At 60.2% G+C, this 43,328-nt stretch carries 39 protein-coding genes, 1 pseudogene and 2 riboswitches; of the genes and pseudogenes, 14 read left to right on the forward strand and 26 right to left on the reverse strand.

The genetic code is table 11. The features are described 5' to 3' along the window. Nucleotides 1–301: 301 nt before the first annotated feature. On the reverse strand, nucleotides 302–1,432 hold the full coding sequence (locus DYI20_RS10050) for an NAD(P)/FAD-dependent oxidoreductase (RefSeq protein WP_110101541.1): 1,131 nt from the start codon (nucleotides 1,430–1,432) through the stop codon (nucleotides 302–304). Nucleotides 1,433–1,468: 36 nt separating this feature from the next. Then, complete coding sequence (locus DYI20_RS10055) at nucleotides 1,469–2,644, reverse strand: hypothetical protein (protein ID WP_110100088.1); 1,176 nt, start codon at nucleotides 2,642–2,644, stop codon at nucleotides 1,469–1,471. A 156-nt stretch (nucleotides 2,645–2,800) separates the two neighbouring features. Here DYI20_RS10055 and DYI20_RS10060 point away from each other — a divergent pair, with 156 nt between their 5' ends. The 4 genes from DYI20_RS10060 to DYI20_RS10075 are packed head-to-tail and all read left to right on the forward strand — an operon-like array spanning nucleotide 2,801 to nucleotide 6,717. Continuing rightward, the gene (locus tag DYI20_RS10060; protein ID WP_110100087.1) at nucleotides 2,801–3,136 is read left to right on the forward strand and encodes a metal-sensitive transcriptional regulator; all 336 of its coding nucleotides are present in this window, start codon (nucleotides 2,801–2,803) and stop codon (nucleotides 3,134–3,136) included. 32 nt (nucleotides 3,137–3,168) lie between these two features. Then, complete coding sequence (locus DYI20_RS10065; protein WP_110100086.1) at nucleotides 3,169–3,402, forward strand: heavy-metal-associated domain-containing protein; 234 nt, start codon at nucleotides 3,169–3,171, stop codon at nucleotides 3,400–3,402. 28 nt (nucleotides 3,403–3,430) lie between these two features. Next, the gene (locus tag DYI20_RS10070) at nucleotides 3,431–5,743 is read left to right on the forward strand and encodes a heavy metal translocating P-type ATPase (protein ID WP_110100085.1); all 2,313 of its coding nucleotides are present in this window, start codon (nucleotides 3,431–3,433) and stop codon (nucleotides 5,741–5,743) included. Nucleotides 5,744–5,772: 29 nt separating this feature from the next. After that, nucleotides 5,773–6,717 (forward strand): NADP-dependent oxidoreductase, encoded by a 945-nt coding sequence (locus DYI20_RS10075; RefSeq protein ID WP_110110758.1) that lies wholly within the window; start codon nucleotides 5,773–5,775, stop codon nucleotides 6,715–6,717. Here DYI20_RS10075 and DYI20_RS10080 read toward each other — a convergent pair. Further along, on the reverse strand, nucleotides 6,714–7,343 hold the full coding sequence (locus DYI20_RS10080; RefSeq protein ID WP_110101538.1) for a response regulator: 630 nt from the start codon (nucleotides 7,341–7,343) through the stop codon (nucleotides 6,714–6,716). The genes DYI20_RS10075 and DYI20_RS10080 overlap by 4 nt on opposite strands. After that, complete coding sequence (locus tag DYI20_RS10085; protein WP_110101537.1) at nucleotides 7,336–8,661, reverse strand: sensor histidine kinase; 1,326 nt, start codon at nucleotides 8,659–8,661, stop codon at nucleotides 7,336–7,338. Before DYI20_RS10085 ends, DYI20_RS10080 begins: the two co-directional genes overlap by 8 nt. A 140-nt stretch (nucleotides 8,662–8,801) precedes the next feature. Here DYI20_RS10085 and DYI20_RS10090 point away from each other — a divergent pair, with 140 nt between their 5' ends. Genes DYI20_RS10090 through DYI20_RS10100 form a run of 3 tightly spaced genes read left to right on the forward strand, consistent with a single transcriptional unit; the run spans nucleotide 8,802 to nucleotide 12,855 of the window. Then, the gene (locus DYI20_RS10090) at nucleotides 8,802–9,905 is read left to right on the forward strand and encodes an ABC transporter permease (RefSeq protein ID WP_110101536.1); all 1,104 of its coding nucleotides are present in this window, start codon (nucleotides 8,802–8,804) and stop codon (nucleotides 9,903–9,905) included. Nucleotides 9,906–9,960: 55 nt separating this feature from the next. After that, nucleotides 9,961–10,740, forward strand: coding sequence for an ABC transporter ATP-binding protein (locus DYI20_RS10095; protein ID WP_110110757.1), 780 nt, complete (start codon nucleotides 9,961–9,963; stop codon nucleotides 10,738–10,740). Nucleotides 10,741–10,785: 45 nt separating this feature from the next. Then, nucleotides 10,786–12,855: an acetoacetate--CoA ligase gene (locus tag DYI20_RS10100; RefSeq protein ID WP_122549433.1), complete on the forward strand. Its 2,070-nt coding sequence runs from the start codon at nucleotides 10,786–10,788 to the stop codon at nucleotides 12,853–12,855. A 6-nt stretch (nucleotides 12,856–12,861) separates the two neighbouring features. On the opposite strand, the gene DYI20_RS10105 is transcribed toward DYI20_RS10100, so the two are convergent. The 3 genes from DYI20_RS10105 to DYI20_RS10115 form a co-directional block, all read right to left on the reverse strand. Further along, nucleotides 12,862–13,806: an aldo/keto reductase gene (locus tag DYI20_RS10105; protein WP_122549434.1), complete on the reverse strand. Its 945-nt coding sequence runs from the start codon at nucleotides 13,804–13,806 to the stop codon at nucleotides 12,862–12,864. Between the two features lie 92 nt (nucleotides 13,807–13,898). Continuing rightward, on the reverse strand, nucleotides 13,899–14,495 hold the full coding sequence (locus DYI20_RS10110; protein ID WP_122549435.1) for an energy-coupling factor transporter transmembrane component T family protein: 597 nt from the start codon (nucleotides 14,493–14,495) through the stop codon (nucleotides 13,899–13,901). Further along, entirely contained in the window at nucleotides 14,492–15,238 is a 747-nt protein-coding gene (locus DYI20_RS10115) for an energy-coupling factor ABC transporter ATP-binding protein (RefSeq protein WP_122549436.1), read from the reverse strand. Before DYI20_RS10115 ends, DYI20_RS10110 begins: the two co-directional genes overlap by 4 nt. 15 nt (nucleotides 15,239–15,253) lie before the next feature. Here DYI20_RS10115 and DYI20_RS10120 point away from each other — a divergent pair, with 15 nt between their 5' ends. After that, the gene (locus DYI20_RS10120) at nucleotides 15,254–15,904 is read left to right on the forward strand and encodes a TetR/AcrR family transcriptional regulator (protein ID WP_122549437.1); all 651 of its coding nucleotides are present in this window, start codon (nucleotides 15,254–15,256) and stop codon (nucleotides 15,902–15,904) included. Here the strand turns inward: DYI20_RS10120 and DYI20_RS10125 are convergent. Further along, nucleotides 15,806–16,438, reverse strand: coding sequence for a biotin transporter BioY (locus DYI20_RS10125; protein WP_110099848.1), 633 nt, complete (start codon nucleotides 16,436–16,438; stop codon nucleotides 15,806–15,808). The genes DYI20_RS10120 and DYI20_RS10125 overlap by 99 nt on opposite strands. A gap of 235 nt (nucleotides 16,439–16,673) precedes the next feature. On the opposite strand from DYI20_RS10125, the gene DYI20_RS10130 reads away from it, so the two are divergent. Together DYI20_RS10130 and DYI20_RS10135 are read left to right on the forward strand one after the other, a co-directional pair. Further along, nucleotides 16,674–17,207, forward strand: coding sequence for an SRPBCC family protein (locus tag DYI20_RS10130; protein ID WP_166769838.1), 534 nt, complete (start codon nucleotides 16,674–16,676; stop codon nucleotides 17,205–17,207). A 2-nt stretch (nucleotides 17,208–17,209) separates the two neighbouring features. After that, complete coding sequence (locus DYI20_RS10135) at nucleotides 17,210–18,043, forward strand: DedA family protein (protein WP_199446271.1); 834 nt, start codon at nucleotides 17,210–17,212, stop codon at nucleotides 18,041–18,043. Between the two features lie 30 nt (nucleotides 18,044–18,073). On the opposite strand, the gene DYI20_RS10140 is transcribed toward DYI20_RS10135, so the two are convergent. The 3 genes from DYI20_RS10140 to DYI20_RS10150 form a co-directional block, all read right to left on the reverse strand. Then, entirely contained in the window at nucleotides 18,074–19,714 is a 1,641-nt protein-coding gene (locus DYI20_RS10140) for a thiamine pyrophosphate-dependent enzyme (RefSeq protein WP_122549439.1), read from the reverse strand. Between the two features lie 212 nt (nucleotides 19,715–19,926). Further along, nucleotides 19,927–20,391, reverse strand: coding sequence for a hypothetical protein (locus DYI20_RS12385; protein ID WP_183145626.1), 465 nt, complete (start codon nucleotides 20,389–20,391; stop codon nucleotides 19,927–19,929). Nucleotides 20,392–20,567: 176 nt separating this feature from the next. Next, nucleotides 20,568–21,203 (reverse strand): hypothetical protein, encoded by a 636-nt coding sequence (locus tag DYI20_RS10150; RefSeq protein ID WP_147472556.1) that lies wholly within the window; start codon nucleotides 21,201–21,203, stop codon nucleotides 20,568–20,570. Between the two features lie 71 nt (nucleotides 21,204–21,274). After that, a riboswitch (SAM riboswitch) is annotated at nucleotides 21,275–21,357 on the forward strand. A gap of 7 nt (nucleotides 21,358–21,364) precedes the next feature. Here DYI20_RS10150 and DYI20_RS10155 point away from each other — a divergent pair. Continuing rightward, nucleotides 21,365–21,958 carry an OsmC family protein gene (locus DYI20_RS10155; protein WP_166769837.1) on the forward strand — a complete coding sequence of 198 codons (594 nt, stop codon included), beginning with the start codon at nucleotides 21,365–21,367 and terminating at the stop codon, nucleotides 21,956–21,958. Here the strand turns inward: DYI20_RS10155 and DYI20_RS10160 are convergent. The 5 genes from DYI20_RS10160 to DYI20_RS10180 all read right to left on the reverse strand — a co-directional run bounded on the left by DYI20_RS10160 (nucleotide 21,955) and on the right by DYI20_RS10180 (nucleotide 28,888). Next, nucleotides 21,955–23,277, reverse strand: coding sequence for an MATE family efflux transporter (locus tag DYI20_RS10160; protein WP_208392159.1), 1,323 nt, complete (start codon nucleotides 23,275–23,277; stop codon nucleotides 21,955–21,957). The two genes, DYI20_RS10155 and DYI20_RS10160, sit on opposite strands and share 4 nt — an antisense overlap. A gap of 67 nt (nucleotides 23,278–23,344) precedes the next feature. Further along, nucleotides 23,345–24,295, reverse strand: a complete 951-nt coding sequence (locus DYI20_RS10165) for a CPBP family intramembrane glutamic endopeptidase (protein ID WP_158278491.1) — start codon at nucleotides 24,293–24,295, stop codon at nucleotides 23,345–23,347. A 10-nt stretch (nucleotides 24,296–24,305) separates the two neighbouring features. Then, a complete protein-coding gene (locus DYI20_RS10170) occupies nucleotides 24,306–26,174 on the reverse strand; it encodes an ABC transporter ATP-binding protein (RefSeq protein WP_122549444.1) in 1,869 nt (622 codons plus the stop codon). Then, nucleotides 26,171–27,901 carry an ABC transporter ATP-binding protein gene (locus DYI20_RS10175; protein WP_122549445.1) on the reverse strand — a complete coding sequence of 577 codons (1,731 nt, stop codon included), beginning with the start codon at nucleotides 27,899–27,901 and terminating at the stop codon, nucleotides 26,171–26,173. Before DYI20_RS10175 ends, DYI20_RS10170 begins: the two co-directional genes overlap by 4 nt. A gap of 36 nt (nucleotides 27,902–27,937) precedes the next feature. After that, entirely contained in the window at nucleotides 27,938–28,888 is a 951-nt protein-coding gene (locus DYI20_RS10180; protein ID WP_166769836.1) for an acyl-CoA thioesterase, read from the reverse strand. 42 nt (nucleotides 28,889–28,930) lie between these two features. Here DYI20_RS10180 and DYI20_RS10185 point away from each other — a divergent pair, with 42 nt between their 5' ends. Then, on the forward strand, nucleotides 28,931–29,494 hold the full coding sequence (locus DYI20_RS10185; protein ID WP_110101543.1) for a HEAT repeat domain-containing protein: 564 nt from the start codon (nucleotides 28,931–28,933) through the stop codon (nucleotides 29,492–29,494). Nucleotides 29,495–29,680: 186 nt separating this feature from the next. Next, nucleotides 29,681–33,526: a phosphodiester glycosidase family protein gene (locus DYI20_RS10190; RefSeq protein ID WP_122549447.1), complete on the forward strand. Its 3,846-nt coding sequence runs from the start codon at nucleotides 29,681–29,683 to the stop codon at nucleotides 33,524–33,526. Nucleotides 33,527–33,952: 426 nt separating this feature from the next. Here DYI20_RS10190 and DYI20_RS10195 read toward each other — a convergent pair whose 3' ends face one another. The 3 genes from DYI20_RS10195 to DYI20_RS10205 are packed head-to-tail and all read right to left on the reverse strand — an operon-like array spanning nucleotide 33,953 to nucleotide 36,422. Next, nucleotides 33,953–34,870, reverse strand: a complete 918-nt coding sequence (locus DYI20_RS10195) for a MetQ/NlpA family ABC transporter substrate-binding protein (protein ID WP_122549448.1) — start codon at nucleotides 34,868–34,870, stop codon at nucleotides 33,953–33,955. A gap of 54 nt (nucleotides 34,871–34,924) precedes the next feature. Next, nucleotides 34,925–35,590 (reverse strand): methionine ABC transporter permease, encoded by a 666-nt coding sequence (locus tag DYI20_RS10200; RefSeq protein WP_110101520.1) that lies wholly within the window; start codon nucleotides 35,588–35,590, stop codon nucleotides 34,925–34,927. A gap of 1 nt (nucleotide 35,591) precedes the next feature. Then, complete coding sequence (locus DYI20_RS10205; protein ID WP_110122944.1) at nucleotides 35,592–36,422, reverse strand: methionine ABC transporter ATP-binding protein; 831 nt, start codon at nucleotides 36,420–36,422, stop codon at nucleotides 35,592–35,594. A 6-nt stretch (nucleotides 36,423–36,428) separates the two neighbouring features. After that, nucleotides 36,429–36,520, reverse strand: a riboswitch (SAM riboswitch). A gap of 246 nt (nucleotides 36,521–36,766) precedes the next feature. Here DYI20_RS10205 and DYI20_RS10210 point away from each other — a divergent pair. Then, entirely contained in the window at nucleotides 36,767–38,548 is a 1,782-nt protein-coding gene (locus tag DYI20_RS10210) for an HNH endonuclease signature motif containing protein (protein ID WP_122549449.1), read from the forward strand. On the opposite strand, the gene DYI20_RS10215 is transcribed toward DYI20_RS10210, so the two are convergent. From DYI20_RS10215 to DYI20_RS10245, 7 genes and pseudogenes are all read right to left on the reverse strand, one after another. Next, the gene (locus tag DYI20_RS10215; RefSeq protein WP_110101517.1) at nucleotides 38,545–39,423 is read right to left on the reverse strand and encodes a dihydrodipicolinate synthase family protein; all 879 of its coding nucleotides are present in this window, start codon (nucleotides 39,421–39,423) and stop codon (nucleotides 38,545–38,547) included. The genes DYI20_RS10210 and DYI20_RS10215 overlap by 4 nt on opposite strands. Next, nucleotides 39,423–40,166, reverse strand: coding sequence for an amidohydrolase family protein (locus tag DYI20_RS10220; RefSeq protein ID WP_110099833.1), 744 nt, complete (start codon nucleotides 40,164–40,166; stop codon nucleotides 39,423–39,425). The genes DYI20_RS10215 and DYI20_RS10220 overlap by 1 nt, the downstream gene beginning before the upstream one ends. After that, complete coding sequence (locus DYI20_RS10225; protein WP_110099832.1) at nucleotides 40,163–40,576, reverse strand: RbsD/FucU family protein; 414 nt, start codon at nucleotides 40,574–40,576, stop codon at nucleotides 40,163–40,165. The genes DYI20_RS10220 and DYI20_RS10225 overlap by 4 nt, the downstream gene beginning before the upstream one ends. A 4-nt stretch (nucleotides 40,577–40,580) precedes the next feature. Beyond that, nucleotides 40,581–41,837, reverse strand: coding sequence for an MFS transporter (locus DYI20_RS10230; protein WP_110099831.1), 1,257 nt, complete (start codon nucleotides 41,835–41,837; stop codon nucleotides 40,581–40,583). An 8-nt stretch (nucleotides 41,838–41,845) separates the two neighbouring features. Then, a complete protein-coding gene (locus DYI20_RS10235; RefSeq protein WP_110101516.1) occupies nucleotides 41,846–42,634 on the reverse strand; it encodes an SDR family oxidoreductase in 789 nt (262 codons plus the stop codon). A gap of 11 nt (nucleotides 42,635–42,645) precedes the next feature. Beyond that, a complete protein-coding gene (locus DYI20_RS10240) occupies nucleotides 42,646–43,110 on the reverse strand; it encodes an enolase C-terminal domain-like protein (RefSeq protein WP_122549450.1) in 465 nt (154 codons plus the stop codon). Nucleotides 43,111–43,134: 24 nt separating this feature from the next. After that, nucleotides 43,135–43,328 (reverse strand): annotated as a pseudogene (locus DYI20_RS10245) (IS256 family transposase); the annotation flags it as partial.

Raw genomic sequence — 43,328 nt, forward strand, 5'->3', positions numbered from 1 at the left:
TCAAGGGAGTCGAGCCGGCAGAACGTCGTGAGATCAGGAGATGATAAAGTAAGCTTGGACACGTCGAGGTCTTTCGGATGGACTGTGTAAGAACTTCCATCATCGGAAGACCTCGACGTCTATCCGGGCAGCGCCACGCCGTGTCCTGAAATCACTGATCCACACCCTCAATTACGAAGAGCCGCCAATGCCAAGGATGATGGCAGCCGTGGCTCCAATGAGAACAATGCTTGAGATGTTCATGGGCTAGCTTCCTGAGAAGGGTCTCTGCGCAGAGAACGTGGTGGCAATACCCGAAATGTCATGACATTTCGGGACGGAACTCAGCCAGCAGGTGATCGGCGTAGGTCGGTTCCGGGGGATGATCTCGTGCGTGCGGTCCGCGAGCGCCCACCTCGGTGGTGGCTACCTCAGCAAACAGCGCCGCCAGTGTCAGCGAGAGTGCTCCGCCGTTGAGGTGGTAGAGCCTGCGGTGCTGGTCGGTATACCCGGCGACCGGATCGGCCGAAGACTGTGGCACCGTGGTCAGGTGTTCGACCACGGGGCGCTCGCCTAACACCTCGGCGAGATGGCTGGCAATGTCCTCCGGCGTGCTCTGATCGGCCATGCGTACCCGGATTCGCCCGCTGGTATCGGGGCGGATGGCAGCTCCAGCGGTGAGCACCACATGGTGGAGATCGACGCCGATGGGCTCGGTGACGGCCAGCACCTCGTGGCCGGTCGCCGGAACATTATCGGAGGCGAGGATTGCCACATCGGCGGTGATTTCCTCGATCTCGCCCCAGCCGCCCGGCTCACTGGGGTGGTCAGCGGGTAGCCGGTACCGCAGCCGCAGGTGGGCCTGCCGATCGGTGGATGACATCGATTCGAGGCGTCCGGCGACGATGGCGACCCCGGCTTCGGTGAGTTGGGAGACCAGTTCGGCGATGAGTCGGTCATCGTCCAGGTAGCCCTCGGAGTCGATGAGCAGAGCGTGGCCCGCCTCGGCACCGCCCGCATTGAGTCGCACGCTGGGGGCCAGCTGTGCCAGGTCAGCGCGACTCAGGGTGGTGCTGGCTACCTGGTCTGCCGGGCCGGTGGGATGAGACCGGTCGGCAAGCACGATGACCCCGGTCAGGTGTAGCCAGGGTTGGAACTCCTCGGGGCTGGGGCCCTGTTGGTCCTCAACCCGTCGCATCAGTGCTGCGTCGTGCACGCGCGAGTGGGCGGCCAAACCCTGCCGGATCAATTCCTCCAGCGCGGGCCGGGCGATGGTCGTGACCTGGTTGATCACGGCGCCGAGACCGGCAAAGTCCGCACGCGGACCGGCAGGGCCCACCAGCGAGTCGTCGTGGTCGATCACGACCACCGAATGCCCGGCGTCGGCGAGCGAGACCGCGGTCATCAGCCCCTGAATGCCGGCGCCCAGAACGACAACGTGTGCAGTGTCCATCGTTGATGTGCTCCTGTAGGTTGTGTTGGTGCCGGGTTAGACGTCAGCGGGTGCGGGGGCCGGGGTGGTAGCCGGTGTGGCCTCGGGGTAGGTCCCGGCTGGCGTGTTGGCCCGCGGACGCGGTTGGTCCGAGGCGTAGCCGTTGGCGTCGTTCAACGCGCGGATCAAGACCACCAGCCAGGCGAAGAGGATTCCGGCCATGGCCAGTTCCACCCCGGTGAGGTTGTAGTAACCCAGTGGCCACCACAGCACCGCCGCAAAGATCGACAACCCGATCATCAGGTAGGAAAACAGGTAGATCACCACCGGCACGCCGGGTAACCAGATCGGGATGGTGGCAAATAACAGGAGGCACACGGCGGCCAGAATTTGGGTAAAGAGTGTGTGCAGCGGGTCATTGATATTGATGGGGACCATCGAGATCCCCACCAGACAGGCACCGATGAGCATCAGCCCGCTACGTAGCATCCAAATGGAGCCTCCACGTTTGCCCGTGGACCGACGCACGTCGGAGTAGGTGCGCAAGTCTTGAGAGATGAAATTGGCCAGCGTAAATAGCACCAGCCCGGAGACGGTCAGGGTGGTGTTGAAGGTCCAGAAGGACAGCACCCCGGCCTGGCCGGTGCCGAGTTCGGAGAAGAAGGCGTGCCACCAATACGGGTTTTCGGCCAGGAGCATGGCGGCGATAATGCCGGAGGCCATGAACACTGCCAGCAGGCTGGAAAGGGAGCGCGTTGAGGCGCGCGCGGCCGAGCTGAGGCCGAAATACCCGGCAGTTGCGACCACGATCCCGATCATGGCGGTGGCGGCAATCGCGTCAATTTCGAGTCCCACGAAGGATTGCTGGAATAACCGGAACAGCGCCAGACTGGCCAACATCACAATCGCCCCGTGCAGAATGATCAGCCCAACCCAGTCCAACACCAGCCAGAACCAGGCCCGGGATCGCATCCACGCCAGCGCACCACGGCGGGGGGCAGAGGCGAGTAACAGGCCAATCAGCGTGGCCAGCGCTGCGGTGATCCCGGCAGAGATACCGGTGACGGTTCCCACGGACGCGAAACCGGACAGGGGCGTGAGCTGGTCGGAAAAGAACCACCAGCCCACCATGGCTCCCAGCGCCCCGGCGATGATCGCTACCCAGATACCCCAGGATTCAATGCGAAATGAGCCCGAACGGGGTGGGGAGGACGCTGCGGGGGCGGTGGTCATTACTCCATCATAGATTCACCGCCCGGGCCTGCGTCGACAGCTGGCCCGTCACCGACACCATTCGATTGCCCAGAGAGGTTTAGGCCCTCCCGGGAATATACCCCCTCGGGGTATAGTTATGGGTAGTGAACGACCCAGCATCAGGAGAGACTTGCGATGAGCACCACGACACCACCACCAGTTCCGGACACAGCACAGCACCGGCATCAGTATGGCTATACCGATCATCGGCAGAGTTATCAGACCAGGTTGCGTCGGATCGAAGGGCAGGTGCGTGGCATTGAGCGCATGGTGGCCGATAACGAGTACTGCATTGATGTGCTGACCCAGATTTCTGCTGTCACCAAGGCTCTGCATGCGGTGAGTGTGAAACTTCTTGAAGACCATCTGGGCCACTGTGTGGCAGCAGCCGCCGCGTCCGGAGATGAGCAGCAGTTACAGGAGAAGGTCGCCGAAGCCACCGCAGCAATCGCCCGGCTGACTCGAAGCTAAACACAGTCCACTGACAGGAAGGATTACCCGCCATGACTTCCACCACCACCCTGGATATTTCGGGAATGACCTGCGAGCATTGCGTGCAGGCAGTCACCCGTGAACTCACCCAACTACCCGGCGTGGAGCAGGTTGCGGTGGACTTGCACCCCGAAGCCACCTCGATCGCTACGGTGACTGTAGCCACTGACACCCAAGCGCCGACTCATCACCAGTACGCCGAGGCCATCGACGAAGCCGGCTACACCCTCGTTGACGCACACTGAGTTGACACACACTACGAAGGACACTGAGATGACCACCCCGTCCAACGACTCGACCCACCACGGCTCCGCGGACACGCCCCACACCGGCGATGACCGGTCCGTCACCCTCGATATTTCCGGGATGTCCTGCGCATCCTGTGTCTCCCGGGTGGAACGGAAACTCACCAAACTCCCCGGGGTCTCGGCCACCGTCAACCTGCCGCTGAATAACGCTCGCGTGCAGGCCCCCGAACAGGTCACCGACCAGCAACTGATTGACGCGGTGGCCTCGGCCGGCTATGACGCCGAAGTGCACCACAGCCCACACCACCACAGTGGGCATGAACACCACGCTGAGCACGACCACCACGACGGGCAGGATCAACACTCCGGTGAAGACCATATGAACCACGGCCCATCGGCCAGCACGCTGAAACCCCGCTTCATCGTGGCGGCGATCCTGACCGTGCCGTTGTTTATCATCTCGATGTTTTCGTTCGCCCAGTTTCCCCACTGGGGCTGGGTGGCGCTGGTGCTGTCCACTCCGGTGGTGTTTTATACCGCCTGGCCTTTTCACTCTGCAGCGTTCGCAGCGGCCCGGCACGGCGCGTCGACGATGGACACGCTGGTGTCGCTGGGCGTGTTGGCGGCCTGGACCTATTCCACCATCGGGCTGGTGATGGACCCGATGATGACCGCGGTCCCCGGCCACCACGACCATCAGCTGTATTTTGAGACCGCCGGAGTGGTCACGACCTTCTTGCTGCTTGGCCGCTGGCTAGAAGATCGCGCCAAGCACCGCGCCGGGGACGCGCTGCGAGAGTTGCTGACGTTAGCGCCCGAAACCGCGGTGGTGGTCCGTGAGGGCACCGAGGTCGAGATTCCGGCCAGCCAACTGCAGATCGGGGACGAGTTTGTGGTCCGGCCCGGGGATAAAATCGCCACCGACGGCTACGTGGTCTCCGGTCATTCCGCCGTTGATACATCGTTGATCACCGGAGAATCCGTCCCGGTTGAAGTCGGCCCCGATGATACGGTCACCGGGGCGACCATCAACTCTTCGGGTCGTCTTCTCGTTCGGGTGACCCGCACCGGCGAGGACACCACCCTGTCACACATGGGGCAACTAGTCTCCGACGCCCAGTCACAGAAGGCCCCCATTGCCCGGATCGCCGACCGCATCTCGGCGGTCTTCGTCCCGATCGTACTGGTCATCGCCGCACTCACTTTGATCTTGTGGCTGGTCTTCGGCACCGGGCAGCAGGCCTTCCACGCCGCGGTCACGGTACTCATTATCGCGTGCCCGTGCGCCTTGGGTCTGGCCACCCCGGTGGCGCTGTTGGCCGGCACCGGCCGTGCCTCCCAGCTGGGCATATTGATCCGCGGCCCGGAAGTCTTAGAAGACACTCGCCAGATCACCTCGGTGGTCTTCGACAAGACCGGCACCATCACCCGAGGTTCGATGTCGGTGTCTGAGGCCACCAGCTTGGATGAGCGTTTCTCTTCCGAGGAGATTCTCCGGTTGGCCGCCGCCGCGGAGGCCGGCTCCGAACACCCCATCGCCCACGCCATCGTCGACGCCGGCCAGCAACTCGGCCACCTACCGAAGGCCACCGAGTTCTCCGCCACCGCTGGTGGCGGCATCTTCGCCACCGTAGAAGATCATCGCATGGTGCTGGGTCGCACCAGTTTTGTCACCGACCAGGCTGGGATCAGCCTCTCCCCGGAGGCCGAACGCGCCTTCCATGCTCTGGAGGAAACCGCAGCCACCGCGATCTGGGTCGTCATCGATGAGGCCCCGGCCGGGATCATTGCCGTCCGCGATCAGATCAAGGACTCCGCCGATGTGGCGATCGCAGACCTAACGGAGATGGACCTGACCCCCATGTTGCTGACCGGGGATAACCGCTCGGTGGCCACCTGGGTCGCCAGTCAGGTGGGCATCAACACCGACCACGTCGTCGCCGGAGTTCACCCCGAGGACAAGGTTGCCAAGATCCGCGAACTCCAAGAAGCTGGCGAGACCGTGGCGATGGTGGGTGATGGCGTTAACGATGCCCCGGCCCTGGCCCAAGCCGATTTGGGCATCGCGATGGCCTCAGGCACCGATGTGGCCCGTCAGGCCGCACAGATCACCGTGATGGGATCCTCGCTGGGGCAGATCACCCAGGCGATCCAGCTGTCTCGGAAAACGCTCCGGGTGATTAAGTCCAATCTGTTCTGGGCATTCGCCTATAACGTGCTCGCCCTCCCGGTGGCAGCCTTCGGGCTACTGTCCCCGATGATTGCCGGGGCCGCGATGGCACTGAGCTCGGTGCTGGTGGTGGCCAATTCACTGCGGCTGACTCGTTTCGCCCGCTAGTGGTCCGGGGTGCCAGCTAGGGTGAACCCATGCAGATCTATGGATTTACCCGCTACGGTGGCCCCGAGGTCTCCGGCGTGCTCGACGTCGAGGTCCCGGAGGTCACCGAGAACACGGTGCTGATCCGCACTGAGGCCTCGGGACTGAATCCCGGAGACCTCAAGGTCCGGTCCGGGGCCCGCACCGGGTCATTTCCCGTCAGATTCCCCATGGCCATGGGGCGGGAAGCCGCCGGGACCGTGGTCAGCCTCGGACCCGGTCTCACCCCGGAGGTCGCGACTCAGATTCCGGTGGGCACCCGGGTCTTCGGCTCGGCCGCTGCCGGAGTGGGCACCCTGGGCGAGTACACACTCCTGACCGCTACCTCCGCAACCCCGATACCTCAGGGATTGAGCGCTGCCCAAGCCTGCTGTATTCCGACCTCTGTGGGCACCGCCTGGGATGGGCTGGCCGAACTCGAACAAGCCGGGCTCAGTCGTGGCGAGACACTGCTCGTACTGGGGGCCGGCGGAGGTGTGGGCTCGGCGGTGACCGGATTAGCCACCTGGCGCGGCCTCAGGGTGGTGGGGGTGGCCTCGGAGAGTAAAAAAGAACTGGTCGAGTCCTTGGGCGCCAGCCACGTGCCAACGGGGGCCCTTGAGGCTGTCTCTGATCAAAAATCCCCCACCATCGCTGCAGTGTTTGACACCGTCGGGGGCCAAACCCTCACCGCAGCGGCTACCTTGCTGGCCGGAGACCACTGCCCACCGCGCATTCGCTCGGTGGCCGACCCAGCATTGGCCACCACCCTGGGTGGCAGTGGAGTGACCCGACACCGCCGTCGCGAGATCTTTTCCCGCATCGCCACCCAGCTGACCCAGCACCCGACCTTGCCGGTGGTCTCAGAGATCCTCGACTGGGATCGGGTCGCCGAGGCGGTCGCCACCGTCGAATCCGGGCATGCCATCGGCAATATTGTGGTGCGCGTGAGCTAGACGAGTCGTTGCTCCCGGGCTACCGCAATCGCCTGGGTGCGATTATCGACCCCGAGTTTTTGATAAATATGCACCAGGTGGGTCTTCACTGTTGCTTGGGAAATAAACAGGCTACGGGCAATATCGCGGTTGCTTTCCCCGGTTGTCAAGGCCTGCAAAATCTGTAGCTCCCGGGCCGAGAGTTGTGTATCGGCCGGTTGTTGGGCCCGGGAAATCAGCACCTGGGAGACTCTGGAGGAAAAAGCATGATCACCCCGGGCGGCAGCTTGTACTGCCTCGTGTAATCGGTCCTCAGCAGCGTCTTTGAGCAAATACCCCACCGCTCCGGCGGAGACTGCCGCCAGAATATCGGCCTGAGAATCATAGGTGGTCAGAATCAGCACCGGTGGCGCTGACCCTGTCTGCTGGGCCTCTTCGGCTAATGCCCGGGTGGCCTCGAGTCCGCCCATCCCGCGCATCTGTAAGTCCATAACCACCACGTCGACCCCATCCGGTCGGTGGTCTGCCAACGCCGCGGTGCCATCTGCGCCTTCGGCGACCACACTGATGTCTGCAAAGCTTTCCAGAATGGCCCTGAGCCCAGCACGGACCACCGGGTGGTCATCGATCAGCATCAGCTTAATCATCCTCGCCTCCCAGCGGTATGCGCAGTCCGATCACGGTCCCGGCGCCCGGGGCTGACTCCACACTGAGCTCTCCTCCGGCCTGAACGGCCCGGGTCTTCATGCCCGAGAGCCCGAAATGGTGCTCGGTGTCCACGGCCTCGGGGTCAAACCCGGTGCCGTCGTCGAAAACGTCGAGAGTGAGCATCCCGGCGGTGGCTGTCACGGTGATCACCACTGTGGAGGCCGCGGCGTGAGCCAGCGCATTGGTCAGTGCCTGATCGGCGATGCGTAGCACCGGGGTGAACCGCTCGGTCTGGATCACTAGCTGTTGGTCCTCCACCGCCGGTTCACCGCGTAGCAGCAGCTCCACCGGCTGGCGTTGGGCGCGCGCTTCGGCTTGGTGGCGTTGCACCATCGCCCCTAGTTGTCGCATCAGCTGTGACCCGGTGGGCGCCTGGTGGTTGTCGTCGAGCGCCTCGGTGGCCGTGGCCGGATCCGCCATGGTCTGTACCAGTTTGCGGGCGGTGGCAAGGTTCTTTTCGGCACTGTCGTGCATCAGGTGGAGCTGATCGTGCAACCGTGCGGTGTCCTGGTCGGCTACGGCATGTTGGGCGGCCCGGGAGAGGAGCACGAGTGAGGAGAATCCTTGGGCGAGGGTGTCGTGGATTTCTTGGGAGACCCGTTGACGTTCCTGCAACTGTCCGGCTTGACGTTCGCTGGTGGCCAGCTCGTGTCGAGTCACGATCAGGTCCTCGACCAGCTTGCGGTATCCCACCGCCTGATCGTGCAGCACGTGATAGACCCGGTAGGCCACCACCGCCACCACCGTGCCGAGTACCGGTCCGATCACCCCGGCGACCTGCACAGCCCCGGAGGCCAGGTACTCGGCTCCAATGGTGACCGTTAACAGCACCAGCAGGCATCCGAGAGCAAGCAGTCGACTGATGGGTGTCAGCACGTGAATGCTGACGAAGACCAAGGGAAACATCACCCAGATGAATTCGGCCGAGATCAAACACAGCATCGTCCAGCCACCGATGACCGCCACGAGCCACACGGGCGCATAACGGGAAGCCAGCCTGGACGCAGCGAGCCCGACTCGGCGTTCCCAGACGGTGCCGGCCACATAGATGGCAGCAACCATCACAGCCAAGACGACGACCGTGATCTGCATCCCAGAGCTCAGCGTTTCGCAGAGCACGGCTCGGATCGTGGCGAAGACCAGCAGAAACGCAAACATCACGTGCAACACCACCCGCAACCAGCGCATCACCGACTCCACCGGAGCCGGATGGCCGGTGGTCAGATGCGCTACGGGCTCGGGTGTCGCAACGGTCACGTATTGTCAGCGTAGTCGGGTTTCTCACCGAGTGCATCAACCAAAAGGTTGAGCCAGGTTCCAACCGGTTAGCCGATGTGTCTGCTCTTCCTCACGCGAAGACTAGAAGGCATAGCTGGTGAGTCAACGAAAGGAACCCCATGTTTCTTGCTGTTCGTGAAATATTCCATGCCAAAGGCAGGTTCAGCCTGATCACCGCAGTGATCGCGATGATGACCCTGTTGCTGATTATGCTGACCGGGCTCACCGCCGGACTCGGCGCCCAGAACACCTCCGCGTTACAGGCCCTGGACGCCGACCGGGTGGTGTTCTCCGCAGAACAAAACCCAGACGGCTCTACCGCCGACCCCAGCTTCGCCAATTCCCAGATCACCGCCAGCCAGGCCGAGGACTGGGCCGAGGCCAACGGTGTAGATCACGTCGCCGGTCTGGGTGCTAGCCAAACCACGATGGAGACCGACTTCACCTCCTCGATCGCTCTGCTGTCTCTGCCGGAGGGAACCGCGATCCCCTCAGGGGAAACCGTTCGGCCCGGCACCGCTCTGGTGTCCCAGTCGGTGGCGGATGACCATGAGTTGCGCGTCGGCGAGACCATCACGGTCGGCTCTGAACAGGTCGAGGTCGCCGGTATGAGCGAGGATGAGTACTACTCACACTCCCCGGTGGTCTGGACCGACACCGACACCTGGGCGGCCGCCACCCACCAGCAAGCCGATGCCGAGACCGTTGTGGGCACCGTGCTGTTGGTCCAGGGCACCGAGCCCGACGAGGCCGATGGCTCGTGGTCCACCACCGCCGAAAACACCGACACCCTGGCAGTGACCCCCCAGGAATCTTTCTCTGCACTGCCAGCCCACCAATCCGAACAGGGTTCGCTGGTGAGCATGCAGGGCTTCCTCTACGTGATTTCTGCTCTGGTCATCGTCTCCTTTCTGACCGTCTGGACCTTGCAACGCACCCGCGAGCTGTCGGTGCTTCGCGCCCTGGGAGCCTCCGGGACCTATCTGTTCAAAGATGCCCTGGGTCAAGCCGGCATCATTTTGGCCGTCGGCGTCATCATCGGCACCCTGGCCGGTAGCGGACTCGGCGCACTAGCAGCCGGTGTCCTACCGTTCGAACTCACCTGGCTGACCCTGTTCGGCCCGATGGTCGGTATCTGGGCGCTGGGCATGATCGGCGGACTGATCGCCACCCGCAAGGTCGCCACCGTCAACCCACTCGAAGCCCTAGGCACCGCAGCCTAGCCACCAGCCACCGACCCCAACCAGGCTTCTGCCCTCTCTGCACACAGGAGACATCATGACTGCATCGACACTGACGACACCAACTCTGCAACTGAACCAGATCACCCAGATCTTCCCCGACGGAGACTCCGACATCACCGCCCTGGACCACGTCGACCTCACCGCCCACCCCGGTGACGTCACCGGACTGCTGGGAGAATCCGGATCTGGTAAGTCCACGTTACTGTCCATCGCCGCCGGCTTGATCGCCCCCACCAGCGGCGAGGTGATCATCGCCGGCGATGACATCTCCTCCGCCTCGGCGTCGGAACGGGCCCGGGTACGGCTGAATCACATTGGTTTCATTTTCCAGCAACCGAATTTATTGAGCTCGCTGACCGTGATGGATCAGTTACTGATCACCGAGCACCTGCGCGGTGTGCGCGGTCGGGCCCTGCGCGCCCGTCGGTCTCGGGCCGAACAGCTATTGGAACGGGTTGGTCTGCCCGGCTACGGGTCCCGCAACACCTCCCAGCTCTCCGGCGGTCAGAAACAGCGTGTCAATATCGCCCGGGCACTGATGGGTGAGCCCGACGTGCTCCTGGCCGATGAGCCCACCTCGGCCCTAGACCACGAGCTGTCCACCCGGATCATGACGTTGTTGTCGGAGCTGACCCACGAGTTGAATCTCGCCTCGGTGATTATTACCCACGACCGGTCGATGCTTGCGGTAATGGACCGCACCGTGGTGCTACAGGACGGTGTGCTCCACGAACAGCACGAGGACGACCCCGCCACCCCACAACTCGCGTACGCCTCACCGGAGGTGTGTTGTGTTTTGCCTCACAGGCGGTAATCTAAGGGGCGAACACTTCGTCGGCATCGGAAGGAACCCCAGGCTATGTCATCAACAGCTGAGACCACACACCCGGTGTTATGGGAGCCTACCGCTGCACACACCGCCCATCATCCGATGACCCGTTTTGCTCGGCGAATCGAAGACAAATATGGGGTGACTCTGGCAAACTACGCGGACTTGCACCGGTGGTCGGTGGATCACCTGGCTGACTTCTGGCGCGAAGTCTGGGAGTTTTCCGATGTGATCGCCTCGACCGGCTCCGAGACGGTTTACGAGGGCGAGGAGATGCAGCACACTCGCTGGTTCCCGGATGCTCGTCTGAACTTCGCCGAAAACATGCTCCGCCATGTTGCCACGCAACCCGAGGCTGAAGCCATCATCGGTGAACACGAGCTCAGTGGCACCGAAACACTCACCTGGCGACAATTCCACGACCAGGTTGCTGCACTCGCCCACTATCTGCGGGCAGTCGGGGTACAACCCGGGGACGCGGTCTCGGCGGTACTGCCGAATCTGCCACAGACCATGGTGGCCATGCTGGCCACGGCCTCGGTGGGTGCCATCTGGTCAGTGGTCAATACGGACTTCTCCGCCCACGGTGTGGCCGACCGTTTCGCGCAGATTGAGCCGAAGGTGCTGATCACTGCCGAAGGGTTCGAGTTCAACGGCACCTACCGCGATCTGCGCCCGACCATTCCCGCCCTGCTCGAGGTGCTTCCTACCGTGGAACATCACCTGCTGATTGACCGCTACTGCGCCGATGAGCACCTCACCACTGCCGGGGTGGAGCTGGGCGACGAGTTACCCGATCTGGGCTCAATCACCTCCACCCGGTACTCCCAGGTCATTGCGGAAACCCACGAGGCGGTATACGAGCAAGTACCCTTTGGCCACCCGCTGTGGGTGCTCTATTCGTCCGGCACCACCGGCAAGCCCAAAGGCATCGTTCACTCGCACGGCGGAATGACCATCGAGTTCTACAAGCTCGGTGGCATCCACGCCGGGTTGGGGCCCGATGATCGCAGCTATTACGCGGTGGCCACCACCTGGATGGTGTGGAACCTGTTGCTAGCGATGCTGATGTCCGGGGCAACCATCATCACCTACGACGGCTCCCCCACTGCCGGCGGACCCGCCAAAACCTTCGAGATCCTGGCCAAACACCGCGTCACGTTCTTCGGCACCGGCGCCGCCCTGCTCTCACTGGCCGAACGTGCCGGGATCTTCCCCAACCGTCAGATGGATCTCTCCAGCATCAAGACCATGATGGTCACCGGCTCCCCGTTGCCCGACACCACCTGGGAATGGGTGTATCAGGCGATTAATCCCGACCTGCGACTGGGTTCGGACTCAGGTGGCACCGATATGTGCTCGGCCTTTGTCGGCACTAACCCGTATCGGCCGGTACGTCGCGCTGTGTTGATGGGTGCCTATCTGGGGGTTGATGCCCGCGTCGTCAATCCCGAAGGCCAGCGCGTCTTTGACGAGGTCGGCGAACTCGTCGTCGCCCAGCCCATGCCGTCCATGCCCATCTACTTCTGGAACGACCCGGATGGCCAACGCTATCACTCCGCCTATTTCGACGTCTTCGATGGCCTGTGGCGTCACGGGGACTGGGCCACCGAACTCTCCGGGGGCGAAACACTCAGCGCAACCGGCGAGACTGCTGGCAACGGCTTCATCATTCACGGCCGGTCTGACTCCACCATCAACCGTGGTGGCATCCGGATGGGCTCGGCTGACATCACCCAGGTGGTCGACGGGGTTGACGGCGTCGCAGCATCCATGGTGATCGGTGCCGAGCTGTCCGGTGGCGACTACTATATGCCACTATTTGTGGTGCCCATCCCGGGCACCTCTGTGACCGAGGAGCTCAAACAGGATATCGTCACGGCCATTCGCACCCGGATTTCTCCGCGCTATGTCCCGGACGAGATCATCGAAGCCCCGGCAGTACCCACCACCAAGACCGGCAAGCTCTTGGAGGTTCCGGTGAAACGACTCTTCCAAGGTGCTTCACCCGATACCGTCAATAAGGCCACCGCCAGCGATGCCGACACCCTGGAGTGGTACATCAAGAAAGCTGAGGACTTCGTCGCTCAGCGTCAGTGACGGTGATCAGGCGAAGATCTCGGAGGCCTCAGTCAGCAACCGGACTTCTTCGTCGCTGAGTTGTAGCGTGGTGGCTTCCAGCAAGGCCGGGAGTTGTTCGGCCGTGCGGGCTGAGGCAATCGGGGCCGTGACTCCACGGGCCAACAGCCACGCCAGCGCTACGGAAGCCGGTTGGACCTGGTGGTGCTGCGCAACCTCGACGAGCTGGTCCACCACACGCAGACCGTCAGCGTTGAAGTACTCGGAGACGTGGTTCTTTCGTTCGGTCTCTAAGTCAGCCTCGGTGTGATACTTCCCGGTCAAGAACCCTGCTGCCAAACCGAAGTAGGGGAACACCGCGAGATTATTCTCTTCGGCCACGGCCCGGTAGGTGTTTTCATAGTCGGCACGACGAACCAGGTTGTAGTGCGGTTGGATCGCCACCGGCAACGCCAAATTCTCCTTTCGGGCCACACGGAACCACTCCCGCATCCGATCGGGCGAATAATTCGACAGACCGATATAGCGAATGTGCCCGGCGGTGACGAGCTCGTCAAAGGCCTGAGCTTGATCGGCAATCGGCACCTCAGTGTTGTCGAAGTGCCCGTAGTACAGATCGATGTAGTCAGTCTGGAGACGGCGTAGGGACTCCTTCACCTGCGACTGAAGATAATCCAAGGTCTGTGGTGCCTGCGGAAAATCGCGGACTTTGGTGGCCACCACCACGCGGTCACGAGGCTGGCGAGCCAGCCAGGATCCAATCACGGCCTCGGATTCACCTCCCACAGCATTCGGCGCCCAATGGGGGTAGGTGTCGGCGGTGTCTAAAAAGTTACCCCCGGCATCACAGTAGGCGTCCAAGATCCGGTGGGCGGTGGGTTCATCTGCGGTCCAGCCGAACGTATTAGTCCCCAGGTTCAGTGGAAAAACGTCCAAGTCTGTCTGGGGGATCGTGACACGTTGTTGCGTCATCGCCGAGCCATCCTTTCTCTACCGGGGGTACTGCTTTTCTCATCACAACACATCAGCGGGGGTGGATTCCAGGACCTCGTTGACCAGACGGGCTAGTCCAGGCCACGGGCGGTGAGCGCATCCCCAAGATCATCGGCGTGTTTCAAGCTCAGGACCAAAACGGGTACCGCCCACGACCACGGCGCGATGCGCACACCCCGGGCGCGTTGGGCTTCTCTGACCTGGTTTATGACCGCCGAGAGGGTTCCCACCGAGTTGAGCATCAGCCCCAGCGCCAACCCGATCTTCTCCGGATTCGCCCCGAACCGGCGCAGGGGCCCGAAGAGTTTTTCGGTCGTGGCCACAATGCCCGAAATCTCGGTGGTGCGGGTCAGCACCTGGGCGAGCAGGATGATCGAGATGAGTCGTGCGGTATTGGTGGCAGCGTGGACGGGGTCCAGAAAGATCAGCTGGGTGACCACCAGAAAGACCAGCAGAAAAGAGAGTCGCAACAGGTCGGTCACCAGCAATCGCAACGGAAGTTGGGCCACCAGATACCCCAGAATCGGCAGGAGCACGAAAACTACGGCCGCCGGATAGGAGGGTGGAATCAGAAACAACACCAGAGCAGTCAGGGCCAGCACGAGCAGTTTCAGCCCGGCCGGGGCTCGGTGTACCAGCGAGTTTCCTGGGATATAGAGCGAAATCATAGTCGTTCCTGGTCGATCTCGGAATGAATAAAGTCCAGGTAGTTTTCCACCACGGTACGGGGGTGACCGTGTTCGCGCAGACGTCCCTGGTGGATCCACAAGCAGTCGTCGCAGGCGGTGGCAAAGTCCAGGTCGTGGGTGACCAACACCAGCTGGGTTTCTCTCGGCAGGTGCAATAGTCTGCGTCGGACTAACAAGGCGTGGCGGGTGTCCAGCATCGAGGTCGGCTCATCGGCGATCACCAGCTGTGGCTCGGTAATCAGTACCGAGCACAGCGCCAAGCGTTGCAGTTGTCCCGACGACAGGGACAGGCACGGCCGATCGGCCAGCTCGGTGAGGTGATGCGCTTCCATGGCCGCCTGCACGCGGGCGGCCATCTCGTCTTTGGACAGCCCGGAGCCACGCAATGAGAGCGCGATGTCTTCTTCCACCGTGGGCATGACCACCTGAGCGGCTGCCTGCGGGAAGATCATCCCGATCCTGCCACGCAACCCCGGAGCCATTTTCGCTTTCCCAGGCCCCTGGGAGACCAGGTGTCCATTCACCGTGGCGGCACCGGAGGTATATCCCAGCAGACCGGCCAGCACGCGGGCCAGGGTGGATTTACCCGAACCGTTCTCGCCAATAATGGCGATTCGAGGTGCGTCGAGTTCGGCGGTGATATCGGTCAGAAGTTGTGCTTGGCCGGAGGATTCACCGGGTGCATCAACCCTGACGCACAACTGATCGAAGGCAATCGTCATCGTTATGATATTCCCATGGTCTCTCGGAAAACATCGGCCCCTATCGTGGTGGATGATCTCATCCGGTGCGGACTGGAGATCCTGCGCACCCACGGGCTAGCCGATGTCTCGATGCGCCGGGTGGCCACCACACTGGGGGTGCGGCCCTCGGCATTGTACTGGCATGTCAAAGATAAACAGTCGTTGCTGGCACTGATGGCCGATGAGATTTTGGCTGGCATGAAGATTCGTAACACCGATTCATTGAGCCACCGCGCCCTGACGCTGTACCAGGGATTGCTCGCCACCCGCGATGCCGCAGAACTCGTCAGCTCGGTGATTGCACTGGGAACCGGAGGCAATCGGCTTCGGCGTAGCTTACGCCAGGCCAGAGAAATGGACCAGGAACCAGACCCGGAGTTGCTGACCGACACGCTGGTGTCACTGATCTTAGGTGCGGCCGTGGTCTCCCAACAGCGATTGCAGGCCGAACAACTGGGCCTGACCACCGCGGACACGGTGCCGGAGCGGAACCAGGTGCGCAGTGATTTTGCCCAGATGCTCAAGGTGGTTATTCCCTCCTCGGCCTCAGGCGCGGAAGGCCTTCGGGTAGGCGCGCCACAGCCCCATGGTGATCAGCACGGTCAGCACCACCTTGGTGAGGTCACCGGGCAAGAAGACCAGTGAGGTATAGGCGGTCTCCAGCATGCTCAGCCCGGTCATCAGCGCCTGCCCCGGGATACCAAAAGCATAAATCACCAAAATACCGCCGACGATGCTGCCCAGTGCCACTTTCCACCAGGTAATGCGCAACCCGGTACGCCATGAGCTCGCGCCGTGGACGATCAGGCCGATGACGACAACACCGGCCAACCAGCCGATCAAGTAACCCACCGTCGGGGTGGCGAACACGCCGATACCACCACGACCACCAGCCAGCAGGGGCAGTCCCAGTGTTACGGCCAGTTCCAGCAGCGCCACCGCACCGAGTCCGCGCCAGGGTCCCAGCACGGAACCGGCCAGCATCACCCCCAAGGTTTGTAGCGTAATGGGCACACCGCCGGCAATATTGATGCTGCCAACGAGCCCGAAGGCTCCGATGAGCGCGGCAAACACCGCTATTTGTGCCAGCGCGCGGGCCGAGACACCGCCTCGAAATCGAGAGGTTCTCGCCTCGTGTTGAGGTGTGCGCGCATCGTCAGGGGTGGTGGTTTCAGCCATGATGTGAATTCTTCCAACGGTCGATGAGGGGTCATCCGCAGGCGGGACACCTGAGGGTTTAAAACACCGTTCACTGAACAGCGTTCAATACATGGTAGACCCGCAAGCCCCACCTGCGAAAATCCGGGTCAATATTACTGCGGATCGGGCCCGAGATCTGGCTGTGGATACGGCACCGGATCGGCATTTTCGCGTACAGTATGACACGCAACCATCATCCGAAAGGTGCCCTGTGATGAACGATTCCTCATCCCGTCCGATCAACCCCGACACCGGGCTGCCACAAACCGCACCCCAGGCTGGATGGCCAACGGCGGTCGACGCTGGCCCGAAGGTCATCTCCTACCGCGTCAACGTCAAGGCCAGCCCGGAGGAACTCTGGGAGATTCTGGCCGACCCCCACCGCCACCACGAGATCGACGGCTCTGACACGGTCAAGCCCAAAGTCTCCGGACCGCACCGGCTGACGATCGGCGATACGTTTAAAGTCGCCATGCACAAGTTCGGCATCGACTACACCATGAAGTTGACCACGGTGGCCGCAATCCCGGGAGAGATTGTGGAATGGAAACACCCCGGTGGCCACACCTGGCGCTGGGAATTTGCCACCGATGCGCACCACCCGGGCTACACCACGGTCACCGAATCCTTCGACTATTCCTCGGTGCCGTTCTTGGTGGCGATGGCCTACTACTTCTCGAATACCGTGGCATTCAACGCCCAGGGTATCCAGGCATCGTTGACTCGACTGGCAGGACGCTATCTCTGATCATGACCACTTCGTATCCCGATCCGCACTCCGACGCCTGGCAACCGGGCGAAACCGAGCCGGGGGCAGAATATCGGCGCGATCCGCACCCGCAACAAAAGACCGCCGAAGAAGATCTCAACCTCCCCGAGTTCTTGGCCCACCCCACCAAAGTGGATATCTTCCTGCTGATCATGCTGTTCGCCATGGCCGTGTGGGGCATTGCTCTCATCCCGTTCCGTGCCTGGCTGTTGACCGAGCCGGTGGCCTACACGTTATTGGTGGGTGGCTACACCTCGTCGGTGATTGGTGGCGCCCACGCCTCAGTCGGTGAAGGGCCCTGGTGGATGTACTGGTTATTCACTCTGGTCGGGGCACTAAAGTTTGTCCCCTTCTACTACTGGATGGGTAAACGGTGGGGCATGGATTTCATCGACATGTCGGTGAAGTACACGCCCTGGCTGAAGAAAATGGCCCACCGGGCGATGACGTCCACGAAGGCCAAAGGGATCACCGGCGCACTGGTGCCCCTGTGCTATACCCCCGGACCAGTGCCGAGCAATATCATCAACGCGTTGCTGGGGTTATTGCGGGTCTCAGCTGGATTGATGATCGTACTTAACGCGGTCAGTGTGCTAGCAATCAATGGGCTGTTTATCTGGTTGGGCTACACCTTCGGAGATCAGGTGCTGGCCGTGGTTGAGGTCGTCAACCGCTATCTGCTGTGGATTACGCTGGCGCTGATTGTGGTGGCGATCTTCCAGGCTCGTCGTACCATGAAACGCAATGCGGCCCTGAACGCCGACACGAACCAGGACGAACCTGGGAAAGCCAACGCGCAGGACCGCAACGTCTAAGAACCAGATCAGGGCCACATCCCGACCGGGTTAGTACGCCTTCCGGCGTTGCTCGACGACCAGGTGGATCAGCGCGAAGGTGCCGTCTTCGTCCACAGCTTTCAGCGCACGCTCGAGAGCGGCCGGAATCTCCGCGTTGTGGGTGACCTTGACCCCGAACCCACCGAAGGCTTCCGCCATGCCAGCGAAATCCGGGTTGAACAGCTGCGTACCGGACACACGTCCCGGGTAATCGCGTTCCTGGTGGGTGCGGATGGTGCCGTACTCCTGGTTATCCATTACGATCACCAGCGGGGTGGCACCGTACTGGCGGGCGGTGGCCAGTTCCTGCCCGTTCATCAAGAACTCACCGTCACCGGCAATCGTGATGATCCGACGGTCCGGGTAGTTCAACGAGGCGGCCACACCCGAGGGCACCGAGTAGCCCATCGAGCCGTTACGGGCCGAGATCATCGAGGCATAGGAGCGGGTCGGGAAGTAACGGTGGGCCCAGTTGGTGTGTTCACCGGCACCAAAGGTAACCATTGGATCCTGGGGTGCAGGAAGTGCCGCAACCAGATGGGCCATCATTTCATCCATGGTGGCCGGGCCTTCACCGGTGATCTCCGGCAACGCCGCAAACTCTTCCTGTTGGGCCCGCATCTTCGCGGTCCAGGTCTTCCAGGAGTCCTTGACCTCGAGGTCCATGCGGACCAGGTCGTGGATAAACAGAGCCGGTTTCGCCACGATCTGGTAGGACACCGGGCCAGAACGACCGCGCAGTGACGGGTCGATAGTGACCAGGAAGTTGGTTTTCTCCCAGTTCTGGCGCACCCGGAAACCGTCGGTAACAGTATCACCGGGCACCGTGCCAACGAAGACGATCAGGTCGGTTTCTTCCAGCAAATCGTAGGTGGGCTTGGGCCGACCATACCCGATTGGCCCCACATAGCTGGGTGAGTCAAAGGGGATGGTGCCTTCGGTGCGCCATTCCGCTGCTGCGGCGATGTGGTGGTCTTCCAGCCATCGGGTTAGTTCCTCAGCGGATTCGTGGCTCCAGTCGTTCCCACCGGTGATGAATAGCGGCTTATCGGAGTTCAACAGCGCAGAGTGCAGTGCCTTCCAGTCGTCCACGGTCATACCGCCACCAGCCACCGGAATCTGTGGGTGCAGCCGGGCGTCAATCTCGTGGGTGATGACATCTTCGGGCAGACCGACAATCACCGGACCGGGGCGACCCGAGGCGGCTGCGAACATCGCTTCGGCGACGATCTCGGAGGCGCGCTCAGCATGGTCGAGCACCATGACACGCTTGGCTCCAGAGTCAAACCAGGCATGCGGATCGAATTCCTGGAAGGCTTCCTTATCGCGGTGTTCGAACGGGATGAGTCCAACAAACAGCACCATCGGGGTCGAGTCCTGCCAGGCGGTGTGCAGTCCCACGTGCGCATTCGAGGCACCGGGACCACGGGTCACCATGGCCACACCGGGGGTGGAATTCATCTTGCCCTCGGCTTCGGCCATATAGGCCGCCCCGCCCTCGTGGCGACAGACAATATTGTCAATGGGTGAATCATAGAGTCCGTCTAGCACGTTCAGGTAGCTCTCCCCTGGAACGCTGTAGACGCGTTTCACGCCGTGAGCGACCAACGTATCAACGATGACGTGGCCGGCAGGCTTCTTCTGGCTCATCTGGCTCCTCAGCTCCACACAGAATGTGTTTACAACACTTTTTCATCATGAACCGCGATCTCATGGTGGTGGACAACGGTTATCTCTCGCTTGACTATCCAAACTACCATCGACCCGATGTCCGCCCCGTCACATTCCGGGGCAGATTCAGTCCTTTGTGAACATGCCGGGACATTTCTATGATGTCCACCACGTTCGTTGCACAGAACGCGTTAGGAGGAGCGACCCTCACCGTGCTGTGGGTCCTCGCGGTCCGCATCCTCCGCGTGCTGCGGGGTTGAGTCGCTCGGGTGAGATGCTGGGGAGCGCTGCGCTTCGGCCCGTTCGGCCTCAGCGCGTTTTTTCGCCCGCGCTTTGGCCATGGCTTCACGGTGCATTTGTTCCGAGGACCGGTTAATGCCGGAGCCTTCGGAAAGGTGTTCGGGGTTGTCTCGTGATGCCAGCTGGAGCAAGGAGACCACCAGCAGGGAGACGATGAAAAACACCCCGAAAGCGATCAAACCCAGGTCCAGGCGGAGGGGCCTATCGGGGTTGTTCAGGCCACCGGTGGAGGCCAGCGTGACCACGACACCACCGATCAAGCCGAGGACGGCTGAGAAAATCAGGGGTGCCGCAACGCCGAGGGGTTTGTTCTTCTCGGGGCCGTTCGGAGGTTGCGGGCCGCGCTGAGTAGTCACGACTCACGCTCCTGGGGTGCTCGATGATCACAATACATAATGCCTGCACGCTCCGGATGATCCACGTCGTGGGGCACCAGGGCGCACCTGACTATTCTAATCACGGCATGCTGACAGAATCCGCACGTGACCTCTCAGAGTGAACAACAGGGCGCACCACAGACCAGCACTGCAGGTCAGGATTCTTTCGGTCTCCACCCACGACGACGAGCCCGGCGGGTGTCGAGATAGTACCCCACCCCGGGAATACTGCAAAACACCGCGTGAATAAAGGCCGCCGAGCCCACAATACCGAGCAGATTGTGGAAGTCAGCGCCGACGAAGATCGCGATGACGGTGGCCACCGCCGTGAGCACATCGACGGCTCCGGGGATCAACCAGTCGCGGGCCGGGGGAAATTCTTTGCGGTATCCACCACCGGCCACCAGCTGAGCAATGCCGGCAACCAGCAAGGCCAGGCTGAGGATGATCGCGGTGGCCATCACCCCGGCGGAGAACAGTTGGGCCCCAACTAATGCAACCGGCCCAAGCACCCAGGCGGCCGCAGCCATCGACAAAGGCGAGCGCATGGCCTCCGGCACCGGTTCCTGGCGCAGGAACTCCCACATCGCCACCCCGGTGAGAAACAGGTAGATGGCGCAGCTGACATTAACCCAGGCAGGGCCGGAGTCCATCAGGTCGGGCGCTTGGTAGATCAGCGAGAAGATCCCGAAGGCTAAGGCCACCCCGGCACGAATCATATACGGTCGAAAAATCAGGTGGGCGGTGTCGGGGCTGATCTTGGACGGAGGCTGCTGTTGGGTCTGAGTCACGGGAGACATTCTAGGCAAGAAAACGTTCTCCGGCAGTTTTCTCCTTCGCGACCGGTATGACAGAATATAAATGTCCATCACGAGCGGCCGAGAGATCTGGCTCCGTGACGCCGCAGCAATCTATCTCGAGTGCTAATGCCAGAATCGATGGGAGGAAGAATATGACAACGTTCACCGAACAGCCCCAGGTGGCCGAATCTGAATCCAACCGGGTGTCCGGCGTGTTCCACGGTTCCGCTCAAACAACCGTGAGCACCGGTGCGTACCGTTTCCTGGTTGATGAGCCGGAAGCCTCCGGTGGAAAGAATGCAGCGCCTAACCCGATGGAATACATTCTCGGGGCCACCAACGGGTGTATTTCCGTGGTGATTGAGGCCAAGTCCGGCACACACCAGATCCCGATTCAGGGCATTCACACCTACTCCTATGCCTCCCAGGATTTGGGTGGTCTGGTGGCAGGCCGGGATGTCCAACCTCACTTTCACACCTATCATTTGGCCGTGTTAGTCCAGACCGATGTGCGCGACGCGGACCGGCTACGGGCCTTCGCCCAGGACGTGGAGCACGCTTGCCCGGCAGCCAACCTGTTGCGAGCGGCCCAAGGGCTACAGCTGACCGTGCACTGGCAGTTCGTCGACCGGCTGGTTGATCACGATGCCGAGGCCGTGGTGAATCAGGCGCTGGGGGTCCCCAACCGGAATGAGCCGGTGGACGCTGCCGAACCATTTCTGACGCTCACCAACCCCGATGCCTAGGACGAGCGCGACGGACCGACCTCACTGCCCAACACGATCCAGGCCTCGCCCCGAATCCGCCACCACAGTGTCAGCGCACGAGCGCCCAGATATACCACGGCGAAGCCGACCCAGACCAACACCACCGATACGACCCCGGAGCCGTCGTCGAGCTGGGCGGCCAGCCAGCCGAGAAACAGAATGAACGGCAGGTAGAGCACCAAGGCAACCACTGAGGCGATCCCGAGGTATTTGGCGTCCCCGGCCCCCATCAGGATGCCGTCAAGGATGAACACATACCCCGCCAGCGGCTGGGCGATGGCCAACACCATCAGCCCGGCCGCTCCGGCCTGGATCACGACCGGGTCTTGGCTAAACAGTCGCGGGATCACCGCAGACAGCCCGGCCAACAACAGCCCGGTGATCACCCCGAAGCCCATCGACCAGCGGATCATCGTCCGGGTCAGCTCCCGAACTTCCCGGCGGTGGCTGGCGCCGAGTTCCTGACCGACCAGTGCCTGGGCGGCGATGGCCAGCGCGTCCAGGGCGAAGGACAGCGTGGAGAAGATGGTCATCACCATCTGGTGGCTGGCCAGCACTGGGGCGCCCAGTTGTGTGGCGGTCAGTACTGTGACCAAAATCCCGGCACGCAGTGCTGCCGAACGCACCAGCAACCACGACCCGATCTGGGCGGTGTCTTTCAGCCCCGCCAGGGTGGGCAACAAGCGACCGCCCTTTCCCCGGTAGCGGGTGGTGAGAATCATCAGGTAGATGCAGAACATCGCCCATTGGATCACTGAGGTGCCCAAGGCGGAGCCGATCACGCCGAGTCCGACCACGTAGATCAGCAGGTAGTTGACCGCAATGTTGATCGCAAAGCCTACACCGGCGACCACCAGCGGGGTTTTGGCGTCGGCCAGTCCCCGCAGGGTGCCCACCGTGGCCAGGATAGCGGTCATGGCCGGAAGCCCGATCATCGAATACTGCAGATACTCCACCGCGTGAGCCTGGGTCTGCCCGCTAGCCCCCAGCGCGCTCAGCACCCACGGGGCAGTGAGAGCCAAAGGTATGGCGATCACCACGCCCAGTAGCAACCCCAACCAGATACCGTCACGACCACGTTGCAGGGCCCGGTTGAGCTCACCGGCACCGAGAAAACGGGCGACAGCCGGGGTGGTGGAATAGGCCAGAAAGACGAGCAAGCCGGTCACGGTCTGCAGCACCGTGGCGGCCAATCCGACCCCGGCCAGCTGACTGGTACCCAGGTTGCCGATCATGGCGGTATCGACGACTAAAAACAGTGGCTCGGCGATCAGTGCCCCGAGTGAGGGCACGGCCAATGAAAGAATCTGGGCAGATACCGACCGCGGCCGGTCTGAACGGCGGGACTCAGCCTCAGGCACCGCGTTAAGCCAGGCCTGCCCACGGTGCGATGGTGAACCACCATGCCGCACCCAACTGCTCCCGGCCTTGTTCCAACAGCTCTGCCGGGGTGAGGTAGAGCAGACAGACCGCCACCGCGTTATTGAAGGCGTGTTGGACGTAGCTGAAGGCCAGCGAGAACTTCATCAGCGTGTAGACCAGCGAGAACGCCAGTCCCATCACCGCGTACGGAATGGTTTCAATGATGTTGAATTGGCCCGCCCCAATGAAATGTAACAGCGAGAAGGTGATCACCGAGATCGGTACCGAAACCCACACCGTGACCCAGCGGGAGAGCTTACCGATCAGCAGGTGGCGGAAAATGTACTCTTCGACGAGCGGGCCACAAATTACCACAGTGATAAACATCAGCCAGAACGGGGCCACGGTGGTCATTTCCTCGAGCACCAGCTGGTTCTCCGAGCTGGGGACCTCACCGATCAACACGGTCACGACCAGGTTGATGATGATGGTGCCGAACCAGATGGCCGGAATCATCAACAGTTTCAGTGGCCACAGCCGGCGGAAGGACCGGAGCGAGGACAGTAGCGTCGGGCCGGCGGCGATGAGCACCAACACGGTCATGATCAGGTAGTTGATCAGATTCACCGCGAAACCGATTTCAACCGGGAACACGCCCCGGGCAAGGTCTTCGACGCTGACCGGATCGGTGCCCACCAGCCACGCCGAGAAGGACACAAACCCTGGAATGAACAGCATCAGCGCTCCGAGTCCGAGCAGAAACAGCAACACGTAACCCAGCACGGCGAGCAGGTCGCGCCACACAAACGGTCCGGGCCGGCAGTCTGGGATCACCGGATCGCGGGGCTCGCCCAACCGGGAGGGCGGTGCGGAGCCGGGCCATCCCGACGGGATCGGATACGGGGCGCCGGCGGGCTGGGTCCACCCCGGCGGAAGCTGTTGCTGATCAGTCATGAGTGCCAGTCTACTGGGGGTACTGGTCACCGGTGTTGTCAGTGTTGTGAGTGGCACCGTTGCTGGCATACTGATCGTGGTACAGCCGGGCGTAGGCGCCGCCACGGCGTAGTAGTTGCTCGTGTCTGCCCTGTTCGACAATCCGGCCGTGGTCCATGACCAAAATATGGTCGGCGTGTCGGATGGTGGATAGCCGGTGGGCGATCACGAAGGTGGTCCGATCTGCTCGAAGCGTGGCCATGCCCTGCTGGATCAACTCTTCGGTGCGGGTATCGACCGAGCTGGTGGCTTCATCCAGAATCAGCACCTTCGGGTCGGCTAAAAACGCTCGGGCAATGGTCAACCGCTGTAACTCGCCGACGGAGAGGTTCTCGGCCTGCAACGAAATCTCCGTGTCATACCCCTCGGGCAACGTGGTCACGAACTCGTGGACCCGGGTGGCCTTTGCGGCTGCTATCAGCTGCGCTTCGGTGGCCTCGGGCCGGCCGAGTCGCAGGTTCTCGGCGATGGTCCCGGTGAGCACCACCCCGTCTTGGAGCACCATGCCGATCTTCCGGCGCAGTTTGCCCCGGGAGATCTTCGAAATGTCCTCGCCATCGAGGGTGATCCGACCGGCATCCAGCTCGTAGAACCGCATCAGCAGATTCACCAATGTGGTCTTACCGGCCCCGGTGGGACCGACAATGGCGACCATCTCCCCGGGCGCCACATCCAGGTTGATCTCGCGAATCAGTGGCTCGTCGGTATAGGAAAAGCTCACGTTCTCAAAACGCACCGCACCCCGACCCGAGGTGGCGTCTGGTTCCGTGTCGTCAATGGCGGGATCGGCTTCGGGCTCGGCATCCAAGAACTCGAAGATCCGCCCGGCCGAGACCACCGCGGAGATCACCATATTCGAGGTGGAGGCCACCTCGCTGACCGGTTGGGAGAACTGTCGGGAGTACTGGATGAAGGCAGTCACCCCGCCTAAGGTCATCGACCCGCCGGCGACCTTCAGCGCACCCAGCACCGCCAGGCCCACATAGGCCAGCTGGGTGATCCACTCCATCAGCGGGTAGATCAGCCCTGAATAAAACTCTGCCTGAGCCGAGGCAGCATACAGGCGCTGATTGTCTTCGCGGAACTGGTCGCGCACCCATTGCGCCCGCCCGAAGGCGACCACCACCGGATAGGAGCTGACGGTTTCTTCCACGCGCGCGTTCACCTCACCGGTCATCGCCCACTGTTCGGTGAATTTCCGATGTGACCGGGCCCCGACCAGCACCACCACGATCGCTCCGGCAGGCAGGATCCCCAGGGCTACCAGGGCCAGCTGCCAGTCCAGCGCCAACATCATCACCGCGATCCCGATCAGAGTCATCAGCCCGTTGATCAGCGAGACCATACCACCTTGGATCGCCCCGTGCAGGTTATCCACATCGTTGGTGGTGCGCGAGAGGAGATCCCCGCGCGCCCGGCCATCCACCCAGGCCAGTGGCACCCGGTTCAGCTGAGCCTCGATCCGCTGGCGCAACCGGTATACCACCTGCACCGACACGCGGTTGACCACCAGTCCCTGCAGATACTCAAACCCCTGGGCCACCCCATAGAGCGCCAGGGTCAGCAGCGCGTACCGGTTCAGCTGGCTGAAATTAATGCCCGCTCCGGCGGTGTGCTGGGAATCGACCGCACCGGAAAAAATCACATCCATGGCCGCCCCGAGCATCAGCGGGGCCGCAACCGCGGCGGCCACCGAGACCACCGCGAGCACCGGAACCACCAGCATCAGCCGCCAGTGGGGGCCAAAGAGTCCGAGCACCCGCCCGCTGGTGGCAAAAAATCCCGGGGTGTTCTGTGCTGGCTGCGCTGACTGCTCTGTCTGGGCCGTCTGCTCTGTCATGAGGTAACCTGCTGCGAGTCGATAATCTGCCGGTAGACCGCATTCGTTTCGCTCAGTTCGGCATGCGTGCCGATCCCGACGATCCGCCCCTGATCGATGACCAGGATCTGATCCGCCTCGGTGATCGCCGAAACGCGCTGTGCCACCATCACCACACTGGCCCCACTGTCCCGCTGCAGCCGAGCCAGACCGGCACGCACCGCCGCCTCGGTGCTGGCATCCAGCGCCGAGAGCGCATCATCAAACACGTAGATCTGTCGCCAACCAACCAGCGCGCGAGCGATGCTGAGCCGCTGACGTTGCCCGCCGGACAGATTCGCCCCACCCTGACTAACCGGATATTCTAGGGCCGCCGCTAGTTCTTGAGGCAGAAAGTCCCAGCACTGGGCGATCTCCAAAGCCTCGCGCAACTGCTCGTCGGTGGCTTGCGGGGCGGCGAACCGCAGATTCGAGCCCACTGTTCCGGAAAACAAGGTCGCGGTTTGTGGGGCGAGCCCCACCAGATCCGACAGCCTCGCGCGCGGGATCTCACGAAGATCCACTCCACCGATCCGCACGGCCCCCGCGGTGGGATCGATCAGCCGGGTCATCAGCTTCACCAGCGTGGTCTTCCCTGACCCGGTGGAGCCGATGATCGCTGTGGTGGTCCCCGGGGGAATGCGGAAACTGACCTCATCCACGATGGGTGCCTCGGCCCCGGGTAGCTGGACCTGCACGTGATCAAACACCAGCTCCGCCGAGGCCGGCTGTGCCCTGTGTTGGTGCGGGGAGTCCAACTCCGGTTCGGTAGTCAGCACCTCCTGGATGCGCCGGGCTGCCACTGCCGCCCGCGGGATCATCATGAACACGAACACGCCCATCATCACCGCCATGAGAATCAGCGTCAGATACTGCATCAGCGCAGCAACGCCACCGACCTGCACTTCCCCGGCCGCCACCCGGTGCCCGCCGAAATACAGCACCGCGACCATCGCTGCCTGCAGGATCATGGCGATCACCGGGCCCATCAGCACCATCCAGCGACCAATGCCCAGGCTGATCGCAGTCAGTTTCCGGTTCGCCCGATCAAACCGTCGGGTCTGCTCGGCCTCCCGCACAAAGGCTCGCACCACGCGGATGCCAGCGATCTGCTCGCGCAGCACGGTATTCACCCCGTCAATGCTGTCTTGCATGGCCTGGAATAACGGCATCACCCGCGCGAAGAGTAACCAGACGAACAGCAACAGCACCGGGACTGCCACCCACACCACGGCGGAGAGCACCACATCTTGTTCCATGGCCATCACCAGCCCGCCGACCAGCATAATCGGGGACAATAACACCGTGGAGGCCACCACCAAGGCCAGCGACTGCACCTGTTCGACATCGTTGGTGGTCCGGGTGAGCAAGGTGCCGGGACCGAACTGTTGGACTTGATGTACCGACAGGTCGGTGACCTGCTCAAAGAGGTCGGCCCGCAAATCCCGGCCGATCCCCATCGTCGCCCGTGCTGCGAAGAACGTGGCCGCGACCTCACAGACCACCTGAAGGCCCGCCACCCCGAGCATCACCAACCCGGTGGAACCGATATATCCGGTATCCCCGGTGGCAATTCCGTGATCGATAATGTCAGCATTCAGTCGCGGCAGTGCCAGTGTCGCCATCGTGGCCATCACCTGCGCGATCACCACAATCAGCAGATGCCACCCGTAGGGTTTGGCGTAGCGACTGAGCAGGCGGAGAAGCACTCTCGCCATTCTACCGGACGGCCAGACCACCCAGCATTACAGGGCCCAGGAATAGGCAATCTCATTGCGCATCCGCACCAGCTCGGTGCAGTGTTGCTCCAGCTCGGTTTCCAACACCGTGCGCGGATGCCAGGGTCGAATTCGCTTGGCCTTCCCGTCCTCGCCGGGATCCACCAATACCGTGATCCCGTGGGCCACCGGGATCTGCGTGGGGTCAAACCGGGTCGAAGTCCAGGCCCGCAACATCACGTGCATGGAGTGTGCCGAGGTGTGCACCAGGCGAGCCTCGATCTCCAGTAAGTCACCGCCGTACACCATATTCTCGAACCGCACGCCCCCGGCAAAAACCGCAACCACATTGTCCTGCACCCAGCGGGCCCCGCACACGTTGGCGGCCTCATCCAGCCACCGCAACACCGAGCCACCGCCGACGCGTACGCCGACACCGGCATCCGGTTCGGAGACAATAAACCGCAGACGAATGATCTCGGCGGTAGTCTCTTCCTGCTCCGGAAAAGCAATGGTCATCAACGACTTTTCGGAGGCCTTCAGCTGATCCGAGCGGGCCTTGGCTTTCACCGCCCGCTCCTGGGCCGCATCCGTGGTCGGCTCCCAGGGCTTGACCCGGACCTTCTCACCGTTGTCGTCAATGGCCACATAGACCATGATCACCTCGGTGGCCACCGTCGGTTGCCCCTCGTCATCCAGAATGGTCGGAAGCACCAACCGAGACTGCACATGTACCGAGGAGGTTCCGGTATACAGCATGCGACACTGCACCGTGATCGGGGTTTCCACCGGCACCGGATGCGCGAAATGCAAGTTGCCCACATACCCGGCGACCACATTCGTTCCGGTCCACGAGGCCGCGGTGGCATACCCGGCCTTATCCAGCCAGCTCATCACCGTTCCCGCGGTCACGCTCCCGGTCGGAAAATCGTACGCCTCGGCACGAAACTGCAGAGAAAGTGAACTACGGGAGCGCATGCCTCTCAATTTATCACTGTGGCATCGACCATAATAGAGACCATGAGCAACACAGCACCGCATTCACTGTCCCCCACCACCGTGTCCCGCATTCACGACGCTGCTGAAACCCTCGGAACCAACCCGTTGCTGGACTGGGTCTGCCGCCTGCTGGATGGTCGCGCCCGGCACGGAGCAGACGGCGATCCGGATATCGCCGTGCTGGGCGGAATGGAGGCCGTCGAGGACTGGATGGGCCGTGTCTGGGCCGCCCAAACGCTACTAGAACTCTGGCACCACACCGCCACCACATCCGTGATCACCGCGCTCAACGATCCCGCCTGGCAGGTCCGCGTCATCGCCGTTGAGGTCGCCGGTTACCGTGACCTCAACGAGGCCACCGACACCTTGCTCGACCTGCTCGACGACCCCACCCCGCAGGTCCGCTCGCAGGCCGCCACCGCGTTGGGCGAGATCATCTCCGCCGAGAACGAATCCGCCCTGAAAGCCCTCAACAGCGCGGTCACCAGCACCGATTCGGTCATGGCTGACGCCGCCGAGTCTGCGCTGAACCGCGTGGCCGAACGCTTTGACCGCAGCGACCTGCGTCCCAGCCCGCGGTACTAGCCGATTACAAGAGATAAGTCGGCCCTGACGATCAGCACCTCGAAATACCCCGCTCGTGTCGCGCGCTCATCAACGCGTACCCATTAATACGTACGGGACATCCTTCGGTAACTCACCCGTCACGATCAGGCTACCTCTCACACCTATGGTCAGTGCGTCGAATATCACTCTGACCTGGGAGAAAAGGTGTCACACTCTCTTCACTCAACTACCGCGCACGAGCGTGGCCGGTCGACGCGGTTCCGTCGTTTCGGTCGCTTCGCGACGATCGCCACACTCGCTTTCGGCCTCACTCTGTCACAGACCCCGGCATTCGCCACCCCTGCATTTCCCCACTCACAACGAACCACTGAGCAGGCATCCAAACAGCCCGTTGGTGAAACGCTCGAGACAGGCGGGCTCAACCTCACCGGTAGCGGCTCGACTCTGCATCAAGCAAACACTGAAACGATTGCCCCGGGCCTCAACCACACCTCGTTCACGCGCGAACAAAAGACCGGCTTCCAAACGGGTCATGTATTGAACGTGGACTTGACCGACGCTTCACTCTCACTCGATGTCGTCGATGGCGGTTCTGTGTCCGGCGTTTCGAGCGTATCCAATCAGATCGAGAACGAAGACAACGTCGTCGCTGCCGTCAACGGTGATTATTTTGATATGAACAACACCGGAGCCCCCATAGGCACAAATGTGTCTGCTTCAGAAGGGATCCGTTCCATCGCAAATGGCTCATCACAGGCGCTGTCTGTGCATGAAGGAACAGCGAGCATTGGAGCACTGACCAGTGCCGCCACGGCCACCATCGAAGGCAGAACCTACGACGTGCCGTCGGTGAACTCGCCAACCGAAGACCGCGACGGCATTGCGTACTACACCGCTGCCTGGGGCACAACACCGATTTCTCAAGCTCTGTCTGCCAACAAACGGACCGCCGTCAAAGTCATCGACGGGGCTGTTACCGAGATTCTCGAAGCCAGCGCTCTAGATTCAGACACCAATCTTTCCGAGGGCGAGGGCGTGCTCGTCTTTTCCGGTTCAAGCTCGGATCACGTCCCGACTGTTGGTACCAACGTTGAAATCTCGGTAGCGCTGGACCGCGATGTTGACCTGGCGGTTTCTGGCCAACAGGTGCTCGTCCGTGACGGTCGCGCCACCGGCGCAGAACAGGCAACTGCCGCCCGGACAGCTGTCGGGATCTCTCAAGACGGGACACAGCTATTTGTCGTTTCAATCGAGGGTCGGCAAGATGACGCGGTCGGTATGCGGCTCAGCGAACTTTCGGAGTTGATGGTAGATCTCGGTGCCTACCAGGCTCTCAACCTTGATGGTGGTGGATCCACCACTTTGCACACCCGCAATCCAGGCGACGCATCAGCATCACCGACCAACCGTCCTTCCGACGGTAAGGAGCGCGACGTCGCCAACGCCCTCGTCTTCCGTTCAACTGCTCAGGCACCGGCGGAAACCGCCGGCGTCACCGTCAACCCCGCAAGCGACTCGGAACGAACCGACCGCGTATTCACCGGACTTGGCCGGACTGTCATCGGTACCGCAACGAACTCCAGTGGTGATCCACTCCCCGCTGACGTCGCAATCTCTCCTGGTGATGGCCTCGAGCTACTCGGCACCCCGACACAGAACGACCGAGGACAAACAGTGGCCCGAGTTACTGGAACGAAGCACGGCCTCGCAACCGTTCGCGGTGAAAGCAACGGCGGAGAAGGAGAGCTACCTGTACGCGTTCTCGGAGAGCTCGAGCATCTCGAGCTAAGTCATCAGAGAGTAGCGTTAGAAAATGCGGATGCTTCCGCTTCGGTGCGTGTACTCGGAATTGACGGCGACGGTTTCCGTGCACCCATCGAAACCGAGGATATCGAGGTTTCCAGCAACGACACCATCGAGGTGACACCCAGTGGCGTGGACACTTTCACCGTGTCCCCGAACGCCGGTAGTGGAAGTGGCACCATCCACTTTAAAGTCGGCGAGAAGCGCATCGATCTCCCAGTGACCATTGGCTTCGAAGACGTCACTATTTCTGATTTCTCAGATGCTGACAGCTGGGAGTTCAGCCAGGCCCGCGCCTCTGGATCGGTCTCCCCTAGCGAGGGTGAAAATGGTGAAAATGCTCTTGAAATCTCCTACGACTTCACGGGGTCGACTGCAACTCGGGGCGCTTATGCTGCTCCGCCTCACCCGATTCAAGTGGATGGACAGCCCCGTTCAATTACCCTGAGCATCTACGGTGACGGCAATGGCGCATGGCCCCGTATTCAGTATTTAAACGGAGCAGGCACACGATCGAATCTTGATGGTGGAAATATCACCTGGCACGGGTGGCGAGATGTCACGTTCCCCGTTCCCGACGGGATCGAGTATCCCATCACGATCGAAATGGTGCGACTCATGGAAACGCGCCCTAACGCTTCCTATTCGGGCAGCGTGAAAATTGCGAACCTGGGCGCCGTGGTAGCCCCCGACACTGATGCGGGCGAAAAGACAGAAATTCACGATTCCGTTGTCGATACCGCTCGTCTGTATGAAGAACGACCGCAACAGATCGCAGTGATGAGCGATGCTCAGTTCGTCGCTCGTTCACCTCAGAGTCAAAATGTCCAAGGAGCGCGACGGGCACTGCAAGAGATCAAAGCCGCATCTCCTGATGCAATATTCATCGTTGGCGACTTTGTCGATGAGGCCTCGCCGGAAGATTTTGAACTCGCTAAGCGGATCCTTGATGAAGAAATTGGTGATGAAATTCCGGTGACCTATGCGCCCGGAAACCACGAAATCATGGGCGGGGAGATCGACAACTTTGTGGAAGCATTCGGCGACACAAGGACTTCTCAAAATCTACAGGGGACACAGTTCCTGACCCTCAACACCGCTCAGGGCGGGCTCCGGTCCTCCGATCGAGACCAACTTCCTTGGCTTGAAGATCGGCTGGAAGCAGCAGCCACAGATGAAGGCACGACCAGTGTCGTTTTGATGTGGCACCACCCAATGAATGATCCGCTACCAACCAAGCTCAGCCAGATGGGAAATCGCGTTGAAGCACGAGAGGTCCAAGACCGTCTGTCCCGCTTCCGGACCGAAACAGGCAAATCCGTCGCGGTTATCAACGGACATGTTGGAGTATTCCATGCGTCAACCGCCGACGGCGTGCCCGCAATTATCAACGGCAACAGTGGCAAAGGTCCCTCCGGCACACCCGAGACCGGAGGATTCGTCGGTTGGAGCATGCTCACAATAGATCCTTCTCAGGGCATCGTCGGTAAGTCCCCAGAGCCTGAAGTCGCACGTAATGCCTGGCTACAAGTGCAGATGCATCCTTTTGTCGATTCGATCACGCTCGGTGCAACTACCGAGCTCCCGTCAACCATGACGGTCGGTGACCAGGTATCCGTTGACGCTAGTTTCACCCAGGACGGCAAGCACATGCCGTTTGTCTGGCCGATGAGCGCCAAATGGGGTGGCGACCACGTAGAAGTCAACAATGGTGGATCAGAAGGGAATGCCGCGGTGATCCGAGTCAATCCTGCCACTGGTCAACTCGTAGCCACCCAACCGGGTACCGCAACGCTCACCTTCACGATTAATGGCGAGACCGCTTCACACACAGTCGAGGTCGTTGCCGCCCCAGCACAAGATCCCGAGGAGGAGCCGGAACCTAATCCAGACGCTACCCCTGAGCCACAACCGGTTCCGGAGCCTACCTCCGAAACAAGCACCGCCCCGCAACCAGGACCAGATACAGAACCAACCCCTGAACCCACCACGGGAACCACCACCCCCGAACAACAACCAACCCAGGAACCCACCGCGGGAACCACCACCCCCGAACAAGATATTGCTGGAGATCCGGGAGCTGGAACAGAACAAGTTCAAGAAGATTCTCCAGGTCGCGCTGAGTCAGAGAAAACTGGCACTCTCGCGAGCACAGGAGCCAACTTACTCCTTGTCCTCGGGGCAGGAATACTGCTTCTCGCAGGGGGATCTCTAGCCGCACTGTCGGCAACACGTCGCAGACACTAGGGACCTAGCCTACGAAATTGCCACCCCGGCGCATGCTTCAGCCCTCTGACAATGCGCGGGGGTGGCTCTCTTCGACAGCTATTCCGCAAATCTGATAGGCGGGTAGAAACATGGCCCTTGAGATTCTGGCACCCCCAACGCTTCCCTCAACCATTCGTCCCCCTTGCGCACGCCCACGCACCGGTGTAATGTGAAGTGCATCACAATTAAGCGCGGGTTTACTGCCAATAGTCCTCAAGCACCCGCTGGTGATGGCTCAGGTTTTGTGTGTTGACCGAGCCAGGAGGGCACTGCGGAATCCAGCGCGATCACCACAGAAGTCTCAGCGAGCCGATCTTCCACGGTGACGAGCAACACCTCGGCCCTGAGACAGTGATCGCACCGCAGAGCCCTCCATTTCTCTGTTCAGCCCGCGTCCGCCGAGCCTTACAGCTTGCCCGACGTGAACTCCTCCCACTTCTGAGCCGAATCACCTACGGTGATCGTATCCTCAGGCGCGACCACTCCCCCTCCGAGATAATCCTCATACCACTGCTGGACTTCCTCAGACTGGTACGCCTCCTGTAAGACCTGAGCCGCCTCGGTATCGCGGAATTCCGGCTTGGCAGCCACGACAACAGTGAAGGGGACCTCAACCTCAGGATTATCCTCGAGAATCAGAGCCGTCTCCTCCACGTCATATCCGGCTTCGGCAATCAATCTGACGAACCCGAAGCCCGCGTCAACATCGGGCAAGGACTGCCCCAAGGACTGCTGATCGATTTCGACGAACTCGAGATCCTTCGGGTTAGCGGTGATGTCCTGTTGAGATAGCGCCGTCACGTCTTTGGACTCATCCACCTCGATCAAGCCTCCCTCGGCCAACAGCTTGAGAGCACGACCGTTATTGGAGGTATCGACGGGAATGGCAACGGTCGCCCCCTCCGGAAGCTCGTCCAAGGTCTCGTACTTCTCCGAGAAAATACCGGAGGGAGCGTAATTGACCGAGAAGAGTGGCTCAACATCGGTTCCGTTGTCTTGATTAAACTGTCGCAAATAGGCCTGATGCTGGAAGAAGTTGACGTCGTACTCGCCTTGGCTCACCGCCTCATTCGGCAACACGATGTCGGTGACATAGGTGGTCTCAAGTGTCCACCCCTCTTCCTCAAGCTGATCTTTCACGATCTCAGTGGGCTCTTGGAAGGGCGCCGATTCGGTGACGATCATCGAAATGGTCTGTTCCTCATCAACAGTGCTTTGCTGATTAGCTAACCCGCAGGAGGTCAAGGACAGCCCGGCCAGCAGGCTGGCGCCGAGAGCGCCCCACCGCCGCGAGGGTGCAGTGGTGAGCATGGTGATTGTCATGGTGAGTTTCCTTTCACAGCAAGATTTCTGAAGGGCCTGATGACCACTGGCGAGCTAGGCCAAGCGTTTATCGGTGATGCGCACCAGGCGGTTACCCAGGATTTGCACCGCGCTGACCAGCAACAGCATCAGCACGATGGCAACCAGCATGACTTCGGTTTCATACCGGTAATAGCCGTAGCGGATCGCGAAGTCCCCGATCCCGCCACCTCCGACCAGGCCGACCATGGCCGAATACGAAATAAAGGAGACAGTGGTGATCGTGATGGAGCCGATCAGCGCCGGCCGGGCGTCTACCAGCATGACCTGCCGGATGATCTGACCACGGGTCGCCCCCATCGCGCGGGCTGCCTCGATCGGCCCGGAGCCGAGTTGATTGATGTTCTGTTCGACCAGTCGAGCGAAGTACGGGATGGCATTGACCGTCAGCGGAACGATAGCCGCCGCTGTGCCGACCGTGGTCCCCACCAGCAAACGGGTGAAGGGAATGATCGCGATCAGCAGGATCAAGAACGGGAATGACCGCACCGCATTCACCAAAGCCGATATCACCTTATGCAAGTGCGGTGAGGGCGAAATCCCGTCGGGCGCGTGGTTGACCAACCAAATTCCCAACGGAGTTCCGAGCAACACCGCAATCGGGATCGCGACCCCGATCATAACGAAGGTCTGCAACAGTGCTGTGGTGAGTTCGGGAAGGAGCTCGAGGATGCGTTCCATCTCACTCACCCACCTTCTGCAGTGCCAACTCCGCGGCCTCTTCCACCACGACAGGAACATCCGGGGGCGTACTCCGTCCCTTCTGTACCGAGATCCCTTCAGAAAGCAGGTAACGCCCGATCGCGGTCTGAGGCTGGAAGGTTGCGGCCCGCAGGTCATCGGTGGTGAATTGCTCCACGATCGAGCCATGCTCCATGACCGTCACGTCATCGGCCAGGGCTTTAATCACTTCCATTTCGTGGGTCACCAGCACAATGGTGATCCCCAGTTGAGCGTTAATATCAGCCAGATATTGCAAGACCGTGGCAGTAGTGAACGGATCCAATGCCGAGGTTGGCTCATCGCACAACAACACATTCGGCTGGGTGGCTAGCGCCCGCGCAATCGCAACACGCTGTTTTTGGCCACCAGATAGCTGCGCCGGATAGGCCCTAGCCTTCTCCGCAAGATCCACCAAGTCGAGCGCTTCCAGCGCCCGCCGGCGACGCTCACGTCGGTCTTTCACCCCGGAAAACGTCAAAGACTGCTCGACATTGGCCAGCGCTGTGTGATTATTGACCAGGTTGAACCCCTGGAAGATCATCCCGATCTGATGGCGACGCTGACGCAGTTGCTCAGCGTTGAGCTGTGTCAGCTCCTCGCCATCGACCCACACCTGCCCGGCCGTGGGCCGTTCGAGCAGATTGATATTGCGCAACAGTGTGGATTTACCGGCCCCCGAAAAACCGATAATGCCATGGATCGAGCCCCGACGTATCTCAAGGCTGACGTTATCGACTGCGGTAATCTCACCACCTTTGAACGTTGTGGTGACGTGACGCAGAGAAATCATAGGAATCCTCCATCGTAGCTGGCATTGGCACCTTTGCCTCATATGGCGGGTTGCCTCGACGTCTTCGAGCCAGGTCTCTCGGTCGATCTGGATGGTTACCGGGCTAGTCTGACACACCACAATGAGGCTGTCATGACCGCTGTCACATACACGACTTCAGAGATCGACGAGCCCGTTCAACCTCAATACAGACCCAGAGATGACTCCGTAAGACGCCACACTGCACGCTATCCACAGTCACAATCGGCGGTCTTATCGTGTCCTCAGGAATCGATACTATGTTCTACATAACGAATGACAGAGCATATTATCAAACAACTGATCGATGATGGGAGGTGTGCACGATGACGGTCACTGACGCACCGCGCGCCCGCCACCCATTGTCATTTTTGGATCTCGATGGCGTGGCCGGGGCCTCCATGGGAGATAAGGCCGCCGCTGCTCTGGTCTTGCTCAAATCGCTGGGGCAGGACCTGGCCGCATCGGACGCTTACGAGAAATTCGCTCGCTACACTCCCGAAACCGCGAGCGCAGACTGGAACTCGTCGCTCGCCTCCGCCCCGCAACAACATGACTCCACGCGGTTAGTGGAACCTGACAACTACTGGGACTCGTTGCCGGAAATAAACCATGTGGCAGAAGCCTTGCAGACTGCGTTGGCCGGGGCCCAGACGCTGTTGAGCGGTCATACCCAACGCGCCACGGCGTCCAGTGCCGATCAGCAGGATCTTTTGGGCGTTCCCGAGGGCGCTCGTGGTTACCGGGATGGCCGGAAGTACTTTACCGAGTCTGTCGGGATCGGAACTCGAGAAGCCAAACAACGCCAGCAACGCTCCGAATTCATCTCCGGCGGTCCACCACCGATCAGTGGCGGCCCCGAGATCCCACCGGAGTTTCCCGCAGCGACGAAGGCCTTCAGCATTGGGTCGATCAGCACAGAACACTTGGACCGGCTCATTCGCCTGGTCAATGATGTCAAGAAGTATGCCCGGAACACACATACTCCACCTGGTTTGATCGATCGACTGCTTGATGAGGTCGTGCCCCTGCTGGTCGAGCGCGCCGAGGAACTCAGCGTCAACGAGTTCAACACGCTCTGCAAGGAATGGCTACCCAAGATCTGCCACCACATTGATCAAGACGGCCCGGCACCCGAGGAGGTCGTCGACCCACAGCGGGGCCGGGAAGATTTTTGGGTCCGACCGCGTGAAGATGGTGGCCTTGATTTCGGTGGTACGGTGTACGGGTTGTCTGCCGAACTCCTCTCGACCATCGACCATGCTGCGAACAACTACGCTGCCCTGAAAAACAACGCCACCAACGAGGCTCAGGCGCAGACGCCACGCAATCCGCTGATCAAAGCAATCATGGCAAACTTCCCAGAGCTGAAACCCCACGATGTGATCAGTGTTGACGAGAACGGCACTGAGCAGGTGTACGCAGAGCACGATCTGCTCGACCGGAGAAGTCGCAATCAGCGTACGCTGAATGCACTGTTCGCGGTCCTCACCGCGGGACTCGGAGCAGGCCGTCAGAAGAACGCGCTCCCCTCCACCCGCGGTCAAGATACGAAGATGATCGTGACCATGGACTACGAAACCTTCAGCCATCAACTCTCCCGACGCTTCCAGCTCGATGAGGATCTCAGAAGGTCCACACTTCGAGATTGGTTGGTTGATGACCCCACCACTCGCGGACACAGATTCCGATCCGAAGGTCAATATTCTGCAACGATTCATCCCTCACGACTCAGAGCGATGGCCTGCCACGCCGGAATCATCCCGCAACTCATGGATGGCGATCACGAGGTCCTAGACATGGGACGGCAGCGACGCGATTTTTCCGCCGCTCAACACCGCTGCCTGGTGGCTCGAGACCGCGGGTGTGCCACACCGGGGTGCACTATGCCTCCAGCCTGGTGCCACGTCCACCACATCACAGAGTGGGAACACGGTGGCGAAACGGACATCGATAACGCGGTACTACTCTGTAGCGCCCACCATACCGATGTGCACACCGGTAAGTGGAGTATTGTCAGAGTCGACCGCGAGGGAGTGTGGTTCTCACCGGCTCCGTGGCTGAACCCTGATCCCACTCCCCGTCGAAACGTCAGGGCACACAGTTAAGATTTCAAAACTTTACTTACACTTTTTTCTAGCTCTTGATCAGCCTGTACGCCTGGTTCGAGAATCTCTGTGCTTATCGGTAGTCCCTTGGTTTTTACCGCTACTTTTATGGCCGAAATGAAAAGATCAGCTGTGTCATAAAGTCGCATCAAACTTGTTATACGAGTAGCACACTCGACCACGGTCTGGCAGTGTTTTGCTTGGTAAGCCCGGTGTAGCCTGACGAACAGCTCGGGTTCAACATTGGTCAACCCAGAAAGTATCCCGGCACCACCACTGACTCTGTTGGTCAAATAGTACTCATCAAAACCCGATAGCACTGAAAAGTCATCCCGGGCTTTCGACACAGCTTGAATAACTTCCCTGGTATGCGAAGCAGAATCCACCGTATCTTTGATCCCCACAATATTTTGATATTTGCTCGCGAGACGGGTTACAAGCTCCGGGCCGAGGTCCGAACCAGTCCGGGCCGGAAAGTTATAGAGCATAACCGGCATGTGGACAGATTCAGCGACGGTAGCGAAAAACTTCTCAGCCGAGCATTCCGAAGGGCCGAAGTAGTACGGTGAAACCACAACTACTGCATCTGCACCATGTTCGCGCGAGAAATTCGATAATTCGATTACGTCTTCTTGGCGAGTAGCTCCGGTCCCCACTAACAGTTGGATCCTCGAATCAAGATGCTCAGCCAGAATAGCCACGGCTTCTTTCTTTTGCTCCAAGGTGAACCCGTAGAACTCACCAATAGAACCAAAGAGCAACACGCCGTCTATCCCAGCCTCAACTAGATGATCGAGGTGTCGTTTCCAGTTGTCAAAATCGAAGGAACCGTTTTGCAGCGGGGTAATTGACGGCGTATAGACTCCGTTAAACATTATCGCTCCTGACCAATTTGATAAGCGCGAAGCGCGTTGAAGGCGAAGACATCCTCGTCATCTTTAAAGACTGATCGGACAAAGCAGAAGTGCTCATCGAAGTCAGCTCGCACCGGGAAATTTGATGCGTAAAGCACTTTGAACTTCCCGAACGTTTCGGCAACATAGTCCACTACTTCCTTCTGCACCGGGTCATCGCCGGAGATCTTGACATAGCAGCTAGGCAACTGGGCCAAATCCCGCAACGCAGCTCGTGATTCAGGGGTCAAATCGGTGACATTGCCCAGGTGATCCAAAACGAGCTGTGCTTCAGGAACCTTAGCCAGGGCTCGGGCTATATCCGTGATGTCTTCGCCTCTGCATGTGACATCAAAGGGCAGAGGCAGAGAGCGCAGACCTTCTATAAAACTCTGTTCCATCACTCTTCCAGAAGGAGCAGTGTGAAGCGGCTCTCGAATGCCGGTAGCGTGGACAGGCACCCTCATCCACGGGCTTAGTTGAGATCGCAAAACCCGTCCGAGGATTTGTGGTCTCTGACGTTCGTAGACCAACTGATCTTCCTGTTCTGGATCATCTTGATCAATTTCAACGTAGACCCCACCGAGAAACTCGACGTCATCATACTTGTCATATTCAGCCCGAAGATCCTCGAACCGGTACGTTCGGTTCAGTCTGTCGCTCAGCCACGGGATCGACTGAACATTCGGATCCCACTGGTGAAAATGGGCGTCAATGACCTTCATACAACCACCCCTTTGGTCAAGATCAAATTGGCATACTGCGCGACTTCGCCCGTAGCCACCACTGCATAAGCCTGCTGAGCCTGCTCATAGAAGTCGAAGCGGTTCAAAAACCCAATATTCTCCTCGTTTAGGAGCTCGATATAATCGTTCCAGATAGGCGTTTCTACCCGATCTCCAGCCACGACTTCCATAAGCGTAACGGGTTTCTCAATGTAGGTATCTAACGGGATCAGCTCAAGAACTGCCTTGACTAGCCGTAAAGTCCCGTGGCCATCAGCACGCACAATCCGCTGCCCGATGGAAGTCGCGGGAAAGTGCGCGTCCGCAAGCACAATTGTGTCCCCGTGGCCCATTTCAGCAAGGACCTTAAGAAGTTCCGGCGAAATGACCGAGTCAATTCCCTTGAGCATTGTCCTAACTCACTTTCTGGTGGTAGCCGATTCGAGAACCGGAAATGCCGTACCAAACCAGGTAGGCAAAGCCAATCAGAGACACAAATAGCGAAGCTTCCAAACCGAAAGCGTCTTGGACGAAACCCAACAGGAGCGGGATAACTGCTCCACCGCCAATAGTCATCGTGAGTATCGCTGCACCGTTCTTCGCCGCGGCTCCATCAATGCCACGCAGTGCCAACGCGTAAATAGTTGGGAAGCCAATCGACATAAAGAAGTAAAGCACCATAAACGCGATCACTGAGATGGGCCCGAGTCCAAGTGCCGCTAAGAACATCATCGCAAAACCAGCACTGAAATAGATGGCAAGAACTTTTCCAGATTCAACGTATTTGAAAACTGGCGCCGTGGCGAAGCGCCCCAACGCGAAGAGCACAGTCAGAACTGCCAAAAGGGTAGAAGCCACTCCGGCGTTGATCCCGTCCCACTGCTGCTGAGCAAAGGTCGAAAACACTGAAAATCCAAGAGTTTGCAACCCCACGTAAACGAACAAGGCAACTACACCAAAGGTGAAGTAGGGCCTAAAGAACACCGCTCCAAACCTCGCCGAATTAGCCATCCCCACATCATCGCCTGCGGGTGTGGGGAGTTTGGCGAAGACGAATACCAGCAACACGGCAAGCACAACAATACCGATGACCGTATAGATCAGTGCGGTCTGCCCCATAAAAGTATCCCGGGCTTCCTGGAAGCCGGGGTCGCCGGCGGTTACCGTCTCACCCAGGATCAGGCCAAGCAACAAGGGGCCAATGACCTGACCAATACCGTTAAACCCCTGGGCGATGTTCATCCGCGTCGACGCAGTACTTTCACCCCCAATCTTGGTCATATACGGGTTGCAGTTAGCTTCCAGCGCAGCGGCCCCCAGAGCAATAACGAACATCGCTATAAGAAATATCCAGTAGGACAATGTAGAAGTCGCAGGGATAGTCAGCGCCGCACCGAGAACAAAAAATACGAGCCCGACAATCATGCCACCCTTATACCCATGCCGTTTCGCCACCATTGTTGCTGGGATCGCCATCACGAAATATGCCCCGAAATAAGCGACCTGCAAGAGCGAAGACTCCGCACCGGAAAGTTGAAGATAGGTGGCAAACGGGTCACGGATGCCATTGACGAGGTTCATGGTCAAACCCCAGATAAAGAAGAGGGCAGTAACCAAGATAATGGCCGTGCGGACGGCCGAGGTTTTTCGTCCGGTATTTTCCGCAGACATGATGGCTCCTAATTCAGCGCGCGGTCGAGATGAACGTACCCACCGTCAACGTAAATCTGCTGACCTGTGGTGTGGCTGGACAGTGGTGAGAGCAAGAAAACACCCATATCAGCGATTTCTTTCGGAGTCGTCATCCGCTTTTCCAAGGGGATGTTTTCGGTGATCTCCTCAAGTCGCGCTTGTTGTTCGGCTTCTGCCCCGAAAGTTTTAATCCAATTGGCATACATCGGGGTCCAGGCTTCTGCAACCACAATCGCATTAGCACGTACCGAGTCCTTCGCAAGGGCGGCCGCCCACTCGCGTGTCAGACCAAGGATCGCACCTTTCGCGGCCGCATAGGCGGACGTCTTTCCCTGACCCGTTACCGCGGTTTTGGACGTGATATTTAGAATGGACCCCTTAGATTCGCGCAAGTAATTCACCGAGGCATGCACGGTTTCGTAGTAATGGGTGAGATTGCCGTGCAGAGACTTCTCGAATTCTTCCCAAGTGGTGCTATCTAGATCCAGGTTGTCATTTGTCCCAGCGTTATTGACCACTCCGGCCAGGACACCGTACTTCCGGTAGACTTCATCAACGATCGGTGCAATTTGCTCCGTATTGTTTAGGTCAACCGTGTAATATTCATAGGTAGCGCCTAGATCACTCATTGAAGCGGTAAAATCCTCATCGGCTTCCGAACGGTTCAAGACGACGGGTATAGCACCTTCACGTGCCAGAGATTCAGTGATGGCCCGTCCAATGCCATGTTTACCACCGGTAACAATTATGGGTTTTTCTGCTAGTTTCAGATCCACGATAGGTCTCCTTATTGCTGGTTTAGAAGTCGCTGCGACGCGGCGTCAAAGGTATATGCCGTGATTGATTCAGGCTTCATTTCGCTCGACGCGCCTGGAGTTCTGGGAGCCACATAATGGCCCTGACGAATTTCGGTGGGAGTCACAAAATGCTCGTGTAGGTTATCGACATATTCGATGAATCGGTTTTCTTTAGTCGCCGAAACGGCGATATAGTCAAACATTGACATGTGAGCCACCAACTCGCATAGCCCTACACCGCCAGCATGGGGGCAAACGCGAACTCCGTACTTAGCGGCCAATAGCAAGATCGCTATGTTCTCATTCGGTCCGGCTACCCGAGTGGCATCCATCTGATAAACGTCTAGAGCACCCGAAGTAATGAACTGCTTGGCGATGATCCGGTTCTGCATTTGTTCACCGGTCGCGACTGGGATAGGGGTAATGGCCTCACGTATCGCACGAGAGGTTGTCAATTCTGTTGTGTACGGGGGTCGGGTTTACAGGTATGGGTTCATTCGGTCGGGGTAGGCTGCCGCGAGTTGGGCTAGGGCCTGTTTCCAGTTCGTGGTGACTTGTCCTTCGACGAGTCTGCCGGCGGCTTTGCGCTGGCTGGCGGGTTTGCCGCGTTCCTTGGCTCGTTGGCGTGCGCGTTTGTCCTCGATCGTGCAGATCGCTAGCCACAAGAGTTTCA

The sequence above is a fragment of the Auritidibacter ignavus genome, from assembly GCF_003703835.1.
In the GTDB taxonomy this organism is placed as follows: Bacteria; Actinomycetota; Actinomycetes; order Actinomycetales; family Micrococcaceae; genus Auritidibacter; species Auritidibacter ignavus.

Excerpts from the sequence above, each read along its gene's own strand:
- DYI20_RS10115 (WP_122549436.1), bottom strand. The coding sequence starts at position 15,238 with ATGACGATTGCCTTCGATCAGTTGTGCGTCAGGGTTGATGCACCCGGT.
- DYI20_RS10215 (WP_110101517.1), bottom strand. The coding sequence starts at position 39,423 with ATGTTTAACGGAGTCTATACGCCGTCAATTACCCCGCTGCAAAACGGT.
- DYI20_RS10075 (WP_110110758.1), top strand. The coding sequence starts at position 5,773 with ATGCAGATCTATGGATTTACCCGCTACGGTGGCCCCGAGGTCTCCGGC.
- DYI20_RS10080 (WP_110101538.1), bottom strand. The coding sequence starts at position 7,343 with ATGATTAAGCTGATGCTGATCGATGACCACCCGGTGGTCCGTGCTGGG.
- DYI20_RS10135 (WP_199446271.1), top strand. The coding sequence starts at position 17,210 with ATGACCACTTCGTATCCCGATCCGCACTCCGACGCCTGGCAACCGGGC.
- DYI20_RS10090 (WP_110101536.1), top strand. The coding sequence starts at position 8,802 with ATGTTTCTTGCTGTTCGTGAAATATTCCATGCCAAAGGCAGGTTCAGC.
- DYI20_RS10225 (WP_110099832.1), bottom strand. The coding sequence starts at position 40,576 with ATGCTCAAGGGAATTGACTCGGTCATTTCGCCGGAACTTCTTAAGGTC.
- DYI20_RS10100 (WP_122549433.1), top strand. The coding sequence starts at position 10,786 with ATGTCATCAACAGCTGAGACCACACACCCGGTGTTATGGGAGCCTACC.
- DYI20_RS10200 (WP_110101520.1), bottom strand. The coding sequence starts at position 35,590 with ATGGAACGCATCCTCGAGCTCCTTCCCGAACTCACCACAGCACTGTTG.
- DYI20_RS10110 (WP_122549435.1), bottom strand. The coding sequence starts at position 14,495 with ATGATTTCGCTCTATATCCCAGGAAACTCGCTGGTACACCGAGCCCCG.
- DYI20_RS10170 (WP_122549444.1), bottom strand. The coding sequence starts at position 26,174 with ATGACAGAGCAGACGGCCCAGACAGAGCAGTCAGCGCAGCCAGCACAG.
- DYI20_RS10120 (WP_122549437.1), top strand. The coding sequence starts at position 15,254 with ATGGTCTCTCGGAAAACATCGGCCCCTATCGTGGTGGATGATCTCATC.
- DYI20_RS10095 (WP_110110757.1), top strand. The coding sequence starts at position 9,961 with ATGACTGCATCGACACTGACGACACCAACTCTGCAACTGAACCAGATC.
- DYI20_RS10140 (WP_122549439.1), bottom strand. The coding sequence starts at position 19,714 with ATGAGCCAGAAGAAGCCTGCCGGCCACGTCATCGTTGATACGTTGGTC.
- DYI20_RS10055 (WP_110100088.1), bottom strand. The coding sequence starts at position 2,644 with ATGACCACCGCCCCCGCAGCGTCCTCCCCACCCCGTTCGGGCTCATTT.
- DYI20_RS10130 (WP_166769838.1), top strand. The coding sequence starts at position 16,674 with ATGAACGATTCCTCATCCCGTCCGATCAACCCCGACACCGGGCTGCCA.
- DYI20_RS10065 (WP_110100086.1), top strand. The coding sequence starts at position 3,169 with ATGACTTCCACCACCACCCTGGATATTTCGGGAATGACCTGCGAGCAT.
- DYI20_RS10195 (WP_122549448.1), bottom strand. The coding sequence starts at position 34,870 with ATGACAATCACCATGCTCACCACTGCACCCTCGCGGCGGTGGGGCGCT.
- DYI20_RS10050 (WP_110101541.1), bottom strand. The coding sequence starts at position 1,432 with ATGGACACTGCACACGTTGTCGTTCTGGGCGCCGGCATTCAGGGGCTG.
- DYI20_RS10105 (WP_122549434.1), bottom strand. The coding sequence starts at position 13,806 with ATGACGCAACAACGTGTCACGATCCCCCAGACAGACTTGGACGTTTTT.
- DYI20_RS10220 (WP_110099833.1), bottom strand. The coding sequence starts at position 40,166 with ATGAAGGTCATTGACGCCCATTTTCACCAGTGGGATCCGAATGTTCAG.
- DYI20_RS10125 (WP_110099848.1), bottom strand. The coding sequence starts at position 16,438 with ATGGCTGAAACCACCACCCCTGACGATGCGCGCACACCTCAACACGAG.
- DYI20_RS10155 (WP_166769837.1), top strand. The coding sequence starts at position 21,365 with ATGACAACGTTCACCGAACAGCCCCAGGTGGCCGAATCTGAATCCAAC.
- DYI20_RS10070 (WP_110100085.1), top strand. The coding sequence starts at position 3,431 with ATGACCACCCCGTCCAACGACTCGACCCACCACGGCTCCGCGGACACG.
- DYI20_RS10230 (WP_110099831.1), bottom strand. The coding sequence starts at position 41,837 with ATGTCTGCGGAAAATACCGGACGAAAAACCTCGGCCGTCCGCACGGCC.
- DYI20_RS10165 (WP_158278491.1), bottom strand. The coding sequence starts at position 24,295 with ATGACTGATCAGCAACAGCTTCCGCCGGGGTGGACCCAGCCCGCCGGC.
- DYI20_RS10210 (WP_122549449.1), top strand. The coding sequence starts at position 36,767 with ATGACGGTCACTGACGCACCGCGCGCCCGCCACCCATTGTCATTTTTG.
- DYI20_RS10185 (WP_110101543.1), top strand. The coding sequence starts at position 28,931 with ATGAGCAACACAGCACCGCATTCACTGTCCCCCACCACCGTGTCCCGC.
- DYI20_RS10205 (WP_110122944.1), bottom strand. The coding sequence starts at position 36,422 with ATGATTTCTCTGCGTCACGTCACCACAACGTTCAAAGGTGGTGAGATT.
- DYI20_RS10060 (WP_110100087.1), top strand. The coding sequence starts at position 2,801 with ATGAGCACCACGACACCACCACCAGTTCCGGACACAGCACAGCACCGG.
- DYI20_RS10180 (WP_166769836.1), bottom strand. The coding sequence starts at position 28,888 with ATGCGCTCCCGTAGTTCACTTTCTCTGCAGTTTCGTGCCGAGGCGTAC.